Here is a 56,263-nt window from a genome sequence, read left to right as displayed (position 1 = left end):
CTCGGATCGCAGGGATCGGAGGCCACCTGGTGGACCAACCACGACATCGAATGCGGCGCCGTGAACGGGCTCACCCCCTTGTTCGACAGCTTGCTCGCGGGGACGGACGGCGAGCACTTCGTGCTGGCCCTGCAGATCGCCGACGACTGAGCGCTCCAGCCCCCATCCCACAGAATTGAACACGTTCACTTCCTCTGGCAGGATGGCCCTGCCGCGGTCGCCCGGTTGGTCGTCCGCGTTCCTGCGGTGTGCCCGAGGGGGGTTCGGCGATGGCGGGGCGGATACAGACCGTTGGGCGGATGCAGCTGATCTCGATGGCGGTGCTGCTCGCCGAAGTGCTGTGCGTGCTGGTGGTCCACGGGTTTTACCTGCTGACCCTGGAGTCGCCCGACACCGGCATCAACGCGCTGGGGTGGGTGATCCTGCCCGTCTTTCTGGTGATGCCGGGCACGATGATCGGCGCGTTGATCTCGTTTGTCCTGGTCCTTCCGGCGGTGTGGCTGAGCGGCGCGCTCGGGCGCCGGTTCGGCGGGCGGGAGGTGTGGTGGTGGGTGGCGCCGGCATCGGCGGCCGTCGCCTTGGCCGTCTGCATCGTGGGCTTCGCCCTGGCCGGTTCCGCGGAGGTGTCCGCCTTCCTCCTGTGGTGGGCGGTGACCGCGGTCGCCCTTGCCGTACCTGCTCTGGTGTGCCGCTCGCGGAACCCGCGCGTGTTCGTCCCGGTGGCCGGCTGGGGCGTGCTCGCCGTGCTCTGCACCGTCGTTCTGGGAACCGTCGCCTTCGCGACGGGCCTGGTGCACGAGTACCGCCCGCCGGCGCTCTCCCGGGCAGCCCTCGTCGGGGAGTGGTCGGACGGCCGGGGCGGAACCCTGACGTTCACCTCGGACGGACGCCTCACCGCGCGCCGGGTGGAGCAATACGACTTCGACGCCGTGGTGAAGAAGTGCGCGGGCGAGGGCACGTGGACGTACAGGACGGGGAAAACCACCTGGGACCAGGAGGCCGACATCGACGTGCGAGAGTGCTCGAACGAGCCCTGGAACGTGGGCGGAACACCGGAGCGGCCCACTCTCTACCGGTTCATCGGGGACCCGGACTCCGAGGACCTCTACGTCCTGAGGAAGGCCCCCTCCAGCCCGTGACGCTCGTACGAGGTCCGCTGCCGGGTGGTCTGTGTCGACTAGCTTGGTCGGCATGGTGCATCGGGTTCGTGGTCTGCTGCTGACTGTCCTGCTGGTGCCGGCGAGCGCGGTGATGTCGCCGTCGCCGGCCGCCGCCGTCATCGGCGGGGCGAAGAGCACCTACGCGCCGTGGGCGGTACGCACGTTCATCGACGGCAAACCGACGTGCACCGGAACGGCGATCACCCGCGAGTGGATCCTCGGCGCGTCGCACTGCTTCTTCGAGCAGGGACAGCCGGTCGCCGCCCTGCGGATCTCCTTCCGCGTCGGCAACCTCGACGTGAGGAAGGGCGCCACGGTCCGTCCGCTGCCCGGGAAACGGGCGGGGAGCGCGCAGGCCGACATGCTGCTCATCAAGGTTCCGCCGATGAAGATCCGTCCGGCGCGACTGGCCACAGCCCCTGTCCGCCCGGGGCAAGAGGTGCGGCAGTACGGGTGGGGCGCCACCTGCGCCGGGGACGAGAACACCTGCCAGTCCCCCGTCCTCAAGCAGGCGCAGCTGAGGGTCGTACGGACCGACGACCCTCGCTGCGCGGGCTACACCGCACCGGGCGGATCAGACTTCTGCATGGAGAAGGTGTCCGGAATCCCCGCCGGCGGCGACTCCGGAGGCCCTGTGATGAGCATCGCGCCGCGCGGGCGGGAGACCCTGGTCGGTGTCTTCGACGGCTCCGACCGGGAGAAGATCGCCGAGGCCGGAGAGATCTCCCAGCAGCTCTCCTGGATCCGCTCCGTCACGCGTCCGGCAAGGCTGCCGCATGCTGCGCCCGCATCATGCGGCAGCCTTCCTCACTCCTACTCGGTGACGGAGTAGAGCATGCGCTTCTTCGGAAATTCGGTGACGGTCCAGATGATGTCCGTACCGGACTGCGGCCACACAGAGAGGTCTTCGACCCCGATCGCGGCGCGACGTGGTTGCCCGGCGGCGGTGAGATTTCCTGTGCTGGAGCCGGGCTGGTTCGCCACGATCAAGTGTCCGGTGGTGCCGGAGCCGTAACTCTGGCTCAGATACCAGGTCTTGTTGATCACGGCTGCGCCCTGGACGGTCCCGTTCTGGGCCCAGCCCGCCTCATAGGGGATGCGATAGGCCGCGTCGGCCCGCCAGTTGCCGCTTGCGTCCGTCTGCGGAATGCCACCGGAGGTCTGCATCGGCCAGCGGATGACCCGGCCCGTGGTCTTCGCGTTCACCGCGTTGCCCTGTTCGCACCACTCGCCGCTCACGATGTGCCGGGTGGCCTCGGAGCGGTCCAGGCTGGCGTAGCTGGTCCTCGGGGTGATGTCATTCTCGGTGCACTTCACCTGCTCGTCCTGCATGTCGCAGACGGGAAGGCCGTTGGGGTAATCAAGGTCGTCACAGGTGGTGTTGGTCCAGCCGGAGCTCTCGGGCAGGACGTAACGGTAGCCGTGGGAGTAGTAGACGTTGTCCTGGCGGCCGACCATCAACTTCTTGCTCAGATCGGCTTTGTCGCCGGCTGCCTTGAGGTCCATGATGTCGCGCAGGTCGAACACGCGGAACCCACGGGCGGTGTCGGGCACGTACAGCTTGTAGCCGTACCAGACGATGCCACCGGCGTGCAGGGAGCCCTTGCCGTAGTGCTGCGAGGTGCGCAGGCTCATGTAACTGGCATTGTCATTGACGTTGTCGTAGGGGTACACAAGCAGGACATGCGCGTATTTGCCGGTGTTCCGGTCGATGATGCTGATGCGCGCGCCCTTGACGCTGGTGTCCTTGCCGTCGTTGTCAGGGGTGGAGGCACCTTCGTCGTCCAGGTGGTACCAGGTGACGATCATCGGCTTGTGGTCGGCCGGGTTCCAGCCGCCGGCGGGATCGCCCCAGATCTGATCCTCGTCGGCGTCGGCGACGCTCGTCACGCCCTGGGGCCGCCACTCCGAAGTGCCGACCTCCCCCGCATCGTCGTCGTCGAAGCAGAAGCTGCTGCTGAACCCTTCCGGATCCCCCGAAGGCGTCGCCGCCTTGTTGCAGACGCCCGTCGACCACGTCCCCTGGTTGCTGTCCGCGTCCTGAAGGATCTGATTGACCCCGACGGTCGGGAGGTCCGCCTTCAGGTCGTTGTTGAGCTTGACCAAGGAAGCTTCGTTGTGGATCGGCCGCAGTACGAAGTTGTTCAGCGCCAGCCCCGGGTCGTCCGCGGCCTGGGCCGGTGCGCTGTTCGGCCCGAGCAGAGCGAGCGCGGCCGTGGCCGCGCTCGCGAGTATCGCTGTGAAACGTCTCTTCAAGGGTGGTTCCTTCCCCGTTGCCCGCCGCGTACGTACTCGTCGGCGGTTACATCTGCACAGTGGTGGCACGGACATGTCATGCCGCCGATGACCCTATGCAGCCGGGGTAGTTGAGTCCAACTCGGAGTCGCCGCGCGGAGGTTTACGCGCCGGCGCCGCGCCGGAAAGGTGCGATGGCCTTCCGTACGGCGTCGACCGCACCCCAGCTGTCGTCGCCATGGGCAATGGCGCTGAGATGCTCCCGAAGATGGAGGAGGGGCATCCGCTCCTGCCAGCCGTCCTGGAGCGGGGCAATCTCCTGGTACACCGCGAAGAAGCGCTCCGTCGCGGCCGAACGCGGTGAGCACCACAGCATGCTGAGGTCGGCCTCGGGCCAGCTGTAGGACACGGCGGGGTCGATGAGCACCGGCGCCCCCGTACGCGTGGCGACGATGTTCTCCTGCCACAGATCGCCGTGGGTCAGGCATGCGGGCTGAGGGGGAATCAGTTCGGGCAGGGCCGCGCACAGCCGTTCCAGAGCCTGCCTGTCCTCACGATCGAATGTGGCCTCGACCAGCGGCTCGGAAAGCCAGCGCAGGATGCGGCGCTCCCCGAAGAAGGTGTGGCCGTCCCTCTCCCAGGTGTTGTCCTGGCGCAGGCGGCCGAGCCAACCGTCGCGGTGCCAGCCGAACCGGTCCGAGACAGTGGACTGGTGCAAGGCGGCCACCATCCGGGCCAGTTGCTCCCAGAAGTCCTCGTCGTCCCCTCGGCGCGGCTGCATCTTCTCGAGCACCAGCAGGCGCGGCGAGGCCCACAGGACCTCCGGTGTGCCGGCCCCACCCACGTTGCGGAGTTCGGACAAGCCGGTTGATTCGACCGGGAATACGTCCTGGTCCGGTCCTGTCAGAGTCTTTGCGAACAATTCGGTGCCGTCTTCGAGCGTCACCAGTCCCGCGACGGCGACCGCGCCACCGACGGCCCCCCGTACCTCTTTTGCTGCATATCCTGCTTCGCGCAGGCGGTCGGCGAGTATCTGTTCATTCGGCACGACCCGATTCATAGCATGGGCAAACCGGCGCCTCTTTCATCGGCCTGGGCGGCGCCCCTCCCGCATTGCTTGACCCTCACGCGGCGTGAGGCCGCATAGTCGGTGCCGTGGATGAGCACCTGACCGTGGGACGCGTGGCCGAACTGGCCGGAGTGAGCGTCCGAACGCTGCATCACTATGACGAGATCGGCCTCGTACAGCCGTCCGCGCGGACCGCGGCCGGGTACCGGGCCTACTCGGCGGACGACGTCGAGCGACTGCGGGAAGTGCTCGCCCACCGGCGGCTGGGCTTCGGACTGCGCGAGATCGCGGATCTGGTCGACGACCCGGCCACCGACGCGGTCGTGCGCCTGCGCCGGCTGCGCGGCCTGATGCTGGAACAGCGCGACCGCGCCGCGGCCATGGTGACGGCCATCGACAGGGAGCTGGAGGCGCGGGCCATGGGGATCAGGACAACACCAGAGGAGCAACTCACAGTGTTTGGCGCGCAGTTGTACGACACCATCGGATCCGCCTACCCCGCGACGCGGCGCACCGAGCCGCGGATCGCCGCGAAGGTCTGGGACGCGCTCGGCGACGCTCGTACCGTACTGAACGTCGGGGCCGGCACCGGCTCCTACGAGCCCACCGACCGCGACGTGACCGCGGTCGAGCCGTCGGCGGTCATGCGGGCGCAACGCCCCGCGGGCGCGGCGCCGTGCGTGGCCGCCGCCGCGGAGAGCCTGCCGTTCGAGGACCAGTCCTTCGACGCCGCGATGGCCTTCAGCACCGTTCACCACTGGCAGGACCCGATCGCGGGCCTGCGGGAGATGCGGCGAGTGGCCCGCCGGGTGGTGGTGTTCACGTACGACGCCAGTGACGCCGGGCGGCGTGAGAGGTTCTGGCTCACCCGCGACTATCTGCCTGAATTCGCCGATCTGCTCGTCGACTGGCCTTCCCTGGCCGACCTGACCCGGGCGATCGGGGGCCGGGCGGAACCGGTGCTCGTCCCGTGGGACTGCGCCGACGGCTTCTTCGAGGCGTACTGGCGCCGGCCCGAGGCGTACCTGGACGAGCAGGTGCGCCGTGCTGTTTCGGTGTGGACCAGGGTCGGGCCGGAGGCCGAGCAGCGGGCGGTCGACGGACTCCGCGAGGACCTTTCCTCCGGACGGTGGGCCGAGCGCAACCGCGACCTCGTCGCACTCGACGCGGCGGAACTCGGGCTGCGTCTGCTCGTGGCCTGAACTGCCTTGAGGGCGGAGGCCGTCGGCCGTGCGGGGCTGGCCTCGGTCCTTTGGGGTGGGCTAGGTTGTGCGGCGATGACTACCGGGACGGCCTCGCGCCACACACGGATTGGTGACCCGGCGCTCCTCTGAGCGCCGTACGGGCCGGTGCCGGCGCTGTTGCGCGGGCACCGCCTCCTGTCGTGTTGACCACAGCTCTGCACGTCAACCACGACAGGAGACCTCATGCCCATCAAAACGCTGCACATTCCCACCGCGGACGGCCGGGCCGACGCATTCGCCGCCTTCCCCGACCACGGCGGCCGGCATCCCGGGGTGCTGATGTACGCCGACGGCTTCGGCATCCGCCCCGTGCTGCGCGAAATGGCCCTCGAACTGGCCCGGCACGGGTACTACGTGCTCGTCCCCCACTACTTCTACCGGCACGGCCCGGCACCGCTGATCGACCTTCCCGAGCACATCGGCGAAGAGGTACGGGCCTCGGTCATGCCCCGGCTGATGTCGCTGATCGGGACGCACACCGACGAACGGATCCTGAGCGACGCGGATGCCTTCCTCGGGTTCCTCACGACCCGGCCCGAGGTCGAGGCCGGACCGGTGGCGGTGACCGGATACTGCATCGGCGGCCTCCTGGCGATGCGTACCGCCGCGGCCCACCCCGATCAGGTGGCCGCTGTCGCCGGATTCCACGGGCCGGTGGTGGCCGGGGGATCCGACAGTCTGCACCGCTTCCTCTCCAGGATCACCGCGCAGGTCCATCTCGGTCATGCCGAAACCGACCTGACGCCCGCGGCCCTCGTCGAGCTCAACCAGGCCCTGGACGCCGCGGGGGTCGAGTACACCTCCGAGATCTACCCCGGTACCGTCCACGGCTTCACGATGTCCGACACCGACGCCTTCGACCCCACTGGGGCGAAGCGTCATTGGGACCGTCTCCTGGCCCTCCTCGACAGCACCTTGGTCACCGGCTGAGGTTTCTCATAGTTGTGGGGATGCGACAAGCCCGCGCCTGCGAGTCGGTCGTCTACGGCCCTGAAATCGCTGCTGGACGCTGACATGATCGCCTGAGGGCGGTCAGAAACCATGTATGACCTGCACAATTCGAGGAGGCTCGCGTGACCCGTAACGATCATGTGCTGGTGACGGGCGTCGGCGCGATGACACCACTGGGAGCGGATGCTCCGTCGTCGTGGTCCGGGCTGCTGGACGGCAAGTCGGGGGTGCGATTCCTGGAGGAGGAGTGGGCCGCGGACCTGCCCGTGCACGTTGCGGCCGGGCTCACGGTGGACCCTGCCTCCCTCCTTCCGAGGACGGAGGCCAGGAAGCTGGACCGCGGTGAGCAGGTCGCTGTCCTCAGTGCGCGCGAAGCCTGGCAGGACGCCGGTGCGCCCGAGGTCGAGCCGGAACGATTCGCCGTCGTCATCGGTACGGGGACCGGTGGCGTCCTGACCACCTTGGGGCAGGACGACATCTTCGAACGCGCCGGGATTCGCCGGATGTCACCGTTCACGGTCCCCATGCTGATGCCCAACGGTCCCGCTGCCTGGGTGAGCATGGACCTGGGCGCGAAGGGAGGCGCCAGGACTCCGGTGAGCGCCTGTGCGTCCGGGGCGGAGGCTCTCGCCCTGGGGCAGGATCTGATCCGGAGCGGGCGGGTGGACGTGGTGGTCGCGGGTGGGGTGGAGGCGTGCCTGCACCCCTTCACCCTCGCGGCGTTCGCCCAGATGAAGGCTCTGTCGACGCAGTCCGTGGACCCTGAGTCCGTGTCCCGCCCGTTCGACGTCAAGCGGTCCGGGTTCGTCATGGGCGAGGGTGCGGGAATGATGGTGCTGGAGCGTGCCGAGTTCGCCCGGGGCCGTGGAGCGCGTACGTACGGCGCGCTGGCCGGCAGCGCCGTGAGTTCGAGCGCGAACCACATCTCGGCCTCCGACGCGGAAGGCCAGGTCTTCGCCATGGAACTGGCTTTGCGCGACGCCGACTTGACCCCGGCGGACATCGGCGTCGTGCACGCACACGCCACCTCGACGGAGTCCGGTGACCTGGCGGAGGCCGAGGCGATCGGCCGTGCGATCGGCACCCACGCCGCAGTGACGGCGACGAAGTCGATGACGGGTCACATGATGGGGGCGTCCGGAACGGTGGGCGCCATCGCAGCTCTGCTCGCGCTCCGGGACGGCACAGTGCCGGCCACGCGGAACCTCGACGAACTCGATCCGCGCGTGGAGCTGGACGTCGTGAGCGGCGAGCGGCGCACCGGTCGGTGGTCTGCCGCGCTGGCCAACTCGTTCGGGTTCGGCGGGCACAACGTCAGCCTCGTCTTCACCACGACCCGCACGGTGGGACCAGAGGAGACCAGCCGCTGAGCCTGAGGCCTACTGCCGGACGCGGACGACGAGTTTGCCCGTGGCGCGGTCGTGCTCCATGTCGTCGTGCGCCTGCGGCACCTGCTCCAGGCCGTCGTACACGCGGTCCACCGGGAAGGTCAGATCGCCGGCCGCGACCGCGTCGACGATCTCCTGGAAGACCTCCTGTGGCAGGTCGGAGGCGTCTCCGAAGTACCCCGCCAGGCGTACGCCCCTCGGCAGGTACTCGTTCGGGGAGAAGTCCCGCACCGTCCACTGGTTGGAGAGGCTGCCGCCGAAGCAGCCCGTGCCGTGCACGCGTACTGCGCGCAAGGTGTCGGGCAGGGTCGGCGTACCGACGAGATCGAGTGCGGCGTCGACGCCCTCCGGAAAAAGTTCGCGTACGGCGGGCGCGACCTCGCCGGTGTCGAGCAGCGGGTGGTCGACGCCGTGCGCCTTGAGCGAGGCGAGGCGGTCGGCGCGCCGGGTGGTGGAGAGTACGGACGCGCCGCGCCATGCGGCCAGGGCGGCAGCGGCAAGGCCCACCGAGGAGGTGCCGCCCCGGATCAGCACGGTCTGGCCCGGCTTCAGGTCCAGGCCGACAGTGAGCGAGCCGTACGCGGTCTGCACCATCTCGGGCAGGGCGCCCAGCACCTCCCAGGGCAGATCGGTGTCGACGGGGATGACCTGGGACAGCGGTACCGACGTGTACTCGGCATAGCCTCCGTCGAAGGTGCGGCCCATGTCCCCCATCATGGCGACGACCTTCTGCCCGGGAGCCAGCCCACTGCCGGCCGGGGCCGCGTCGACGGTGCCCGCGGCCTCGATACCCGGCACGCGGGGAAACGTGACGCCCACGCTCAGCCCCAACCGGAGCTTCAGTTCGGAGCGGTTGAGACCGAAGGCCTCGACGCGGATGCGCACCCAGCCGTCCCGCTCGGGCGGGAGCGGGAGGGTGGTCAGCCGCAGGTTGTCCACGGGACCGGGTGCGGAGAGCCGGACGGCGCGCATGGAGGTCGGTGGGGGCGTCATCGGCCTGCGCATCGGTGCCATGCGCCCACGGTAGCGCCGCCAATATGCTGCGTTTGCAATTAACCCGCGTCTGCAATTATTGTTGACGCTTGTAAGGCGCTACCGCACATGCCTCCAGAGAGTACGTGATCACCATGAGCTCCGTCCCCCGCATCACTCTCAACAACGGCGTCACCATGCCGCAGCTCGGCTTCGGTGTCTTCCAGGTGCCCGACGAGGAGACCACCTCCGCCGTCGGCAGCGCCCTGCGCGCCGGCTACCGCAGCATCGACACCGCCGCGATCTACGGCAACGAGCGGGGCGTCGGCAAGGCGCTCGCCGACTCCCAGATCGCCCGCGACGAGCTGTTCGTCACCACCAAGCTGTGGAATGCCGACCAGGGCTACGACGCCACGCTCGCCGCCTTCGACTCCTCCCTGGACAAGCTCGGGCTCGACCACGTCGACCTGTACCTGATCCACTGGCCGACCCCGGCCCGCGACCTCTACCTCGACACCTGGCGCGCCCTGGAGAAGCTGTACGCCGACGGGCGCACCCGCGCCATCGGCGTCTCCAACTTCCAGCCCGCACACCTGGAGCGCCTGCTGGACAGCGCCTCGGTCGTGCCGGCCGTCAACCAGATCGAGCTCCACCCGGGCCTCCAGCAGCGGGAGTTGCGCGCGTTCCACGCCCGGCACGGCATCGCCACCGAGGCCTGGAGCCCGCTCGCCCAGGGCGCCGTCCTGGCAGACGAAGCGGTCACCTCCATCGCCGCGAAGCACGGCAAGAGCCCGGCCCAGGTCGTCCTGCGCTGGCACCTGCAGACCGGCAACGTGGTCATCCCCAAGTCGGTGACCGAGGCCCGCATCCACGAGAACCTCGACGTCTTCGACTTCGAGCTGAGCGCCGCCGACATCGACGCGCTCACCGCCCTGGACCGCGGCATGCGCACCGGCCCGGACCCCGACACCCTCAACTGACGTCTTCAGGACGCCACTCCCCCACCCCCACGCAGTCACGATCGAGGCACCACCATGAGCATCCGTTCCCTGCTGCCCGGCCGCATCGGCTTCGGCACCGCACCCCTCGGCAACATGTTCCGCGCCATCCCCGACGAAGAGGCCGCCGCCACCGTGCAGGCCGCCTGGGACCAGGGCATCCGCTACTTCGACACCGCACCGCTGTACGGCGCCGGTCTCGCCGAGATCCGTCTCGGCGACGTCCTCGCCGACAAGCCCCGCGACGAGTACGTGCTGTCCACCAAGGTCGGCCGCGTCATCCTCGACGAGGTCGAGGACCCCGCGAGCCGTGAACTCGGCGAGAAGGGCGCCCTGTTCGAGCACGGCCGCCCGAACAAGATGGTCAACGACTACAGCGCCGACGCCACCCTGCGCTCCGTCGAGGACAGCCTCAAGCGGCTGCGCACCGACCGTCTCGACATCGTCTGGGTCCACGACGTCGCCCAGGACTTCTACGGCGACGACTGGGTCGGCGTGTACGAGAGCGCCCGTACCGGAGCCTTCCGCGCCCTGACCCGGCTGCGCGAGGAGGGCGTCATCAAGGCCTGGGGCCTCGGCGTCAACAAGGTCGAGCCGCTGGAGATGACGCTGGACCTCGACGAGCCGCGCCCCGACGCGTTCCTCCTCGCGGGCCGCTACACGCTGCTCGACCACTCGCGCGCCCTGCAGCGCCTGCTGCCCGCGGCGGCCGAGCGGGGCGTCGACATCGTCGTCGGCGGCCCCTACAGCTCCGGCATCCTCGCCGGTGGCAGCCACTTCGAATACGCCGAGGCTCCGGCCGACATCGTCGAGAAGGTGGGCCGCATCAAGGGGCTGGCGCAGGAGCACGGGATCGGCATCAAGTCCGCCGCCCTGCAGTTCGTCCTGGCGCACCCGGCCGTCGCCGCCGCCATTCCCGGCGCGACCCGGCCCAGCCGTATCGCCGAGGACCTCGGCGCCCTCACCGAGGACGTCCCGTACGCCTTCTGGAAGTCCCTGCGCGACCAGCAGCTCATCGCGCACGACGCACCGGTTCCCGTGAAGGACGCCTCATGAGCTCCACCGTCGTCACCCTCGACGTCCCGCAGAGCGCCGACCGCGTCTGGCAGCTCATCGGCGGCTTCGGCTCCCTGCCGGACTGGCTGCCGTACATCACGGAGAGCCTGCTCGGTGAGGGCGGCCGCGTGCGTACGCTCACCAACGCCGAGGGCGGTGTCATCGTCGAACGCCTCGAATCCTTCGACGCCTCGGCGCGCAGCTACGAGTACTCCATCGCCCGGGCGCCCTTCCCAGTCACGGGCTACCGGTCCACGCTCACGGTTCTCGACCGCGGCGCCGACGGGGCGCGGGTCGAGTGGTCGGGCAGCTTCACCCCGGACGGTGTCAGCGACGCCGAGGCGGTCGCCCTCTTCGAGGGCATCTACCGTGACGGACTCGCCGCTCTGGAGCAGACGCTGGCCGCCTGAGCCCGGTCATGCAGCACATGCGAGGGGCGCCCGCGTACTGCGGGCGCCCCTCGCGCACGTGTCAGGCCTGCACCTTGACGGCGGTGCCCACCTCGGGCTGCGCTCGCACGACCCGGCGGGCCCGGGTCGGCATCGCGAGCGTCGGGTTGGCGACGGCCCAGGCCGCGCTCTTGCAGATCAGTTCCTTGTAGACGGCGGCGAGGCGCCCGGTCAGGGCCGCCTTGACGGCCCGGTCGTCGGCGGTGACGTACTGGATGAGGCCTTCCTTGCGTCCCAGCGAGATGCACTGGTTGAAGTAGCGCAGCGGTGTCTTCGGGAGCTTGCCGCCGGTCAGGCGTGCCGCGAGGGAGTCCGCGGCCTGCCAGGCCATGGGGGTGCCCGATGCGCACGACATCCGCAGCGGCTTGTCGCCGGGGCCCATGGCCATGCCCGCGTCGCCGACGGCGTACACGTCCGGGTGCGAGTGCGAGCGCATCGTCCCGTCGACCATGATCTGGCCCGTACCGCTGACCTCCAGGGTGGTGGCCTGTGCGATCGGGTGGACCGCGAAGCCGGTGGTCCAGACGGTGGCCGCGCTCGGGACGAAGGCGCCGTCGGCGGTGGCGATCCGGCCGGCCTCCACGGCGGTGACGTCGGTCTGCTCGTGGACGGTGATGCCGAGCTTGTCGAAGACCTTCCGCAGGTGCCCGCGCCCCTTGGGCGAGAGCCAGTCGCCGAGCCCGCCGCGGACGGCGATGGCGACGTCGAGGTCCGGGCGGGCCTCGGCGATCTCGCTCGCGGCCTCCACGCCGGTGAGGCCGCCGCCGACGACGACCACGGGCTGTCCTGCGCCCAGGCCGGCCAGGTGCTCGCGAAGCCTCAGTGCTCCGGGGCGGCTCGCGATCTGGTGGGCGTGCTCGGCGACGCCGGGCACGCCCTGGTCATTCCAGCCGCTGCCCAGGGCGTACACGAGGCTGTCGTACTCCAGCTCCTCGGTCCCTTGCGCACCGCTCACGGCGACGGTCTTCCGCTCGACGTCGACGCCGGTGACCTTCGCGATCTTCAGCTCGACGCCGGTGCCCGCGACCATGTCGCTCAGGGGGCGGGGCGCGAGGTCCTGGCCGGCCGCGAGCTGGTGCATACGGACGCGCTCGACGAAGTCGGGTTCGGCGTTGACGAGGGTGATGGCGACATCCTCGCGCTGCACTCGCTTGGCGAGGCGCCCGGCGGCGCTGGCTCCGGCGTATCCGGCTCCGAGGACAATGATGCGATGCTGCATGTCTGGGCTCCTGTCTCGCGGTCTCGACACTTGAACCGGACAGCCCGCCGATTCCTGACAGACCTCGATGTGAAGCACGTCACACCGGCATCAGAAGGCGTTGAACAGGGGTTCCCCGTGGCCGGTGGCCGCCCACCGACGGGACGCGCGTCCCAGCTTGTCGGGGTTGACCTGGTTGCGGAACGCGGCGATGCCCTCGTCGGTGATCTCCAGGCAGAGAACGCCGACGACCTGGCCCTCGAACACGGCCACAACGGCGGGGGCTCCGTTGGCGGTCGAGATGTAGACCTCCGGAGAGCCGCCGACCAGGGAGCGTTTGGCCACGCTGGGCTTGAACAGGCCCCGCATGAACTTCGCGACCGCGACGGCACCCTCGAACGCCTTCGTCCGGGCCGGGATCTTGCCGCCGCCGTCCCCGATCGAGATGGCATCGTCGGTGAGCAGCCGTACGAGCGGCTCGGTCCGGCCGGTCGTGGCAGCCGCGAGGAACTCCTCGACGATCCGCTTGGCGGCCGCCTCGTCGATCTCGGTGCGGGACTTCCCGTCCGCAATGTGCTTCTTCGCGCGGTGGAAGATCTGCTGGCTGGCCGCCTCGGTGATGTCGAGGATCTCGGCGATCTCCCGGTGCGAGTAGGTGAAGGCCTCGCGCAGCACGTACACCGCCCGCTCGTTGGGCGACAGGCGCTCCATGAGGACGAGGACCGCGTACGAGACCGATTCGCGCTGCTCGACGGTGTCGGCCGGGCCGAGCATCGAGTCCCCTTCGAGCAGCGGCTCGGGGAGCCAGTGCCCCACGTACGTCTCGCGCCGGGCGCGGGCCGACGCGAGCTGGTTGAGGCACAGGTTGGTGAGGACCTTCGTCAGCCAGGCCTCGGGGACCTCGATACGGTCGACGTCCGCGGCCTGCCAGCGCAGGAACGTCTCCTGGACCGCGTCCTCCGCCTCACTCGCGGATCCGAGAAGCCGGTACGCAATGGCTTCCAGACGGGGCACAGAAGCCCCGAAACGGTCCACGTCCTTCATGTTCAGCGGCATGACCAGGATCTTAACTCGCACCACGGACAAGGGCCGTTGAGGGCCCGGCGATTGTCAGTGGCCCGGCGTACGTTGCCCAGATGATCGGGAAACGAACCTTGGACGCCGCCGCCCTGGATGCCCGGGAGGCAGCGGCGGAGTACGACAACGCCCGTGCCTGGCTCGCGAGCTCGGCACGGACGGCGACCGCACCGCTGGCGGCCGATGTCTGGGTCTTCGACCCCGGCCTGACGCATGTCCTGTTGGTCGACCACCGCTGGCGCGGATGGGTCGCACCGGGTGGAAGCGTTGATCCGGGCGAGACGCCCCGGGAGGCGGCGGCCCGTGAACTGTGGGAGGAGACCGGTGTCAGAGCCGAGCTCCTCGCCGTCCCGGCGGCCGTCACCGTCCGCTCGTACCACGCGGACTGGTCGGCCACGATGGGCGTGAGCTTCGCAGCAGTCGTCGACCGGTCGACGACGCTGGTTCCGGAGGCCGGGCAGCCCGTGGCATGGCTGCCGCTGGGTGAGGCCTGGCAGGGGTACTTCCCCGAAGACCGCCTCAGGATGAGGGAGTTCGCCGCGTCCATCGCCGTGGAACGGCACGGCGTCGCCCCAGCCACGGATTGATTACGGCCTCGCCTTCCCACCTCCGTCATCTCCGCGCTGCGGCAACATCACGCACCATGAGCAGAGACCGGTACGTCGACTTCCTGCGCGCGTGGGCGATCGTCCTTGTCGTACTCGGGCATTGGCTGATCACCGCCCTGGTCCGGGAGCCGGGCGGGGAGATCACCGCGCCGGAGCTGCTGGCGACCGTCCCCTGGACCCAGTGGCTGACCCTGGGATTCCAGATCATGCCGCTGTTCTTCCTCGCCGGCGGCCATGCGGCGGGCGGCTCATGGGCAAGGGCTCATGAAGCAGGCGGATCGGCAGCCGGGTGGGTGGGGCGGCGGGCGTTGAGGCTGCTCCTCCCGGCCGCCGCGTACAGCGCTCTCGTGCTGCTCGCCGTGGGGGTCTGCTCGGCCGTCCGCGTGGATCGCGACACCCTCGCGCTGGTGGGGTGGGCCATGGCGATGCAGTTCTGGTTCCTGCCCGTGTATCTGCTCCTCAGCGCCCTGACTCCGGCACTTCACGCGGCCCACCGGCGCTGGGGACTCCTGGTCCCCGTGGCCCTGGGAGCAGCCGCGCTGGCGGCCGACACGCTGGTGGTCGCGGTGCACGCCCCGTACATCGGGCTGCTCAACTACGTGCTCGTGTGGGGCGTGGCCTACCAGCTCGGCTTCTGCTGGCACGACGGCCTGCTCACGGAGCGCCGCCCCGTACCGGCCACGATGGCGGCCGTCGGTGGGCTGGCCTTCGCGGCGCTGATCACGGTCGGGCCGTTTCCGGTGAGCCTGATCATGGTGACGGGCCAGGACCCCAGCAACACCAATCCGCCGTCGGCGGCGATGCTGGCGTGGGCGGTGGCCCAGGTCGGTCTGTGCCTGCTCGTCGCGCCGGCGCTCCGGCGGCTGCTGGGCCGGGCCCGCATATGGAAGGTGGTGCGCCCCGTGGGCGGCGCGAGCATGACGCTCTACCTCTGGCACATGCTGCCGGTGCTGGTCGTCGCCGCCGCGTTCTACCTGACCGGGCTCGCGCCGGAACCTTCCTTCGGGTCCCCGGCGTGGTGGGGACTGAGGGTGCCGTGGCTGCTGGTGCTCGGTGTCGTACTGGCCGGGGTCCTGCTGGCGCTCAGGCCGCTGGAGTACGGGCTGATGCACGTGTACGAGCGCACCCTGGCGGCCGGTGAGGCGTACCGCCCCTGGCAGTTGTGGCTCGGTCTCGCGGCGAGCGTCGCCGCTCTGACCCGCTTCGCCGTCCAGGGTTTCGCGTACGAGGGCCGGTTTCCGCTGCTGCCCACGCTGGGCCTGGCACTCGGTACGGCCCTGCTGATGGCACCCCGCCGCAGGCCGGTGCGACCCCGCGTCGAGGAAGCGGACGGGGAAGTACAGCCCAGCGAAGGCGTGGTCAGGCTGCCTGCCACAGCTCGACCCGGTTCCCCTCGGGATCGGTGACCCACCCGAACCGGCCGACACCGTCCATGTCCTGCGTCTCGTCGGCCACGTCCGCTCCTTTGGAGCGCAGCTGCGCGAGCATCGCGTCCAGGTCGCGGACCCGGAAGTTCAGCATGGTCTGCTGACCACGGGAGCCGAGGTAGTCGGTCTTCGACTCGAACGTCGCGAACACGGTCGGCCCGGCGCCCTGACGCCACAGACCGTGCTCGTCGGCATCCAGTCCCAGGCAGTCGCGATACCAGGCGCCCAGGGCTGCCGGGTCGGCTGCCCGCACGAAGTACCCGCCGATTCCAAGCACACGTTCCATTCCGCCATCCTGGCAGGACGGTCGGCCGGACCTGGCGGCGCCACACCAGCGGTCAGACGGGCGGGCGGTTCCGTGCGCCGATGAGAGAGACCCGGGTGGGATCCGAAGCGGTCTGGGCGGGCACCAGGAGCGACGGGACGAGGCGCCCTTCGGACTGCCCCGCCTGCGCGGATTCCGTGTCCCACGATCCGGTGGTCCGTACATAGCCGTAGACAACCGAAATCATCGCAACAACCAGAAGCGGACCGAACACCCACGGGTTCTCGGCCATCACCATCGGCAGATACCGGTAAGCCACAAGGCACAGAACGAATACCGTCGAACCATAGGCGATCAGCCGAATCGCCGACCAGTCCCAGCCGCGGTCGAATGCGCGCATCGCCGCCTCGACCGTGAGCGCGAACACCACGCCGACAATGAGATCCGAGCCGTAGTGGTAGCCGAATCCCAGTGTCGCGGTGAGCGTCGCAATCAACCAGAACGCTCCTGCGCAGCGCATCATCCGTGAGCCCTTGCGGGAATGAATGAAGAGCGAGGTGGCCCACGCCGTGTGCAGGCTGGGCATGCAGTTGCGGGGGGTGATTTCGTCGAACGGGATCGGATACGGAGCGGCACTGATCACCGGTGCGGTGTCCGGCCACACATTGGCCACCGCCCAGTGCCCGCCGTCGGCTCCGTACGCGAAGATCGGCCCGACCACCGGGAAGAGCATGTAGACAGCCGGTCCGAGCAGGCCTATCACCAGGAAGGTGCGTACCAGGTGGTGGCGCGGGAAGCGGCGTTCGACCGCCACGTTGCGCAGCTGGTAGAGAGCGATGAGGGCTGCTGCCAGCGGGAGTTGACCGTAGACGACGTGAAGTGTGTGGGAACCGATCGAGCCGGTCGACTCCACGAGCCGGCCCACCAGCCACGACGGATTGCCCAGGGCGTGATCGGCGGTTGCCACGTACGGGTCGAGCACCGAAGGGCGTGTCTCCGACGTGATCAGCAGCCAGGTGTCGCCGGTCTTGTGGCCGGCCACCAGCAGCAGGCCGAGTCCGACGCCTTTCAGCATCAGGAGGCGTTCGCTGCCGATCAGGCGCGTCATCGCGATGACGGCGCAGCCCAGAATCACCCACAACGCGCCGTTGCCGAAACTCGGTCCGACTCCGAGCGCCCACCGCACGAGATTGAAAACAGCGTCGATTCCGAGCGCGGTACCGGCCGCAATGAGTCGTTGCCGCCAGGTGAGCACCACCATCATCAATGCCAGACCGGCATAAAGCAGCGGCCCCGACTTGGGTGCGAATATCACCTCTTGCGCCTGATTTGTGAGGGGCCCCGGAATCCCGTAGTGGCGCGCGGAAATCTCGAGCGCGATCAGGAATCCGAGCACGGCCACGCCCGCGGTGGCCCACAGGATCGCCCGTGGCTCACGCGGTGCGACGGAGATCGCCCCGCGCCTTATACGCGAAAGTATTCGCGAAGTTTCGAGTGTCAATTTCGGGCCTATTTGTCAGACGGGCGGGCAGAACGCGGTCGTGAGTTCGATCATGTTATCGGAGAGGTGCAAGCGGCTCATACGACGGGTTCGGTGCGTATGAGGATCGTCTCGGCCAGGCGTCTGCTGTGGGCGATCGCTTCGGCGGCAGTGGTGCCGCGGGCAACGACATGACCGACCTTGTCCTCGTTCCAGGTCAGCGGTGGCACCACGTCGCCGGGCCGTAGATCGAGTTGGAGGTCGGCGCATGCCGGGTCCGCGCGTACGGCGTCGACGCCGGTCACTTCCACGACCCGTCCGGGCTCCGGCGTAAGGAAGCGGACGGCCGCTCCGCCTCGCGGTTCCGGCGACGCGGTCAGCGGTTCCACCAGGCCGAACCCTGCGCCGAGTGCGTAGCGCTCCATGTCGACGCCGTAGGCGATCTCGGCCAGTTCGTTGATCCGGTCACCGCCGATGCGGTTGTGCGACTCGATGATCCGCGGTCCGCGCGAGGTCAGCTTGACCTCCGTGTCCTCCATGAGGAACTCGTCGAAGGAGTCGGTCCCCGTCAGATCCCTGGCGTCCCAGTGCCGGTCGCCGAGGGAACGGAACCGGTCGGCGACCGCGTCCACGTCGGCACGGTCGTGGATACGGAAGATCCCCAGGCTGCCCGATTCGCGGATCGGCTTGACGATGACCGGGAGCCCGTGCGCCGCCACGAACGCCCGGACGTCCTGCGCGGATCGGCCGACCGCGGAGGCCACGGGGCTGATCCCCTTCGCGGTCAGCTCCCGGCGCATCTGCCACTTGTCCAGCAGCAGCTCCACGGTGGCGACGGATTCACCACCGAGACCGAGCGCCTCGTTGATCCTGGCCGCCGGAAGCAGCCCGAGCTCGAACAGCGAGACTGCGGCCTGGAACGGGTATGCCGCATGCAACGCCCGGACCATCGGCAGGAGCCGGTCGGTGTCGCCGTAGTCGAGCAGCAGTGCCTGATCGACATAGGGCCAGTGATCGCGGTCGTACGCATCGGGGAACTGCGCGAGGACCACGTCCAGGCCGAGCTCCCGCGCCTTGCGTACATGCTTCGGGCTGCCGCCGACGACCAGGATGCGAGGCCGCGGGGCGGTGGGTGCCGCGTACACGCTTGCGGATCTCATGTCTCAACACTGAAGCAGGTCACGAGGCTTGGCATGCCAATTGACGAACGTCGTTAACTGGGGCGCCTGCTGGACACCGAGACGGGGTCGGAGTCTTTCGGGCCGCGTAGGGCGATGTAGACGAACAGTGCGCCCATGACCGCGACTCCGGCCCACATGGCCTGCTGCCAGCCGTCGACGAAGGACTGCTGGGCGGCCTGGACGATCTGCTGCGCGTGCGAGGGCGTACTGCCCGAGACTTCGACGGCGTTGGCGATGCCTTCGCGGGCGGTGTCTGCAGCTCCCTGGGGGACGCCGTCGAGCTTGCCGTCGATGGCGCTGCGGTAGCCGGTCGCCAGGAGCGCGCCCAGCAGGGCGACACCGAGTGCGGTGCCGAACTCACGGGTGACGTCGTTGAGAGCAGAGGCGACGCCCTGCTTCTCGCGCGGCAGCGATCCGGTGATGGCCTCGGTGGACGGGGTCATCGACAGTCCCATTCCGATACCCATGGCCAGCATGCCCGGCAGCATGGACGGATAGCCGCCGTCCACGGAGACGAAGAGGGCCATCAGGACCAGGCCCACGCCGGCCAGCGCGATTCCGGCGGCCATGGTGGAGCGGGCGCCGACGCGGGCAGTCACCTTCGGCGCCAGCCCTGAGGCCGCCATCATCATGACGGCCATGGGCATCATCGCCACCGTGGACAGCAGGCCCGACCAGCCGAGCACGGCCTGGAAGAACGGGAACAGGACCACGGCGATGCCCGCCTGGACGCCGAAGACCACCAGCAGTGTGAGGGAACCGCCGGCCAGGCCGCGCTCCCGGAAAAGGCGTACGTCCAGCAGGGACGCGTCGCGGCGGTGCAGCTCCCAGGCCACGAAGGCGACGGCGGCGATGAGGCCGACGGCAAGGCTGATCAGCGTCACGGGGGCGGTCCAGCCGCGCTCGGGGCCCTCCTGCAGCACGAAGATGAGGCCGATCACGGCGACGGTGGAGACCAGCGCGCCGATGGTGTCGAAGGAATGGGCCGATCGCTCACGGGAGTTGGGCACCACCTTGAGCGTCATGGCCAGGGCCACGACGACCAGCGCCACCGGCAGGACGAACAGCCATCGCCAGTCCGCGACGTCGACCAGGAGCGCGGAGAGGAACATGCCCAGGATGCCGCCGCCTCCGGCTACGCCCGTCCACACGCCGATCGCCTTGCCGCGCTGCTCCTCGGGGAAGGTGGAGGTGATGACGGCGAGCGTGATCGGCATGATCATCGCGGCGCCGACTCCGCCCGCCACCCTGGCCGCGATCATGACCTCGGCGGTCGGGGCCAGGCCCGCCACGACATTGGCGACGCCGAAGATGCCAAGTCCCGCGATCAGCATGGGCTTGCGGCCCAGACGGTCGCCGATCGCGCCCAGCGGCAGCAGCAGTGCGGCCAGGGCCAGGGTGTAGATGTTGATGATCCACAGAACCGTGTTCTGCGAGGCGCCGAACTCGACCGCCATGTGCGTCTGGGCGACGTTCAGTCCGGACACCGAGGCGATGACGGCCATCAGCGCGATCGAGACAGCGATGAGGATGGTGCGCAGCTGACGCGCGTCCGGCTGGTTCGTACTCATGGGTTCCTCTCAAAACGCCAGGCGGAAGGCGGCGCCGGACGGGGCATTGCCGCTCCGGGCCTTCCGTCGTCGACGCTAGGCCCGCTTTGCATCATGGGCATACAATGTTGCCTATGACGCAAGAAGAAGGCGATCTGGACAGCCTCGTACGCAAACGGATCCGCGCTCTGCGGGTCGCGCAGGGCTGGTCACTGGAGGAATTGGCCACCCGCGCCCACCTCAGCCAGTCCTCGCTGAGCCGGATCGAGAACGGTCAGCGCCGGCTCGCGCTGGACCAGCTCGTCACCCTGGCCCGCGCCCTGGACACCACCCTCGACCAGCTGGTGGAGAACGCCGCCGACGATGTCGTGATCAGCCCCATGGTGCACGGCACCCACGGTCTGAGCTGGCCGGTGAAGGGCGACCCGACCACGAGCGTGATGCGCCAGCGATTGACCGAGCCGCCGCCCGACAACCCCGCCAAAATGCGCGCCCACCCGGGCCGGGAATGGCTCGTCGTACTGTCCGGCACCGCGATCCTGATGCTGGGCCACCGCCGCTACCGCGTCGAGACCAACCAGGCCGCCGAGTTCCCGACCATGCTGCCGCACGCCATCGGCGCGGACGGCGGCCCCTGCGACATCCTGGGCATCTTCGACCGCGACGCCCGCCGCGGCCATCGCGAGCCCGGCGACCGGCTCGCGATCGGTGACTGCGACAGGGAAGGCAGCTAGCGCTCGACGGCGCCAATTTGCGTACCCGGCAGCGAATCGGGGCATCCTCTTGCGTTATCCGCAAGGGGTGGTGCCCATCGCGCATGAGCCGCTTAACGTGGCGGTATGACCCAAACGCACACCCCCCACCACGGCCACTCCGAACACGGTCACCACCCGCAGCACGGCTCCGACAGCGGGCAGGCGGAGATCCTGGACCTGGATGCGGAAGTCCTCGCCGAGCACATCGCCGCCATCATCCAGTGGCTGCCGCTGACATCCGGCCCGCGGGAGATCGTGGATCTGGCCTCCGGTACCGGAGCGGGCGCCTTCGCCCTCCTCGACCGGTTCCCCGAGGCGCACGTCGTCGCCGTCGACGCCTCGCCCGGACATCTGCAGCGGCTGCGCGAGAAAGCGTGCGCCCTCGGTCTGGAGGACCGTGTTCGCACCGTGCAGGCCGACCTCGACCACGCCACTTGGCCCGACCTCGGCTCGCCCGATCTCGTATGGGCGTCGGCCTCCATGCACCACATGGCCGACCCCGGCCAGGCCCTGCGCACCGTCCACGACCTGCTGGTACCCGGCGGCCTGTTCGCCGTCGTCGAACTGGCCGGCTTCCCCCGCTTCCTGCCCGAGAACGCGCCCGCGGACCGGCCCGGCCTCGAAGAGCGCGTCCACGCAGCGACCGACCGCTTCCACGCCGAGCACGTGCCCCATCGCGGCGCCGACTGGGGGCCCATGCTGAGCGGCGCCGGATTCGACGTCGAAGGCGAACTCACCGTCGCCGTCGACATCGACGGCACGGGCGACGCGGCGATCGGCCGGTACGCCCTGACTTCCCTGCAGCGCATCCGCGGCGCAGCCGCCGAGGCGCTCTCCCCGGAAGACCTCGGCGCGCTCGACCGCCTCCTCGACACCAGCGGCCCGCACAGCATCCTGCGCCGTGACGACCTCGAGGTCCGTACCGAGCGCACCGTCTGGGCCGCGCGCCGCAACTGACGCGCCCTCAGTCCACCTCGGCGATCGTCCCGTCCGGTTTCAGCTGCGCCAGTCTCACTCCGGTCGTGCAGGCGTCGACGTACGAGGAGCGGTTGACGCTCCCGAACTTCTTCGTCAGGTGCTGGACATCCCACTGGTGCCCGCAGTCCGCTTCTGTCGGGAGTGCTCCGGCGGGGGTGACTCCGCCCCGGCGAAGGCGCGCGTCGCGCAGCAACTTCCCCTCGTACTGCCCTTGCTGCTCAGCGTCGGCTGTCACAGCGAACCGGGCTCGTTCCTCCCGGTCGGCCCGCTGGCGGTCCGTCTCCCGACCCCCCGACATGCGCCCGTTGTCGCCAAAGACGACCATGTCAACCGTCACCGCTGCGATGGCCAGCATCCCCAGCACGACGAGAACCACGCCCCACCCGCGTCTCCCCATGGCGCGGAGCGTAGCAGTGGCCAGGGCGTTGCTTTCCGGCCCGGGCCAGAGCCTCCTCCGCCTGGGCGGCAAGGGTGGCGACGAGATCGGCCGCGGGCGGCAGATCCGTGATGAGGTCGACCCCCTCTCCCGCCCAGATGGGCAGGGGTGGGATCACCCCTCGCGCCACATCGTCCTGGTAGGCGCGGCGGGCCTCGGCGTCGCCCGCGAGTTCGGTCTCGCGGCCGCGCCACCGGTCGAGATAGGGGTGGCCGAGCGTACGGGCGGCGTACTTGTCCGTGGGCCAGCTCGCGCCGCGGGCGAGGTCCAACACCGTGTTGCGCTCCGTGTCCTGGCCGCGCCCTTCGACGATGGCCCTGCTGATCGCCGGGTCGACCAGCGCCTCGGCAGAAGCCTGGAAGCGGGTGCCGATCAGTGCTCCGGCAGCCCCCAGCGCCAGTGCCGCAGCCACACCGCGGCCGTCCGCGATCCCGCCGGCAGCCAGGACCGGGACCGGCGACACAAGATCCACCACCAGCGGTACGAACGGCAGCGTGGACCGCCCTCGCCGGGCACCGTGCCCACCGCTCTCGCTCCCCTGTGCCACGACGACGTCGGCACCCGCGTCCACGGCCCGTTCGGCCTCCTCCACATCGGTGACCTGAACGATCAGCACCGCGCCCGACCGCCGGATCCGGTCCGCGTACGGGCCCGGATCACCGAAGGACAGCATCACCGCCGCCGGACCGAACTCCAGTGCCTGCTCCACCGCTTCGGCCTCGACCGCCCAGGTGAGAAAGCCGACGCCCCAGGGTTCGTCAGTGCCCTCGGCGACGATCGGCAGTTCGCGCTCCAGCCACGCCCGGTCCCCGTACCCGCCTCCCAGCAGCCCGAGACCACCCGCCCGAGAGACAGCCGCGGCCAGCGCACCCCCGGCTGAACCCCCCATCGGCGCAAGCACAATGGGGTGCCGCACGCCCAGCAACTCCGTCAACGCCGTCGACATCGTCATGCCCCCATCCTCCCTCCCCCGCCGTGGGACACGAGAGTGCGGGCAGTCCGATGCCCGGCCCGTCCGCATACCCTCTTCCCTGTGCCGGCCTCTCCCCTCCATCACGTCGCCGTTCTCGTACTCGACGGTGCGAAGCCTCTCGATGTCGGTATCCCCGCGCAGGTCTTCACGACCCGCGCGAGCATGCCGTACGAAGTACGGGTGTGCGGTGCCGCACCCGGTTCGGTCTCGGGCGGCGACGGCTTGTCGTACGACGTCGCCCACGGCCTGGAGGCACTTGAGTGGGCCGACATCGTCTTCATCCCCGGCTACCGGTTCCCCGACCGCGACGACCCGCCGAAGACCGTCGTCGACGCGCTCATCGCCGCCCACGACCGAGGGGCACGGCTCGCCGCGATCTCGACGGGCGCCTTCGCGCTGGCTGCCACCGGCCTCCTCGACGGCAAGCGCGCCACGACGCACTGGCATTACACGCGGGCGCTCGCGGCGAAGCGTCCGCACGTACAGGTCGACGAGAACGTTCTGTTCGTCGACGAGGGCAGCGTGCTGACGTCGGCGGGCGCGGCCTCGGGCATCGATCTGTGCCTGCACATCCTGCGCGGCGATCTCGGGGTGTCCGCGTCGAACCATGCCGCGCGGCGTCTGGTCGCGGCGCCGTACCGTAGTGGTGGTCAGGCGCAGTACGTACCGCGCAGTGTGCCCGAGCCGCTCGGCGAGCGGTTCGCCGCGACCCGGGAGTGGGCACTGCACCGGCTCGACGAGCCCCTCACGCTCGACGCGCTCGCCCGGCATGCGGCGGTGTCGCCACGCACGTTCTCGCGGCGCTTCGCCGAAGACACCGGGTACACGCCGATGCAGTGGGTCATGCGCGCCCGGATCGACCTGGCCCGCGAACTTCTCGAACGCTCACAGAGGGGCATCGAGCAGATCGCAGCCGACGTCGGCCTCGGGACCGGTGCGAATCTGCGGATGCACTTCCAGCGGATCCTCGACACCACGCCGAGCGAATACCGGCGCACCTTCACCCAGGGCGAGTAGTCCTCGGCCGTGTGGCGCGATCCTTGCGGACCCTGGCGATCCCGCCGCTGTCACCGATGCGGGCCGCGCGAGAGCCTGGTGGTGAACCGGAAGGGACACCACCATGACTCGCATAGCCATCAACGGATTTGGCCGCATCGGACGCAACGTGCTCCGCGCACTGCTCGAGCGCGACAGCAAGATCGAGGTCGTCGCCGTCAACGACCTCACGGAACCCGCCACCCTCGCCCGGCTTCTCGCCTTCGACACGACCGCCGGCCGTCTCGGCCGCCCGGTGACGGTCGACGGTGACGCCCTCGTCGTCGACGGCCGTCGTATCGCGGTGCTCGCGGAGCGCGACCCTGCGCAGCTGCCGTGGGCCGAACTCGGCGTCGACATCGTGCTGGAGGCGACCGGACGCTTCACCTCGGCCGCGGGCGCCCGTGCCCACCTGGAGGCGGGCGCGAAGAGGGTCCTCGTCAGCGCGCCTGCGGACGGCGCCGACGTCACGCTCGCGTACGGCGTCAACACCGGCGCCTACGACCCGGCCGCGCACACGATCGTCTCGAACGCCTCGTGCACCACGAACGCGCTCGCACCGCTGGCCGCCGTACTCGACGAACTCGCCGGCATCGAACACGGCTTCATGACGACGGTGCACGCCTACACGCAGGAGCAGAACCTGCAGGACGGCCCGCACCGCGACGCCCGCCGCTCGCGAGCCGCCGCGGTCAATATCGTGCCCACCACCACCGGTGCGGCCAAGGCGATCGGCCTCGTGCTGCCGCAGCTCGACGGGAAGCTGTCGGGTGACTCGATCCGCGTTCCCGTGCCGGTGGGTTCGATCGTCGAGCTCAACACGACGGTTGCGCGCGACGTGACGCGCGAGGACGTTCTGGCGGCGTACCGCACTGCTGCGGAGGGGCCGCTCGCGGGCGTACTGGAGTACTCGGAGGACGCACTGGTGTCCTCCGACATCACCGGCAACCCGGCCTCCGCGATCTTCGACTCGGCGCTGACCCGCGTCGACGGCCGTCACATCAAGGTGGTCGCCTGGTACGACAACGAGTGGGGTTTCTCGAACCGCGTGATCGACACGCTCGAACTCCTCGCCGCGAGCTGAGCGCAATCCGGGCTGTCAGCGCTGCAGTTGGCCCACGGAGCCGGCTGCAGCGCCCTGCCCGCTGAGGGGATACGGCCCTCTGCCAGACTGCAGCGGTGAGCGCCGAGCAGCGCGGCGGAACGCTTCGACGGTGAATTCAGCGACGCCTACGGGCTCGACGACGTCAGCTGGGAGACCTTGCACGAGGTCACCCGCCACACCCCTGGCTTCCTCGCCTGGCAGGATCCGCACTGGCTCGTCCACTGCCGGGACGCAGCTGCTTTCCTCGGGGAGGTCGACCACGCCGGTCTTGCGGCGCACCCCGAGGCCCTCGAACACCTCCGTGCCGAGCTGCGTCTGAGCGGCTGGCACGACGCGGCTCAACTCGAGGACTTCCTGGCGAACCTCGGTGGCGGAGCGACCGCCATGCTCTTCCGCTGCACCGTGTGCGGCAGCCATCTCGCCTACGCCGACGCTTCTTGACCCGTCAGGACTGACCTGCCATGCGGGCACTGAGTGTCCGGACCACCTCGGTGAGGACCTTGTCCCGCCAGTTCTTTTCGGCCTGCGGGTACTTGCCGACGCCGTCCGCCGTCGACAAGCCGCTCACCTCGAACTCGTACGGCCCCTGGTGGCAGACCAGTTCGTGGGTGCGGTCCTGGGTGTAACACCCCGGCGCACCCAGCGAGTTGCCCAGGTCCCGGAACGCGTCGGTGCCTTTGCCCGCGTCCTTCGCCTCGTCGTCCCGGTCCTCCGTGTAGGCCTTCGTGACCAGGGCAGGGTCGGCGATGGTCTTGAAAACGATTTTGATGCTGCTGTTGTGCTCGCTGTCGTACTTGGCAGGCAGCCCGAACTTCGTCTCGCAGCCGCCCTTCGGTACGTCGCCCGTGGTGCCCGGGTCCGCGTCCTGGAGCGGGTTGAAGTTGATGATGGTGACCTTGATGGGCTCGCGTGCGAAGTCCTCGGCCTGCGGCAGGATCGCGCGGACCTCCTCGTCTCCGAGCACCTTGCACGCATCCGGCCACTGTGCGACAGGCAGCGAACTCCCCTGCGGGGGCTGGTCGTCGAGGCGCGCGCCGGAGGCCTTCGCCGTTCCGAACTTCAGCGCAGGCGGCGACTCGTTGCCGCTGCAGCCGGTCAGCACCGCTGCGGTGGATACGGCGACCGCACAGGTCAGGACACTGCGACTCAGGTGGATCTTCGGCACTGACGGCTCCCGTTTTGCAGACACGGGGGATCCCCCTCCCCCGGTCTCATTCTCAGCGCCCTGCCGTACCTGCCGCTCGCGATCTTCGCGATGCGTCCTGTGATCTTCCCGACAACGCGTGTCTACTTGTTCGGGTCGCGGAAGCGGCCGAACGCCTTGGTGAGGGCGCTCAGGGGTGAGCCGTCCGGCTTGGCCGGGCCCTGCGCGGACGGCCGGGGCACACCGTCTCCTCCGGTCCCGTCCGCCAGGGCGGCCTGTGCCGCCTCGGCCGCCTCCCGGTACCGGTCGCGGGAGTTGGTCATGGCATCGAGCGCCTCGGCGTACCTGGTGACCATGGACTGGGCGTGGACCAGCTCCTCGTCCGGAGTGAGCAGGTGCCAGCCCCGGCGCAGCCGCGTCAGCGCCTGCTCGGCGTCGGCCAGCAGCGGGCGCGGGAGAGCCGCGAACTCCTGGATTCTGTCGAGGAGTTCGGTCGGCTCCGAGCCGTCCAGGAAGACGCTGCGGACCGTGAAGCGCTCCGCGTCGTAGCCCGGACCCTGCGGTGACATGGGCAGGACGACCGCGCCACCGCGCGGCATCCGCACGTTCAGCTCCTTCTTCATCGCGAAGTCGGCGATCTGCGCCTGCTCCGGCGTCCCCCGGTGCTCGACGACCCGGTGCCGCAGGCTGGGCGGCAGGAATGCCGAGACCGGCTGCTGCCCCCGCGCATCCGGTGTCATCGCCTCGTGGACCACGACGTGGATGTACCAGCTCTGGCGGGCGACGTCGCGCAGCCGGTGGCGCAGCTCGTCGTCGTCCTTCGGCAGGTGGTTCGTCGTCCGCAGACGCAAGCCCGGCACCGTGTCGTGGTCCCAGGCGACCCGGTCGCTGTCGGGCCAGAAGATGGTGGCGGGTGAGGGCCAGTGCGGGTGCCATGCCCGCTCCGCTTCGGCGGCGAGGACCCAGGTGACGCCTTCGGCGTCCTTGCGGCGGGTTTCGGGCTCGTACGTGGCCAGCTGTGCGCGCACGGTGATGTCCCCGGTGACGCGCCAGCGCGCTTCGAAGAGGCGGCGGGCCGTCGGGCCGGGGTCGGCGGACTCGTCCCGCGGGTGCAGGACGGTGGAGCGGGCCGCCTCGACGGGGTCGAGGTCCAGGAAGTCGTCGATCACCCCGGCCGCCTTGAGGGCGATCAGGTTGCGCCGGACGTCCTGTTCGGGCTCGGGCCCGAGGTGGCGCCCGCGCCCCAGCCACGCGGTGTCGGGGACGGTGGTCGAGGAGCTGCTGTTTTTGGCCATGGCGTCGTTCTGTGGGTGATCGGGGCCTGACCAGTATGGTCCGTAGCCCTGTCGATGCAAGAACAGGCGTGCGCGCGGCGGGTACATGCCATGCCCGGTTACCGCCACCCGCAGACCTGGCGCCTCCCAACTCCCAGCCTCCCCAATGGTGTTCACCAAGCACGTGCACCACGCGCGAAGGGGTTGGGATGAGACACAGATCGACGACAGCAGGGGTGGTGGCCGCCACGGCCATCGCCCTGCTCGTGACGGGACTGCCCGCCGCGGACGCCTCCACCGGGGCCGCCGGCCCGGGAGGCGTGCGGCAGGCGGGGGCGCCGGAGGCGGTGCCCGGTGCACGCACCGTGACGCTGCTCAGCGGGGACCGGGTCACGTACACCGGGAGCGGGAAGTCGTTGCAGGTCAGCGACGTCCGGGCGGGCGAGGGGCGGGAGCAGATCGCATTCTCGCGCGCCCGGGTCAATGATCATGAGTATGTGATTCCGGTCGATGCCACCGAGGCGCTGGCCGGCGGACGGCTCGACCGGCAGCTCTTCGACGTGACGGCCCTTGCCGGCCAGGGCTACGACGACGCCGCCCGCACGAGCATCCCGCTCATCGCCACCGACGAGGCGGGGCCCGCTCTCAGGGGAGCCACCGAGCAGGGGCGGTTCGCCGGTCTCGGCCTCTCCGCACGCACCGTGCAGAAGGCCGATGCCGTACGCGCCTGGGACGCCTTCCTCCAGCAGGGGAACTCCCGTACGGCGAAGGCCTCCAAGCTCTGGCTGGACGGCAGGGTCAGCGCCACGCTCGACAAGAGCGTGCCGATGACGGGCGCGCCCACCGCCTGGAAGCAGGGCCTCGACGGGAAGGGTGTCAGGGTCGCGGTGCTCGACACCGGCGCCGACACCACGCACCCCGACCTGTCGGGCCGTGTCGTCGCGCAGAAGGACTTCACCTGGGACGAGGACCCCAAGGACTTCAACGGCCACGGCACCCACGTCGCCTCCACCATCGCCGGCGGCGGCGAGGCATCGGGCGGTCGCTACAAGGGAGTTGCCCCCGGCGCCGAACTCCTCAACGGCAAGGTTCTGGACGGCGGCGGCTCCGGATACATCAGCTGGATCCTCGAAGGCATGGAGTGGGCGGCCGCGCAGAAGGCGGACGTCGTGTCGATGTCGCTCGGCTCGGATCAGCCCAGTGACGGCAGCGATCCGCTCTCGCAGGCCGTGGAGACCCTGTCAGCGAACGGCGGCCCGCTCTTCGTGGTCGCCGCGGGCAATGCGGGCGCACCGGGCACCATAGGCTCCCCGTCGGCGGCCCCGAGCGCGCTCACCGTCGGCTCCATCACCAAGCAGCGCGCGATGTCCGGCTTCTCCTCCCAGGGCCCCGCGCTGACGGACGGCGGTGTGAAGCCCGAGATCACCGCCCCCGGCAGCGACATCACCGCCGCCCGCGCCGCAGGCACCCTGGAGTCCGAGGCCGTCAGCGAGCGGTACGCCACGCTCAGCGGTACGTCGATGGCGACCCCGCACGTCTCCGGGTCGGCCGCCATCCTCAAGCAGGCGCACCCCGACTGGGACGCCCAGCAGCTCAAGGCCGCGCTGGTCGGCAGCGCCGACCCGGTGCGCGACGCGAGCGTCTACGAGCAGGGCGCGGGCAGCGTCGACATCCCCGGCGCCCTTCAGGAGCGCGTGCAGGCTTCCCCGGCCGCGGTGTCGGCGAAGCTCGCCTGGCCGTACGCGAAGGAGGTCAGCCGCACACTCACGTACCGGAACACGGGCACGAAGGACGTCCGGCTGACGCTGGGCGTCGACGGCACCGCGCCCGTCTCCCTGAGTGCCACCCGGCTGACCGTCCCCGCGGGCGGCAGCGCGGAGGCCACGGTGCGGATCGACACGGGCAGGGCCCACCCGGGCACGTACGGCTCGTGGATCACCGCTCGCGGTACGGACGGCACGCAGGTGCGTACGCCGGTGGGCATCGAGGCGGAGGCCGACAGTGCGACCCTCACCCTGGCGCCGGGTGCGCTGCGGACCGGCGTCGACACCGCGTACACCCATGTCGTGATCCAGAACGAGCGCACCGGCGCCTCGCAGCTCGTCGGCTTCACGACGGGCACCGAGCAGGTGCGGCTCCCGAAGGGCACGTACCGGCTGCTCGCGGACGTCTGGGAGTACCACAACGCGGGCAAGGTGACGGTGGCCCGCTCGACCGTGTCGCTGGCGCGCCGCATCACCCTCGGCGGCGACCGCACGGAGACCTTCGAGACCGCCGACGCCCGGCCGGTGACGCTCGGCGTCGACGACCCGGCGATGCGCATCAGCGCGGGCGGCTCGGCGCAGGGCATCGTCTCCAAGGCCGACTCGGGCACCACCGGGCTGCTCACCCCGCTCTTCGACGGCCGGTTCACGGCGTACGCGGTCGGCAGCGGGCGCATTCCCGGGGTGACCTACTTCGCGGGGGCGACCTGGGAGCAGCCGGTGCTGCTCGCCTCGACGAGCGGCAGCGACTCCATCGACATCCCTGTCGCCCCGTACTGGTACGCCCGGATCGGCTGGGACGTGCACGGGCGGGTGGCGGACGTACGGGACGGGAGCGATCTGACCGGGCTCGACCTCAAGGACAAGGTGGTGCTGTTCGAGCCGGGCTATGGGGTGCCGAGTGCCGAGGTCGCCAAGCGCTACCAGGCGATCATCGCGCAGGGGCCGGCCGCGGTGATCGTCGGCGCCGGATGGGTGCAGGCGGGCGAGAACGATCCCGTGCTGACGACGCAGGAGCCCGGTCCGACCCTGCTTCGGCAGCGGCTGGCGCAGGGCCCGGTCGACCTGGACATCACCGGGATCCGCAACGGCGACCGTTCGTACTTCACCTTCCACACCTCCGAGAACGGGGTGCCGGCCGGCGCGAAGTGGACGGACCGGCGGGCGGATCTGGCGCCGGTGGAGCACACCTTGCGTACGACCGGGTTCCCCAACGATCCCAAGGCGCTGTTCGGTTGGGTGACCTACGAGGGCCTCATGCTGGTCCAGCAGTTCACGACCTTCCGGGCGCCGCACCACATGACGGCGTACTACACGCCCGGTGTGCCGTGGACGACGGCGACCTACGAGTACGGCCTGGACGGCGGTATCGCGCTGGGCGCCCAGTACTCGCAGCCGACGGTCTACCGGAAGGGGCGGACCGGCCACGACACCTGGATGACGGGGCCGTTCAATCCCTCCCTGTCGGCCACCGGCGCCGACGGCAGCGCCCCCGCCACCCGCGACGGCGACAAGGTACGACTGGCGCTGCCGATGTTCTCCGACGCCAAGGGGCATCGAAGTGACGCGGTCGCCGGGATCGAGGACGGCGAGACGGTGCTGCGGGACGCCTCCGGCACGGTGGTGGGCCGCAACGACTCCGGTGGCCGGGGTGTCTTCGACGTACCGGCTCGCAGCGGTGTCTACGCACTGACGTCGACCGCCGCCCGCCCCGACCTCTACGAGTGGGGTCTTGGCACCCGGATCTCCGACACCTGGCGCTTCCGCACCGGCCACACCTCGGGCGAGCGTGCACTGCCGCTGCTGGACACCCGGTACGACCTGTCGAAACTGGACGGGGACAACTCGGTGTCCGCAGAACTGCCGTTCACCTTCGGTGTCGACTTCAGCTACCAGCCGGGCGCGCACGGTGGCGACGTCGACCGGGCGAAGGTGGAGTACTCCACGGACGACGGCCGGACCTGGGCCGAGGCCGCAGTACGCGCACGGGGCGGCGCCTGGCAGGTGACCATGCCGGGGCTCCCCCAGGGCTGGGTCTCGCTGCGGGTCTCGGGCGAGGACCGCGGCGGGTCTGCCGTGACGGAGACGATCACGCGGGCCTACCGGGTGGGATGCCCGGAGGACTGGTGCAGTTACGCCCCTGAGTGGCCGCACTGGAACTAGGCGGCCGCCTTGCCCGGCCGCGTTCCGCCCGTCCTCGGGCGGAGCGCGGCCGGGTGATTCAGCTGAAGGTGCGGCGGTACGTGTGCGGGCTGACGCCGGTCGTGCGTTTGAAGCGGTCACGGAAGGCGGTGGGCGAGCCGAAACCGACCTGGGTGCCGATGCGTTCGACAGTGTGGTGCGTGGTCTCCAGGAGGTGCTGGGCCTGGCGGATGCGGGCGCGGTGCAGCCACTGGAGCGGGGTGGTGCCGGTCTGTTCGCGGAAGCGCCGGATCAGCGTCCGGGTGCTGGTTCCCGCGTGGGCGGCGATGTCGGCGAGCGTGAGGTCGGAACTCAGGTTGTCCTGCAGCCAGTTGAGGAGCGGCGCCAGGGTCGAGCCCTGGGGGCTGGGCGCGTAGTCGTGCACGATGAACTGCGCCTGCCCGCCTTCCCGTTCCAGGGGCATGACGGAGAGCCGGGCGGCGTCGGCGGAGCCGTAGTCGCTGCGGATCATGTGCAGACACAGGTCCAGGCCGGCGGCGGCGCCGGCGGAGGTGAGGATCTGCCCGTTGTCGACGTACAGGACATCCGGGTCGACTGTGACGTCCGGGTGGGTGGCGGCCAGCAGGTCGGCGGCGATCCAGTGCGTGGTGGCGCGCAGACCGTCGAGGAGCCCGGTGGCGGCCAGGGGGAAGGTGCCGGTGCAGATGGAGGCGATGCGCGTGCCGTGCGCGGCGGCTGCGCGCAGCGCATCGCGTACGGCGGGGGCGAGCGGCGCCGTGGGGGCGTCGGTGCCGGGCACGATGATCGTGTCCGCGTCCTTGAGCCCCTCCAGCCCCCAGGGTGCGCGCAGCGTGAAGGCACCGGCGTCGATGTCGATCTCGGGCTGCTCCGCGCACACGCGGACCTGGTAGCCGGAGCGGCCGTCCGGGAGACGGGTACGGGCGAAGACCTCGATCGGGGTGGAGAGATCGAAGGGGATCACCCGGTCCAGGGCGAGAACGGCAACAGCGTGCATGGCCAGAAGATACCTTCCCGCCCTGCGAAAACCCCCGGCCTGGAGCCCGTACTGCGCTTGTCGTCCCAGCTCAGAGCCACATTTTCCACAATGGCGTTATCTCGTTGGAAGGTGTCACTAATGCCACTGGGTCGTGAGCCAGGAGCCGATTAGCGTCGGGGGCGAGCCCGGCACACACCGGCCTTTCGCACACAAAGGAACCGCCCATGCACGCCCAGATTGTCCTGTTCGACGGCGCCGATCCGCTCGATGTCATCGCCCCCTACGAGGTGCTGTACGCCGGCGGCACCGCCTCAGGAGGTGCGGTGAGCGTGGAACTGGTCTCCGCCGAAGGACCGCGCGAAGTGGTCAGTGGCACCGGGGGCCTGGCGCTGCGCGCCACGGGAACGCTGGACCCGACGCGCGCGGGACTGGTCCTGGTGCCCGGCGCCTCGGGCCGCGTCGGGGACCCGGCGAGGTCCCCGACCACGACGCGGGCGACGGCGCGTGGCAACAGGACGAGTTCATCCCCGTACTGCTGGGCCGCACACTGACCACCGAGCTGCCCACGCTGCTGAAGTCCGCGATGGACAACCCCGAGGTGACGGTGGCCGCGGTCTGCGGCGGCTCGCTCGTACTGGCCATGGCCGGGCTCCTGGAGGGGCGGTACGCCACCACCCACCACCTGGGTCTGGACATGCTCGATGCCACCGGCGTCCACGCGGTGAGCGCCCGCGTCGTCGACGACGGCGACCTCGTCACCGGTGCCGGCGTCACGTCCGGGCTCGACCTCGGCCTCTACCTGCTGGAACGCGAAGTGGGACCGCAGATCGCCCGTGCCGTCGAGGAACTGTTCGCTCACGAACGCCGGGGCACGGTGTGGCGCAACCAGGGCCCGGCGCCCGCCGCCCTGTGAATCACCCACCGCTCCCCCGCTCGTACCGCACCGTGAGGAATCCGCAACTCCATGTCTGTTGAAGGCACTTGGGACCTGTCCATCTCCACCCCCATCGGCAAGATCAGGGCGGTCGTCGACCTCGCGCACCGGGACGGAGCCCTGACCGGCACTTCCAAGGCCGGACACCTTCCCGCGTCCAAGGTCACCGGCCGGCGCCGCACCGACCGAGTGGTCACCGGAGGCCGACCGTGACGAAACTCCTCCTCTCCCTGCACGTCCTGGCCGCTGTGCTGGCCATCGGTCCGGTGAGCGTCGCCGCGAGCATGTTCCCCAGAGAACTGCGTCATCTCGACGGCGACCGGAGCGGCCCCCCGGACTTCACGACGCTGCGCCTGCTGCACCGCATCTGCCGTGTGTACGCAGCCGTCGGCATCGCTGTCCCCCTCTTCGGGTTCGCCACGGCCAGAAGCCTCGGCGTCCTCGGGAGCGGGTGGCTCATCGCCTCGATCGCGCTGACCGCTGCTGCCGCCGGCGTCCTGATCCTGCTGATCCTTCCGGCCCAGGAGAGCGCGCTCGCCGACGCGGATACGCCCGGTCCGCGGCTCGGGCCCGGTTTCCGTACGCCCGGCCGTCTCGCCATACTGACCGGTGTCTTCAACCTGCTGTGGGCGACGGTCACCGTCCTGATGATCATCCGGCCCGGTTCCACCACCCTGACATAAGGGACCTATGGCCCTCGAAGCCGTTCGCCCGTCGATGTAAGCCTGGGGGGATGCGTAAGTTCGAGGGACATCAAAGGAAGCGGTGCCTGGCGGCAGGCGCCCTGGCCCTGGCGACCGCGGGTGTGGCCGCGTGCGGACACGGCGGTACGAAACCGCACGCCCACGCGCCCCGCCCGTCCGACACCACTGCCGCGGTGGACGCGACCATCGCGCACGCCTCGGAGCGACCGGGCAAGAGCCTCAACCTGACGTTCGACGACGGCCCGAGTCCTGAGTGGACGCCACAGATACTCGCCCTCCTGAAGCAGAACCGCATACAGGCGACCTTCTGCATGATCGGCCCGCAGGCCAAAGCCCATCCCGACCTGGTGAAGCAGGTCGTCGCCGAGGGCCACCGGCTGTGCGACCACACCGTGCACCACGACGAGAGCATGGACAAGAAGTCCGAGGGCTATCAGTCAGCGGAGATATCCGATGCGCAGAAGATGATCGAGGATGCATCCGGCGGCACCGCACCCCTCTACTTCCGCGCTCCGGGCGGCGCGTTCGACCCGTACAACCGGCACGTCGCAGCCGACCACGGCCTGCGCCCGCTGGGCTGGAATGCCGACAGCAAGGACTACACGAGGCCCGGCGTCGCGGCCATAGTGAAGACGGTCGAGGACGAGGTGAGCTCCTCGAGTCCCACCGTTCTCTTCCATGACGGTGGTGGCGACCGGTCCCAGACCCTCGCAGCCCTGGAACAGCTCCTGCCCTGGATGAAGCAGCAGGGTTACGGATTCGGCTTCCCGCAGCACTGAACCGTCAGCGCGCATCGTCGTGGGCGAGGCGGTCGAGCCACTCCCTGAGCAGATGCTGCTCCCCGTTGCTGAGGATCGTCTGCTCCGGCAGCGCGGCGCGCAGGGCGCGCGCGGCACCGGCCGGTCCGGCGTCCTGCACGGCGGGCTCCTCATGGGTGACAGCGGTGACCATCGACTCGCGAAGAGTGCTCAACAGGGCCGGATCGCGCCGGTCCTCCGGCAGGGACAGCCAGGTGAGCACGGCACCGCGCGCCGTGGCGTGGATGATCGCCGCCGCGAGTTCCTCGTCGACGCGCAGCCAGCCGCCGGCCGCGAGGCGCCGGAGGCGGCCCATCAGGACCTCCATGCCGGCCCGGTACGCGGCCGTCGTGGTGCTGCTGGGCTCGCTGTACATCAGCGTGTAGAGCGCGGGATGGGACAGACCGAACTCCACGGCCAGGTCCCAGCCGGCCCGGAGGTCCTCGATGGGGTCCTTCGGGTCGGGGTCGACCTTCTTGGCCGCGAGGAACGTGACGAAGCCGTACTCGGCCACCGCTTCGAGCAGCCCGTCCTTGTCGCCGAACAACCGGTAGATGGCCGGCGGCTGCAGACCGGCGGCAACCGCGACCGCGCGGGTCGTGACCGCGTCGCGGCCCTCGCGCGCCAACAGGTCGGCCGCGGCTTCGATGACCCGCTGCCGGGGCTCTTCGGCGGCGGCGTCTCCGGAACGTGAACTCGATGGCATGTATCAACGATACAGCCCAAACGATTCCGTCGTTAATATCGGTGATACTATATATGCGATTCCATTGATAACAACGCATCGGAGATGCACCATGATCATCGTGACCGGAGCCACCGGACAGCTCGGACGCCAGATCGTCGACCAGCTGCTGACCCGCGTCTCCGCAGACCGGATAGGCGTCAGCGTCCGCGACCCGAAGAAGGCGCAGACACTCGCCGACCAGGGCGTACGGGTACGGCAGGGCAGCTTCACCGACCCCGCCGGCCTGGCGTACGCCTTCGAGGGCGCCTCCCAGGTGCTCGTCATCTCCGCCGACAAAATGGGCGACGAGGTCGTACGACTGCACCGCACCGCGATCGACGCCGCCGTCGCGGCGGGCGCCCGCCGCATCCTCTACACCAGCCAGATGGGCGCCGACGCCACCTCGCACTTCCAGGCCTGCCGCGACCACGCCGCCACCGAGGCGGCGCTGGATGCCAGCGGCGTGCCGTACACCTCGCTGCGCAATGGTTTCTACGCCAGCAGCGCGCTGCAGTTCCTCGGCCGTGCCGCGGAATCGGGGGAGGTCGCCCTCCCCGCGGACGGGCCGGTCGCCTGGACCGCCCACGCCGACCTCGCCGAGGCGACGGCCGCGATCCTGGCCGACGAAGGCCGCCTCGACGGCCCCACTCCCCCGCTCACCGCATCGCAGGCGCTCACCTTCGACGACATCGCCGACATCACCACCGCCCTCACCGGCCGAGCGGTCAAGCGGATCACCGCGTCCGACGAAGAGTTCCGACAGCAGCTGACGGGCCACAGCGTCCCCGCCGAGTCGGCAGACCAGCTGCTCGGCATCTTCGCCGCAGCACGCGGCGGGGAATTCGCCACCGTCGACCCGACACTGGCCACCCTGCTCGGGCGTGAGCCCGTCTCGCTGCAGAGCGTCCTGAGCGAGCACTTGTCCGCCGCCGACGGGCACTGAGTCCGGCCCGCCTCGCGGCAGCCAGCGTGGCGCGGCGGAGCCAACGCCCCTGACGGAGAAGATGAGGAGGTGAACGGCGTTGATGTGATGAGTGGTACGCGCATGCCCACCGCGGTCGCGGCGAGTATTCGGTGAATCCCGTACGGACGTTGGACCCGAAGCTGTTCGACGAGACGATCACAGCGGTCGCGCTCTTCGCCGGGCCGGATCACACGCTGATCTACGTCAATGCCGCGTACGCCCGCATGCTCGGGCCCCGGCCCGTAGGCCTTCCGGCGCGCGAGGCGTTCGCCGAAGCGGCAGCCGCGGAGTTCCTGACCGTACTGGACGAAGTACGGGCCACCGGCCGGGCCTGCCAGCTCACCGACACCCGCGAGCCCGACCCGGGCGCCCCCGAACAGGCCCTCTACTTCGTCTACTCCTGCACCCCCGTCGACATCCCCGAGGGAACCGGTGTCCTCGTCGTCACCATGGACACCACCACGGAGACCCGCGCGCTCCAGCGCTACGAGGCGCTGGTGTCCGCCGTCTCCCAGATGGTGTGGGTGATGCACACGGACGGCTCCGCCGAGGAAGTCGTCCCGGGCTGGGAGCAGTTGACCGGAGCAGCCTGGCACGGGAGGGCGGACGAGGACTGGTACGCGTACATCCACCCGCGCGACCGGGAGGGTCTGCGCGCCCTGTGGCACTCGGCTGCGCTGCCGGACCCTTCGAACGTCGTCCAGGGCGAGTTCCGGATCCTCGCCGCCGACGGGGCGTACCGGCACATGGACATGCGGTGCGTGCCCATCCTGCGCAACGGCCGGGTCGACGAATGGATCGTCGCCACCGCCGACGTCGAGGACACCTGGGGTGTGCATCTGCGGGAACGCCTGCTCGCACAGGTGGCGGAGGCCTCGGGCGGGAGCCTGGACGAGGCGTTCGCCGCAGTGGTGAACGTGGTCGTCCCCGAACTCACCGACGCATGCCTGATCCTGCTGCTCTCCCACGAGGAATGGCCCCTGCCCGAGAACGCCGAGGTCACGGCCAGGCGCGTCGCATCCGCGACCCGTCCGGGCCTTCCCGCCCCGCCCGCCCTGCTGAACCAGCAGGTCAACGTCACCGACACCGTGCGCGCCGTACTGGAACGCCGCACTCCGCAGACGTTCTCCCTACCGGCGGGCGGCCCGGTGCCCCCGGGTCTGGTCCCGGCGGTCACCGAACGGTGGCTCATCGCCGCGGGCGCCACGAGCCTGACGCTCATTCCGCTCGTCGTCGACGACATCGTCCTCGGCTACGCCGCCACCAGCACCAACGGAGACACCCCCGAACCTGCGGCGACCGACATCGCGCTCCTGCGCGAAATCCTGCATCGCGCCCAGCGGCCGATCCGCAAGGCGCTCGACCTCCAGCAGGCCCGCCGTACGGCACTCGGCCTTCAACGCGCCCACCTCACACAACCGCCCGAGGTACCCGGCGCGAGCATCGCCGCCGGGTACGAACCCGCCCGTTCGGCCAATGAGATCGGCGGCGACTGGTACGACGCCCTCGTCCATCCCGACGGAACCCTGGTCCTGGGGATCGGCGACGTCGCCGGCCACGACCTCCGGGCCGCCACCGCCATGGGGCAAATGCGCAGCATGCTCCGCGGGTTCGCCTGGAGCATGGGGCCCGACTGCCCGCCATCGACGGTCCTTTCGACGCTGGACGACGTCGCCGAGGGACTCGACGTCACGCCGTTCACCACGGCCATCCACGCGCAGCTGCGTCGACAGCCGGACGGCCGCTGGCATCTGACCTGGTCCAACGCCGGACACCCGCCGCCCCTGCTTCTCCCCGCGCAGGGCGCCCCGGCCTTTCTGACCGGTTCGGGGGAAGACCCGCCGCTCTGCGTTGTCCCGGACGTCGTACGCACGAGCCACACCCGCGTTCTGGAACCGGGCGACACCGTCCTGCTCTACACCGACGGCCTCATCGAGACCGCCACGGCTCCCCTGGACGACGGTCAGCGGCGCCTGCTCCGGGCGGCCGCCCGCCACCGGTCCGAAGAACTGCCCGAGTTGCTCCGCAGCCTTCAGTGCCTCTCCGACCGCCGGGACGATTCCGCCATGATCGCCCTCCGTACAGGGGAAACCTCTGTAGCGGGCGCCACGGCCTCCCTGCCAGCGTGAGTGGTGCCGGCTCCACCGTGGTCCGGCCCGGAAGCGGAGGCCGCCACGTGTCGAGCAACACCCGTGACTTCGTCGGTCAGCAGCTCATTCGACCCGCGGAGCTGGAAGACGCCGAGCCGTTGAGCGCACTGATCAACCAGCGCCTGCTGCCCGGCCAGCCGGCACTGGGACCAGGCGCCTTGAGGAGCCTCCTCGCGGGATGCCCGCCGCGCCATCTGGCCGGCCTCAACGTCGCGGTGGCGACAGCGGGCAGAGGGCTGACCGCCGCGGTCGTCTACGCGCTTCCCGCGGCAACGGGCGGAAGGCCCGCCATCCTCGCACTGCAGGCGCAAGGGTCGCCCGATCCGTTGCCGGAACTGTTGCGGTGGACGCGTGACCGGTTCCCCGCCAACTGCCCGGTGGAGGCGTTTCCAGCAGGGCGTGGATGGCAGGTTCCGGGGGGCGTGCCGGTCAACAGTGAGCAAGGCACCGTGCGCGCACTGCTGAGAGCGGGGTTTCGCGTGGCCGGTCGTACGCCCTACTGGTACCGCCGTCTTGAACACACCGTCGTCTCGTCCCTTCGCGTCGGGCGGGTGACGTGGTGTGCCGACATGCCGGGCTGGTCGGTCTCGTACCGGACCCGCGAGGACCGGTACGTGGGCGAAGCGGTGATCTCCGCCTCCGAAGAAGACCGCGGCACCATCCTGCGCTGGCATCTCCACGGACTGCAGCACAGCGTCGGAGACTTCAGGCTCCTGGGGACCGGGATCCTCAACACCCTGCACCGTATGGGCGCGCGCCACGTCGTATGCCTCTCGCCGTCGACCGGCGAGGGCGTCTGGCGGCTCGACGAATGGGGCTTCGGCTCCCATGACACGATGCTCCACCTGATCTCGACCCCGGGTCACCGGTGAGGTCGGGCCCGGCGCCGTCGGCGCCGGGCCCCGCCTCGGTCACCTGGTGCTCAGTCGACGTCTGCCCGGCTGGTGCCCATCGTGAGGCCCGCGACCCAGTTGATGGATGCGGTACTGGTGTCGGTGCCCCAGTACGTGCCCCAGCGAGGCTTGTTGCCGAGGTCGTCCCAGGTCCGCGCCTGGGTGCGTGACGCGAACTCGGAGCCGTCCTTGTACACCGAGAGGGTTCCCTGACCGGAGGCGTCCGTCGTGATGCCCAGTTGGATCGAGTGCCAGGCGCCCGCCGTCCACGGGGTGGTACCGATGGAGATCCACTGCTCGCCGGGGGCCACGTACCAGGCCTTGAGCTGGTCGTCCTCGACCTTCATCAGGACGGGGTAGTTCTGGCTGTTCTGGTCGTTCGTACCGTTCGACTTCCACTGGAAGACCGTCTGGGCGTCGCCCGTCTTGGTCATCGAGTCCCAGCCGAACCAGTAGGTGGCGGAGTCCTTGAACGCGTACTCGCCGGAGCCGGTGCGGACGCTGTGCGCCTCACAACGTGCCACTCCCACGGGCTTGTTGAACTTGAAGAAGTCGCCGTGTCCGTCGTTCCAGTTCCCGACGGTGACACTTCCCGGGGAATCACAGAGCGCCGTGACGAAGACGCCGGTCCCCTGGGACGCGTCGGCGTCCCAGATGACGGATGCCTGGGCCGGCGCGGCGGCCCAGGCCACGGCTGCGGCGGCGACCGCGGTCACGCAGATTGACGCACGCAAGGGGGAACGCGACATACGCACCTCTCTCGAAGGTGGGGCTTGAGCGAGTACGCATGTTGTAGCAGGGGGCGTTCAATGCGATCAATCATTACGACTGGATTGATCGTCTTGACCCAAGACGATCGAAAGCGTCATGCGCGAGTGCGCAAACCGTCGATCACCAGATCAAGGATTCGTGCGGCGCGTTCCTCGCTGCCGGGGCCCGGCGGAATGCGCCACAACACGCTGAGCTGCAGAAGCACGTCCTCCGGGTCGATCGCCGGCTTGAGGCTCCCCTCGGCCGCACCGGCGTCGAGGAGTGCGCCGATCGCACCGAGAAAGGGCTCGTAGTTCTTGTCGTCGAGGCCGCCGTTCGTGGCCGCATGGATGACTTCGGCCGCGCCGTACTTGAACAGCCCGTAGCGGGCGACCTCGTCGAACCAGCGGCGCAGGGCTTCGAGCGGAGGCAGCGAGGAAGCCAGAGCGTGCGCGAGGTCGATGACCTTCTGGATCTCCTGGTGGTAGAGCGCGACGACGAGCGCCTCCCTGGCGGGGAAGTGCCGGTACAGCGTGCCCACCCCGACTCCGGCCCGCTTGGCGATCGAGGTCATGGAGGCGCTGGACGACTCGGCGAACGCCTCGCTCGCCGCGGCCAGGATTCGCGCCTGGTTGGTACGGGCGTCGGCGCGGGTCGCTCGTTGCGGCGGCTGGTTCACGGGTGGATCCGTTCGGCGTGAATTGCAAAGCGGAAGGGCTTCCGTTACGTTCGAAGGATAAGCGGAAGGGCTTCCGTTTAATCTTCGCACATCTGGAGGATAGCCATGCCGGAAACGGTTCTGGTCACCGGCGGCAGCGGATACATCGCAGGCTGGTGCATCGTCGAGCTGCTGCGAAGCGGCTACGACGTGCGTACCACCGTGCGCGGCCGCGACAAGGAACAGGCCGTCACCGACGCCGTGTCGACCGCCGTCGCCCCCGCCGGACGGCTGAGTTTCGCCGTCGCGGACCTCACCGCGGACGAGGGGTGGGACGCTGCCGTCAAGGGTGTCGACCACGTCCTGCACGTCGCCTCCCCGCTCGGCCTCTCGGCATCGGGCGACCCGGAGGCGATGGCCGCCGCGGCGCGCGACGGCTCCCTTCGGGTGCTGCGCGCCGCGACCACCGCAGGCGTCAAGCGCGTGGTGATGACCTCGGCGGCCAATACCGCCAGCCCTTCCTCCTACGCCACGGAAGGCGTCACCGACGAAACCCTGTGGACCGATCCCCAGGACCCCACCCTGAGCCCCTACCGCCGCTCCAAGACGCTCGCCGAGCGGGCCGCCTGGGACTTCATGGCCGGCCATCGGGGCACCACCGAACTGACCACGGTGCTCCCCGGCGCCGTGTTCGGCCCCGTCCTCACGACGGGCAACATCGGCTCCGTCGGCATCGTGGGGCGGATGATCTCGGGCGAGATGCGCGGCGTGCCGCGTATCGGGCTGGAGATCGTGGACGTACGCGACCTGGCCGATGTCCACATCCGGGCGATGACCTCCCCCGATGCCGCAGGTCAACGCTTCCTCGCCACGGGAGAGTTCACCTGGATGTCGCAGATGGCGCAGATCCTTCGGGAAGGTCTCGGGGACGAGGGCCGGCGCGTCTCCACCCGGCGGGTGCCGGACCTCGTGGTGAAGCTGCTGGCGCGATTCCGTGACCCCTCGTTGCGCGAGATCACCCCCGCGCTGGGCCGGCGCAACCGCCACAGCACGGACAAGGCCCGCCGGGTTCTGGGCTGGCAGTCCCGCCCGGCCCGGGAGACCGTCCTGGACTGTGCGCGGAGCCTCCTGGCCCACGGCGCTCTCTAGGCCGGCGCCACTCGGCCGATCGCCTTCCGCACGAGGTCCCCGATCCGTGCCTCGGTGGCGGCGTTCAGCTCCGTCAGGGCATAGACGGTGGGCCACATGTCGCCGTCGTCGAGGGCCGCCTGGTCGCTGAAGCCGAGCGTGGCGTACCGGGTCTTGAACTTCTGTGCGCTCTGGAAGAAGCAGACGACCTTGCCGTCCCTGGCGTACGCGGGCATCCCGTACCAGAGCTTCGGAGCGAGGTCCGGGGCGGCCGACCGGACGATCCTGTGGATTCCCTCGGCCAGAACACGGTCCGCGTCGCCCATCTCGGCGATCTTCGCGAGGACGTCCTTCTCCGCGTCCGCCTTGGCCGTCTGCGGCTTGCGGCGTGCGGTCGTCTTCAGCTCCTGGGCGTGATCCTTCATCGCCTGGCGCTCTTCGGCCGTGAAGCCGTCGAACTTGTTGCCGGCCGTGGTGGTGCTCCGTGCGGGCTGCTGAGTGTTCGTCATGACAGTTTCTCCTTGCGGAAGTTGGAAGGTCGTACGGGTGGACGGACGGGGCGGTCAGCCGAGCCAGTGGCCCTCGCGCAGGAGCTCGCGTCCCGACAGCTCGTCGGCCTCGCGCCAGGCCTGGATGCGGCGCGGGGAGATGCGGAACCACCGGTAGGAGGTGGTCAGTGTGCGCGGGTCGAAGCCGGTGCGCGCGGCGAACCGGTCGCCCTGTTCCTGCGGAAGGCCGTCGATCTCGATGACGTCGACATCGCCCTCGATCATGGACACGTCGCGGGTCTCACCGAGCGCCACCCGGACGGTCCGGGAGGCTGCCAGGTTCTTGCCGGTCGGGCTGTTCGTGGGGGTGGCCACCAGCAGCGCCTCGTCGTCCCAGTCGAAGGACAGCGGCACGAGATAGGGCGTCCCGTCCTCCGAAGCCGTGGCCACCCAGACGTCAACGTCGTGGCTGAGCCGGTGCTCGGTGTCGCGACGACGCTGGGCGAGGGGGCGGGGGGCGGCGTTCGTCATGCTGACTCCTGCGGTCTGGGGCGGCGACCGGTGCGCTGTGCTCTGCCGGTCCCGCTCGGTGTGCTCACAGCCTCTCTCGGCACCGGTGGGGTACGCCTCCGTGGTGACCACGGAGAGCTCCACGGATAATGGCTCGGTGCCCACTCCAGTGATCTCAGCCCGGGAGACCGACGTGCTCACCCTCCTCGGGGAGCACCTCAGCAACGCGGAGATCTCCGCTCGGCTGTTCATCTCCGTACGCACGGTCGAGTCCCATGTCTCCGCGCTGTTGCGGAAGTTGGAGGTGCCGGACCGGCGTGCGCTCTCGCGGTACGCGGCCGAACTCGCCCGGGCCGAGCAGTCCCGCCCCGCACCCGCCCTGCCGGCACCGCTGACGGCCTTCATCGGCCGGATGCAGGAGCGCGCGGAGCTGGCCGAGGCGGTGAAGGTCCACCGGCAGGTGACCGCGGTCGGTCCGGGCGGTGTGGGCAAGACCCGGCTCGCGCTGGCGGTGGCGGCCGAGGTGGCGGGCAATTTCGCCGACGGCGTGTGGTTCGTCGACCTGGCCCCCGTGACCGATCCGGGGCGGGTGGGGGCGGCGGTCGCGGCCGCCGTGGGGGTGGGCGAGCCGCCCGGGCGCAGTGTCGACGAGGCGGTGCTGACCGCGCTGGCGGACCGGCGGGCGCTGCTGGTGCTGGACAACTGCGAGCAGGTACGTGACGGGGTGGCGCCTTTTCTGGAACGGCTGTTGGTGTCCTGCCCGCAGCTGCGGGTGCTCGCGACGAGCCGCGCCCGGATGATGGTGCCCTTCGAGTGGGTCTACCCGGTTCCTGCGCTGTCCTGGGCCGACGGTGGCGAGTCGGAGGCCGTCACCCTGTTCATGGAGCGGGCGGCGGCGGTCGGCCGGCCACCGGAACCTGCGGCTCGTGAACAGATCGCCGCCGTCTGCGCACGGCTCGACGGCATGGCCCTCGCCATCGAACTGGCGGCGGCGCGCTGGCCCACGCTCGGCCTGGACGGTCTGACGGCCGGCCTCTCCGACCCGTTGCGGATCCTCGCCGGCGGTCCCCGCGCGGACGACCGCCACCGGTCGGTGCGGGCGGCGCTGGACTGGAGTCATGACCTGCTGGAGCCGCAGGACCGGGCACTGCTGCGGCGGATATCGGTGTTCGTCATGCCGTTCACCGCCGAGGCGGCCGCTGTTGTGGCGGGGGACGCCCCGCTGGATCCCACCGTGGTCACCGACGGGCTGGGCAGGCTTGCCGAGCAGAGTCTGCTCGCCGCGACGCCGTCCGCGTCCGGCACGCGGTACCGGGCGCTGGAGACGATCCGCCAGTACGGAACGGAACAACTCGCCGCGACGGGGGAGCTCACGGATGTCCGCTCTCGACACCTGGTGTGGTGCCTCGAGGGTGCGGCCACTCTCTCGGGGGTCGCCGACACGGACTGGCGCGCGCGGTTCGACGCGGTGGCCGAGGAGCTCCGGTCCGCCCTCGCGTGGGCCGCCGACCGGCCGGAGCGGCGCGCGGAGGCGTGCCGACTCGCGCTGTCCATGGCCGGGTTGGCCTTCAGCCGCAATCTGCTGGGCGAGTCCCAGCAGCGGTTCGAGCAGGCGGCCGCGCTCGCCGGCGACGCGGCTGCCGCGGCGCTGCGGGAGGCCGCCGGGGTGGCCGGGTGTCGCAGGCTCGGCGACGACATGTTCCGTCTGCACCGGGCCGCCGCCGATGCCGCGCTCGGGGCCGGTGACACCGCGGGTGCCGGTCGCGATCTGGCGGCTGCCGCCACTGTCGCGTACCGTTTCTCCAGTGAGTTCGCTGTGGTCCCCACCGCCGGTGAGGTGACCGCCGTACTCGCGACTGCCCGCGAGCTGTCCCGCGACGGTGACCCGGCCGCCGAGGCGGCTGTCGCGCTGGCCGAAGCCGCGGTGCTGCACGACGCGTTCGGTGCGGTGCAGGGGGATGCGCACAACTCCGTTCAGGAGACCGTCGGTTGCTCGGAGCGGGCCGTCGAGCTGGCCCGGCTGGTGGGCGATCCGATCGCCGAGTCCGCCGCCCTCGACGCACTCTCCGGCGCTCGTACCTGGGCCGGCGAGTCCTTCGGCGCGGCCGCTGCCGCCCGGCGGCGGATCGAGATCCTGGCTCCGGTCCCGCCGGGCCCGGCAAGCACCCACGAGCGGATGGATGCGCTCGCCATGGCCGCCGGAACAGCCCTGGGCACGGGCGAGTTGGCGCAGGCCCGCCGGTGGGGAAGGGAGCTCGCCGACCATCCGCTGTTCGCCGAGGTGGGCCACCACGCGACGTCCTGGCTCCTGATCGCGGACGCCTTCGCGGGCCGCGGCGACGACGTACGCACCGGCAGCGTGCGTTTCCTCGACGCTTGGCAACGGAGCGGCCGTCAGCGCTCGTTCTCCCTCGGACCGGCAGCGGCATCGGTTGCGATGATCCACGGTCTGCGCGGTGACCACGGCGCCCGGGCGGAGTGGCTCGCGGTGGTCGGGCGCGCGGGCACCGAGGCGGAGCACCGTCATGGTTACGGTGCGGTCTTCGACGCCATGGTCCTGCTCCACCACGGCGATCCGGACGCGGCCCTGGAGCGGGTCGCGCCGGCGCCGGACGAGGTGTGGAAGTGGGTCTCCTGGATCTGGCTGCACTGGTACGTGGCGGTCCGGGCGGAGGCTTCGGTACTCGCCGGGCACCCGGAGGCCCGGGAGCGGGTCGGTGCGGGACGGATTCTGGTGGCGGGCAACCCGGTCGCCACCGCCCAGTTGAACCGGGCGCAGGCGCTGCTCGACGGCGACCCGTCGGGGCAGCTCGCCGCCGGTGCGGCTTTCGACGCGGCTGGCTGCCCGTACCAGTCGGCGCGAACGCTTCTTCTCGCGGGGAACGCCCATGCCGCCGCGGGCAGGACGACGCTTGCCGAGCTGGGTCTCGTACCCGGCCTTCAATGAGCGTCCAAGGTTCCACCGGACCGGCCGAGCCCGGCGAGCACAAGTAGCCCGAACCGCGTGCGGGCAGCGGTGTTGACGCCTCGGTGAAACAAGTCAATAGTCTTTGTAACTTTGACTCTCCAGATCCGACGATCCGTCATATCCCTTGCTGGACAAAGGAGTTCGGTCCATGGGCCGTTACAGCCGCCTTCATGCGATCCGCGCGATGGATCCCGCGCGCGACTACGCCGAGATCCTCCGGCTCATCTCGCAGTACGAGTTCCCCTGGGACTACCGCCAGGGCGTCAGCGTCGCCTTCCTCCGCGACTTCGGCGTCCCCCGGATTTCCGTACTCCTCGACCGCACCCAGGAGTTCGAGCGGTCCGGTCAGAAGCGGTACGACGATACCGTTCTGATCGGGTACGAGATGGCCGCGGACGGCTTCGACTCGGAACGAGGTCGCGCCGCGGCCCGCCATCTCAACCGGATCCACGCCAAGTACCGCATCGCCAACGAGGACTTCCTCTATGTCCTCGCCACCACGGTCGTGGGCCCGAAGCGCTGGATCGACCGGTTCGGCTGGCGTCCGCTGTGCGCCCAGGAGATCGAGGCGCTGACCCGGGTCGGGCAGAAGATGGCGGCGATGATGGACATCCAGGGAGCGCCCGACACGTACCGCGGCTTCGAGGAGTTCCTCGACTCCTACGAGGAGCGGATGTTCGCCTACGACCCGGCGAACCGCCGGGTCGCGAACGCGACGTTCCGCACCATGGCGAGTTGGTACCCGCGCCCGTTCCGACCGCTGGCCGCGCGTGTCACGCTCGCGCTTCTGGACGAGCAGTTACTGCGCGCCCTGGGTTTCCGGGCACAGCCGCGCTGGGCCCGGTCGGCCGCCGCGGGTGCGCTGCGGGCCAGGGCCCGGGTGCTGCGCCTGCTGCCGGCGCGGCCGGGATGGCTGCCTTCGCGTCCGAAGCCGCGCTCCTATCCGTTCGGCTGGCGGCTCGACGACCTCGGGCCGCACTGGGCACGGGAGCGCCCGCTGGAACCGCTGCCCGACGAGGTCGCCGCAGCCGCCGAGCCGACGCCTAGGGACACTCCCCTGTCCGGTGTCCGGCACCCCAGAAGAACGGGCCGGCCGTCGGCGTGACCGTGATGTCCCAGCCGAGCTCGCGGAGTTGCCCCTCCAACTCCACCGGCTCATAAGGGACTTTGACGATCCGATAGGCCCTCCCGTCAGGGATGCGCCGCTGGATGGTGGACGATGCCGGGCCCTCGACCAGCTCCTCCGGCGTTCGGTAGTGGTCGTCGACGAAGAACACGCGCCCGTGCGGCGCGAGCGCGGCGGCCACGAGCGACCAGAAGGATGCGAAGCGTCCGGCCGGCACGTGCGACAGCCAGCACCCCATGAAGACGACGTCGTAACGGCGATCGGGTTCCCAGACGAAGAGGTCGGCCTCGACGAACCTCACCGGGGCGCGATCGGGAACGCGGCGCGCTGCGCTCGCGAGCATCTCCGGGGAAACGTCGACGGCGGTCACCTCGTGGGCGTGGCGCAGTAGTTGAGGGGTCCAGGTGCCGGGACCGCAGGCGAGTTCCAGGACGCTGCCCGACGGCCGGAACGCGTCGAGCGCCTCGGTCGTCTCGGCGCCGCCGGGCAAGTCGAGGAGCTGGTCGAGATAGTCGGGGGCGAGCGCACTGTAGTAGGCACGCTGTTCGGACAGGAGCTGTTCCTGAGCTGATGCGGTGTTCATGGCTTCACCGTGGGACGTGCCCCCAGGGCAAGGTCAAGCCTCGGCGAGCAGCGGCAGCAAGTACCGGCGCGCGAAGGCCCGTACCTCCGTCTCGTCGTCGAGCGCGAAGCAGCTCACGGGGTTGAGGAGGAAGGAGACGGTGATCCGAACCATCAGTTCGGCGACCGGCGTCGGGTCGCTCGCCGGCCTCCCCTCGGCCAGGCGCGCCTCGCGCAGCCGGTCCGTCAGATAACTGCGCATGGCGAGGAAGGCGGGCCCGCTCTCCAGGGTGAGGAAGGGAAGCATGGTCTCCGGTTCGAGCCGGAGCAGTCCGCCCACCAGGGGATGTTCACGCACGTGTCGCAGGACGGCGACGAAACCCTCGACGAGGCGGTCCTCGACGGTCGGCAGAGCGGCGACCGCGGCGTCCACGTCCACGACGAAGCGGCGGTACTCCCGGAGCAGACAGGCCTGGACGAGGCTGTCCTTGTTGCCGATCCGGCGGTAGACGGTGACCCGTGAGACCCGGGCGCGCTTGGCGACGTCGTCGACGGTCGAGCGGCGCAGGCCGAACGTCATGAACTGCTCGCGGGCCGCGTCGAGTATCTGCTCGCTCAGCGCGTCGGACGGCGGGAGATCGGTGAGCGCTCCGGCGAGCAGCGCCTCACTGGTACTCGGTGCCGCCATGAGCCCTCCCCGTCCGAACAGTCCCCCTCCCACCATAGTCAGGTCGGGAGGATGCGCCTCAGCCAGCGGGTGCGGGTGTCACGGGCATCCCGGCTGAGAGCGGCACCCGGTGCGAGGGTGTCGAAGCCGTGGAACGCCCCTGGCCATACGTGCAGTTCGGCCTGGCCTCCGGCCTGCCAGATCGCGTGGGCGTACGCCACGGACTCGTCCCTGAGCGTCTCGGCCGACCCGACGTCGACGTAGGCCGGAGGCAGTCCGGAGAGGTCCGCGGCGCGGGCGGGAGCGGCGTACGGCGACAGGCTCGTGGCGCCGTACTCGTCGCCGAGCAGCGCCTGCCAGGCAGTGGTGTTGGAGGTCCGGTCCCAGGTGTCGACGCCGGACATCTGGTGGCTGGAGAGGGTGTTGCTGCGGTCGTCGAGCATGGGGCACAGGAGCAGTTGCCCGATCGGCGTGGGCCCTCCCCGGTCGCGGGTGAGCAGGGCGAGCGCCGCGGCGAGTCCGCCCCCGGCGCTCTTCCCGCCGATGACGATGCGATCCGCGTCGATGCCGAGTGCGGATGCGTGCTCGGCGGCCCAGACGAGTCCGGCGTAACAGTCGTCCACCGGCCCCGGGTACCGGGCCTGCGGTGCAAGCCGGTACTCGACCGAGATGACGGCCAACTCCAGTGGGAGCGCCCACTCCCGGAGCGCTTTCGGCAGTACGGACCAGGCGTTGCCCATGACCATGCCGCCGCCGTGCATGTAGTACAGCAGGGGCAGCTGCCCGGTGGCCCCGGCGGGCCGTGCGCTCACGAGCGTGACATCGTGTCCGCCCGCCGCGGCCGGCACACGGAGTTCCTCCACCTCGAAGCGGCCCTCGGCCCGCAGGTCATGGACCGTCGGCCTGGAACGGGTCGCGGCGTCCTGCTCCTGCCGGGCCGCGAGGTTCTCCAGGGTGAGAGGACCTCTCGCTACGTCCCCCAAAGCGTCGAGCGCCAGACGCAGTTCGGGATCGAACGGGGGCACAGAGTTCATGCGGTGCAGTCAACCTCAGGTACGGCGTCCCCAGGCGGAGATCATCGGGGCCGTCGCCAGATCGAGTTGTCCGGTGACGACGTTCGCCAAGTGGCGGTCGATGTCCTCGTCGGTCGCGATCCCCGCCGCCACGAGCCGGCCGCGGATCTGCCGGACGGTCGCCGCCTCGAGAACGGTGCAGGCCGGTGAGGTGATCGGGAAGTAGGCGTCCGCCCGCACATCGTGAAGTCCCGCTTCGCGCAGCAGCCGGGGCAGCGTCCTGCCGTACGAGAGGTCGGCGCCGCGTTCCGCCATGAGCTCCCGGAACCCCGACCTGAGCCGGTTGGCCAGCCGCTGCTCGGGGCCCGACTCGTCCGGGCACAGCAGCGGCTGCAGACCGGGATCCGCATCCTCCAGCAGCAGTACGCCACCGGGTCGCAGCGCCTGGACCATGCGGCGCAGCGCCTCGGCGCGGTCGACGACATGCACCAGCACCAGCCGGGCGTGCACCAGGTCGAATCCGCCCGGCGGCGGAGGATCGGCCGCGACGTCATGGCGCAGGACCTCGACGACGTCGGAGGCAGCGCCCTGCGCCCAGGACACGTCGATGTCGGTGCAGAGCACCCGGCCGGCGGGGCCGACTCGTTCGGCAAGGCCCTCGGGTACGGAAGGACCGCCGGCGCCGACCTCCCAGCACCGCATCCCCTGGGTGATCCCGATCCGGTCGATGTGCCGGAAGGTCACCGGATCGAACAGCTCGGCCAGCGCGCCGAATCGGATGCCCGCCTCCGACTGCTGGTTGTCGAGCAGGTACCCGTGGTCGCTGCCGTGCTCGGTCATGTCTGGGCCGCCTGTCCGCGGCGGGCCGCGGCCACGCTGCGGCTGGTCACCAGGTGCTGCAGCGCCAGCTCCTCCACGCGCTCCACGTCCCGCGCCTCGATCCCCCGGTACAGCTCTTCGTGCTCCCCGGCGACGACGTCGAATGCGTCGTGCTGCCCCAGCAGCCAGCGCATCCGGCTGCGGAGCGTCCCCTCGAGCTCGCTGAGCAGCGCGTTGTCGGCCAGTTCCGTGACGGTCTCGTGGAAGTCGGCCGCGGCCCGCCGCGCTGCCACGCCGTCCCCGGCCGCGGCGGCCTCCAGCTCGGCGTCGAGGTCGGCTCGGAGGTCGGCCAGGCCTGCCCTGGTACGGCGCTGCGCGGCGAGGCGGAAGGAGAGGATCTCCAGCGCGGAGCGGACCTCGATGAGGTCGGCGATGTCGGAGGTGGAGAACTCGCGGACCACTGCCCAGGTGCGCGGCCGAGGTGTCACCAGGCCCTCGTTGACCAGGTCCCGCAGAGCATCCCGTACGGGCAGCCGGCTGACGCCCAGCTCGGCGGCGAGTTCACGCTCCACCAGCTTGCTGCCGGGCGCCCGGGTCCCCTCGATGATCTGATCGCGCAGGGTACGCGTGACCCGATCCGACTCGGGTGTGAAGTCCTCTGAACCTGTCATCCCGCCATTCTCACATCGCGCGCACGTCGCGCTCCCCATCCCCCGCCCGGCACAGAGTGCTCGATCGAGGCGCATGTATTGGTATACCGGTTGACCTGCGGAGTCGCCTCCATGGCCATTCAGCAGGAGCCCAGCCCATAGATTGGTATGCCAAATGCTAGGGTCGCGGCAACCGACCGCGAGGAGATCCATCGTGCGCACCCGCTGGCGTGCCGCCCACGTCCTCGCCCACCAGGGCGGGCGTCATGCACTCCTGCGCGGGGGCGAGGTCGTCTGGGAGGACGACACGCTCGTCCATGTGGGCCGCGGCTGGAGCGGACCCCTCGACGAGGACATCGACCTCGGCGACAGCCTCGTCATGCCGGGCCTCGTAGATCTCGACGCGCTGGCCGACATCGACCATCTCGTACTCGACTCATGGGCCTCGCCGGACCGTGCCCCCGGGCTCCAGTGGTCGCGCGCGTACGCCGACCGCAGCCGCGACGTCTTCTCCCCGGCCGAGCGGTCGACGATCCGTACCTACGCACTGGTGCAGCTGGCTCTGCACGGCATCACCACCTATATGCCGATCGCCTCCGAGGTCCACAGCTCCTGGGCCGAGACGTTCGACGAGCTGGCCGACATGGCCGAGTCCTCCCGGCGGATCGGGCTGCGCGGCTATCTCGGTCCCAGCTACCGCTCCGGGGTGAACGTCGTGCACCCCGACGGGCGCCGGGACGTCGCCTTCGACGAGGAGCGGGGGCGCGCCGGGCTGCGGGACGCCGAGCGCTTCCTCGACCACGTCGAGCAACTCGGCGACCCCTTGGTCCACGGGGCTCTCCTGCCGTGCCGCATCGAGACCCTCACCCCCGAGCTGCTGCGCGCCACCGCCGAGCTCGCCCTGCGCCGCGACGTGCCGGTCCGCCTCCACTGCCTCCAGGGCTCCCTCGAACGCGATCTCGTACGCCGCCTCCACGACTGCACCCCGCTCCAACTCGTGGAGCGCACCGGCCTGTTGGAGACCCGGCTTCTCGTACCGCACGGCCTGGTCGTCGACCGTCACCCGTCCGTGCAAGGCGAGGACCGCGGCGACCTGGCCGTCCTCGCCGGCGCCGGGGTGTCCGTCGTGCACTGCCCGCAGACCTCGCTGCGGTACGGCGACGTGCTCCACTCCTTCGGGGCCTACCGCCGCGCCGGCATCAACCTCTGCCTGGGCACCGACTCCTTCCCGCCCGACCTGATCCGCGGCATGGACACCGGCGTGCACCTCGCCAAGGTCGTCGACGGACGCGCCGACGCGGCTCCCGCCGAGGCGTACGTCGAGGCCGCCACCCTGGGCGGCGCCCGCGCGCTGGGCCGCGACGACCTGGGGCGTCTCGCCCCTGGCGCCCGCGCCGACCTCGTCGCGTTCCGCCTGGACGACATCCGCGACGGCGTGCAGGACGACCCCGTACGGACCCTCCTGCTCAACGGCAGCGCCCGCCTGGCCACCCACTCCGTGGTCGACGGCCGGCCCGTGCTCGTCGACGGTCGGCTGCCCGGCATCGACACGGAGAATCTGCGCCGCAGGGCCCAGTCGCTGTTCGACAAGATGCGAGCGGCATACAGCGAGAGGGATGTTCGCGGCCGTACTGCCACCGAGCTCTTCCCGCCCACCTTCCCGGACTTCCTGGCCGACCCGCTGCCGCCGACATAGCGGCCGCGGCATCGTAACGACACCCAGCACAAGGAGCCACCACTCATGCTCATCAGGAACGTCCGCCCCTGGGGAGGACAGGCCTCCGACATCGAGGTGCAGGACGGCAACATCGCCTCCGTACAGCCGCACGACCCGTCGCGCGCCTACGAGGGCACCGTGGTCGAGGGCCGCGGCCGTCTCGCCATGCCGTCCTTCTCGGACGTCCACTGCCACCTGGACTCCAACCGCATCGGTCTGCCCTTCCGCCCGCACACCGGCAAGCCGGGTGTGTGGGGGCTGACGATGAACGACCGCGAGCACTGGCGCGAGGACCCGCCGGTCGCCGAGCGCACCACCTCCCTGCTGGGCCGCATGATCGAGCGCGGCACCACGCGGGTGCGCAGCTACGCGCAGATCGACGCGGACTCGGGCCTCGAGCGCTTCGAGGGCGTCCTGGCCGCCAAGGAGGCCCACAAGGACCGTGCGGACGTCGAGATCATCGCGTTCCCGCAGGCCGGGCTGCTGCTGGAGAAGGGCGTCCCCGAGCTGATGGACCAGGCGCTCGCCTCCGGTGCTGCGGTCGTCGGCGGGATCGACCCCTGCACCCTCGACCGCGACCCGGTCCGGCATCTCGACATCGTCTTCGCGCTCGCGGAGCGCCACCAGGCTCCGGTCGACATCCACCTGCACGAGCCGGGCCATCTCGGGGTGTTCAGCACCGACCTCGTCCTGGAGCGCACCCGTGCGCTGGGCATGCAGGGCAAGGTGACGCTGTCGCACGCCTACGAGCTCGGCACCGTCAACGAGGCCACCACGCGCAGGCTCATCGAGGAGTTCGCCGAGTTGGACGTGTCGATGGCCACCATCGCACCGTCCCAGCAGGCCAACGCCCTGCCGCTCGCCGACCTGACCCGGGCGGGCGTCCGCGTGGGTCTCGGCGAGGACGGACAGCGCGACTACTGGTCGCCGTACGGCAACGGCGACATGCTCGACCGCACGTGGCAGCTTGCGTTCACCAACCGCTATCGCCCGGACGAGCTGATCGAGCACTGCTGGGCCGTCGCGAGCCGCGGTGGCGCCGCGATCCTCGACCCGTCGCTGCAGCGGCTGACGTCGACCGCCGACCGTCCAAGCGTGGACGTCGGCGACGCCGCCGACCTCGTCCTGGTGGACGGCGACACGGTCGCTTCGGCAGTGATGGACCGCGGGGTCGACCGTACGGTCATCCACGCGGGCCGCGTCGTCGCGGATCAGCTCCAGCTGGTCGGCTGACTCTCACCCGCAACGCTGAAGGCCCTGTGCGCGTCGGGCGCTGTGCCGTCCTCCGCGACCCGGTGGCAGGCGACCTGGCGCGGAGCTCCGCCGGGTTCGGCCGCCGGCAGCGTACGCAGCGCGGGCACCTCCGTACGGCAGCGGTCCGTGGCGAGTGGGCACCTGGTGTGGAAGTGGCAGCCCGGCGGCGGGTCGAGCGGGCTCGGGAAGTCGCCGCTGAGCACGATCCGGCCGCGCCCGTGCTGCTCGGCGGGGTCCGGTATTGGTGCCGCGGAGAGCAGGGCCTGGGTGTACGGGTGCTTCGGGTCGGCGAACAGCTCCAGGGCCGGGGCCTGTTCGACGATGCGGCCCAGGTACATCACGGCGATCCGGTCGGCGAGGTACTCCACGGCGGCCAGGTCGTGCGTGATGAACAGGCAGCCGAAGCCACGCTCACGCTGCAGGTCGGCCAGCAGGTTGAGCACGGAGGACTGCACCGAGACGTCGAGCGCCGACGTCGGCTCGTCCGCGACGAGCAGGGCCGGCTCGACGGACAGGGCGCGCGCGATGGAGACACGCTGGCGCTGGCCGCCGGAGAGCTGGTGCGGATTGCGGTCCGCGAGCTCGGGGCGCAGCCCCACCTGGCCGAGGAGCTCGTCGACGCGCCGTGAGGCCTCGGCGCGGGTGGCCAGACCGTGCAACCGCAGGGGCTCCGCGATGATCTGACGGATCGTCATGCGCGGGTTGAGCGACGACGACGGGTCCTGGAAGACCAGGTGGACCTTCTTGCGCAGGGGTCGCATCGCGCGGGCGGAGGGCGCCGTCACGTCCGTACCGTCGATCACGACCTCGCCGCCGGTCGGCTGGTCGAGGCGGACCACGCAGCGGCCCACGGTGGACTTGCCGCTGCCGGACTCGCCGACAAGCCCCACGACCTCGCCGGGACCGATCGTCAGCGAGACACCGTCCACGGCGCGGACCGAACCGCCGGCCGAGGGGAAGTGCCGCTTCAGGTCTCGTACGTCGAGGACCGGGGTGACAGGTGCTGCGGTGTCGGTGCCGGTCATCGGGCTTCCTCCTCGGAGGCGGGGGACGCTGGGTGGTGGCAAGCGATCAGGTGGGTGCCGGACGCGGTGCGCAGGGCCGGACGGACCGGGTGGCGACAGCGAGCCGCATCCGGTGGCGAACGTCAGCAATGCGGCCGCCGCGAGCACAGCGGGTAGGTGACGCACGGGACCACACCTCCTTCAGGTACGGCGGGAGTGACGCCCGGTTGGGTCGCACCTGTCGGACGGTATACCGAATGAAGGTTTCACCAGTTGGACACCGGCGTCGACCTGGAGGTGTTTGCCCTAATTTCCCGCACAAATAGGAGCGTTGGGCGCCCACACAAACGGAAGGATCGTTACCAGTTCGCGATTGGTATACCAGATTGGGTTATACGGGGTCGGCCGGCCAGTGCCCCGCCCACGGCGCCGCCCGCTCGAAGGCCGCGGCGACCCGCAGCACCTGCGCATCGGCGAGGTGCCGGCCGGTGATCTGGAGGCCGACCGGCAGCCCGTCGACGGTGAAACCGGCGGGGACGCTGATCGCGGGCTGCCCGGTGAGGTTCTGCGGGAAGGTGAAGCCCGTCCAGGCCGTGTCGGCGACGGTGCGGCCGTCGATCACGGTCGGCCCCTGGATGCCGACGGGGAACGGCGGCACGGCGGTGGTGGGGGTGACGAGGACGTCGTAGTCCGCCATGAAGCGGGCCATACGGTTCACGACTGCCTTGCGGACCATGTTGGCGTCCGTGAACTGCTCGGCGGTCCACGGGAGTTGCATCATCTCGACGAGGTGCGGGGACATGCGCTCCCCGTGGATGCCGATCAGACGACGCATTCCCGTCAGATCCGTCTCGGCCGCGATGAGGGCGGC

Annotated in this window: 53 protein-coding genes and 2 pseudogenes (2 of these 55 running past the window's edge); 29 read left to right on the top strand and 26 right to left on the bottom strand. The window is 70.3% G+C overall.

Annotated elements, in window-relative coordinates; all coding sequences use genetic code 11:
- From OG707_RS39445 to OG707_RS39435, 3 genes are all read left to right on the top strand, one after another.
- Positions 1-150: the 3' portion of a hypothetical protein gene (locus OG707_RS39445; protein WP_329126776.1), read on the top strand. 357 nt of this gene lie to the left of the window's left edge; only the last 150 of its 507 coding nucleotides appear in the window; its start codon lies beyond the left edge, outside the window; it ends in the stop codon at positions 148-150.
- Between the two features lie 149 nt (positions 151-299).
- Entirely contained in the window at positions 300-1,139 is an 840-nt protein-coding gene (locus OG707_RS39440; RefSeq protein WP_329126775.1) for a hypothetical protein, read from the top strand.
- Positions 1,140-1,191: 52 nt separating this feature from the next.
- The gene (locus tag OG707_RS39435) at positions 1,192-1,992 is read left to right on the top strand and encodes a S1 family peptidase (protein WP_329126774.1); all 801 of its coding nucleotides are present in this window, start codon (positions 1,192-1,194) and stop codon (positions 1,990-1,992) included.
- Here the strand turns inward: OG707_RS39435 and OG707_RS39430 are convergent.
- Both OG707_RS39430 and OG707_RS39425 read right to left on the bottom strand, forming a co-directional pair.
- Positions 1,974-3,416: a hypothetical protein gene (locus tag OG707_RS39430; RefSeq protein ID WP_329126773.1), complete on the bottom strand. Its 1,443-nt coding sequence runs from the start codon at positions 3,414-3,416 to the stop codon at positions 1,974-1,976. The genes OG707_RS39435 and OG707_RS39430 overlap by 19 nt on opposite strands.
- 142 nt (positions 3,417-3,558) lie before the next feature.
- Positions 3,559-4,455: a fructosamine kinase family protein gene (locus tag OG707_RS39425; RefSeq protein WP_329126771.1), complete on the bottom strand. Its 897-nt coding sequence runs from the start codon at positions 4,453-4,455 to the stop codon at positions 3,559-3,561.
- 122 nt (positions 4,456-4,577) lie between these two features.
- Here OG707_RS39425 and OG707_RS39420 point away from each other — a divergent pair, with 122 nt between their 5' ends.
- The 3 genes from OG707_RS39420 (at position 4,578) to OG707_RS39410 (ending at position 8,029) form a co-directional block, all read left to right on the top strand.
- Positions 4,578-5,666, top strand: coding sequence for a MerR family transcriptional regulator (locus OG707_RS39420; protein WP_329128210.1), 1,089 nt, complete (start codon positions 4,578-4,580; stop codon positions 5,664-5,666).
- A 225-nt stretch (positions 5,667-5,891) separates the two neighbouring features.
- Entirely contained in the window at positions 5,892-6,638 is a 747-nt protein-coding gene (locus OG707_RS39415; protein WP_329126770.1) for a dienelactone hydrolase family protein, read from the top strand.
- A gap of 143 nt (positions 6,639-6,781) precedes the next feature.
- Entirely contained in the window at positions 6,782-8,029 is a 1,248-nt protein-coding gene (locus tag OG707_RS39410) for a beta-ketoacyl-[acyl-carrier-protein] synthase family protein (protein ID WP_329126769.1), read from the top strand.
- Positions 8,030-8,038: 9 nt separating this feature from the next.
- On the opposite strand, the gene OG707_RS39405 is transcribed toward OG707_RS39410, so the two are convergent.
- A complete protein-coding gene (locus OG707_RS39405; protein ID WP_329126767.1) occupies positions 8,039-9,061 on the bottom strand; it encodes a zinc-binding dehydrogenase in 1,023 nt (340 codons plus the stop codon).
- A 113-nt stretch (positions 9,062-9,174) separates the two neighbouring features.
- On the opposite strand from OG707_RS39405, the gene OG707_RS39400 reads away from it, so the two are divergent.
- From OG707_RS39400 to OG707_RS39390, 3 genes are read left to right on the top strand one after another with little or no spacing between them, the layout of a single operon-like run.
- A complete protein-coding gene (locus OG707_RS39400) occupies positions 9,175-9,999 on the top strand; it encodes an aldo/keto reductase (RefSeq protein ID WP_329126765.1) in 825 nt (274 codons plus the stop codon).
- A gap of 54 nt (positions 10,000-10,053) precedes the next feature.
- A complete protein-coding gene (locus OG707_RS39395; RefSeq protein WP_329126763.1) occupies positions 10,054-11,073 on the top strand; it encodes an aldo/keto reductase in 1,020 nt (339 codons plus the stop codon).
- Positions 11,070-11,483: an SRPBCC family protein gene (locus OG707_RS39390; protein WP_329126762.1), complete on the top strand. Its 414-nt coding sequence runs from the start codon at positions 11,070-11,072 to the stop codon at positions 11,481-11,483. Before OG707_RS39395 ends, OG707_RS39390 begins: the two co-directional genes overlap by 4 nt.
- Before the next feature lie 61 nt (positions 11,484-11,544).
- Here the strand turns inward: OG707_RS39390 and OG707_RS39385 are convergent, their stop codons facing one another.
- Together OG707_RS39385 and sigJ are read right to left on the bottom strand one after the other, a co-directional pair.
- A complete protein-coding gene (locus tag OG707_RS39385) occupies positions 11,545-12,741 on the bottom strand; it encodes an NAD(P)/FAD-dependent oxidoreductase (protein ID WP_329126761.1) in 1,197 nt (398 codons plus the stop codon).
- A 90-nt stretch (positions 12,742-12,831) separates the two neighbouring features.
- On the bottom strand, positions 12,832-13,776 hold the full coding sequence (gene sigJ / locus OG707_RS39380; protein WP_329126759.1) for an RNA polymerase sigma factor SigJ: 945 nt from the start codon (positions 13,774-13,776) through the stop codon (positions 12,832-12,834).
- Between the two features lie 80 nt (positions 13,777-13,856).
- Here sigJ and OG707_RS39375 point away from each other — a divergent pair, with 80 nt between their 5' ends.
- The gene (locus tag OG707_RS39375) at positions 13,857-14,384 is read left to right on the top strand and encodes an NUDIX hydrolase (RefSeq protein WP_329126757.1); all 528 of its coding nucleotides are present in this window, start codon (positions 13,857-13,859) and stop codon (positions 14,382-14,384) included.
- Between the two features lie 56 nt (positions 14,385-14,440).
- The gene (locus tag OG707_RS39370) at positions 14,441-15,811 is read left to right on the top strand and encodes an acyltransferase family protein (RefSeq protein ID WP_329126756.1); all 1,371 of its coding nucleotides are present in this window, start codon (positions 14,441-14,443) and stop codon (positions 15,809-15,811) included.
- Here the strand turns inward: OG707_RS39370 and OG707_RS39365 are convergent.
- From OG707_RS39365 to OG707_RS39350, 4 genes are all read right to left on the bottom strand, one after another.
- Positions 15,765-16,118, bottom strand: a complete 354-nt coding sequence (locus tag OG707_RS39365; RefSeq protein WP_329126754.1) for a VOC family protein — start codon at positions 16,116-16,118, stop codon at positions 15,765-15,767. The genes OG707_RS39370 and OG707_RS39365 overlap by 47 nt on opposite strands.
- 52 nt (positions 16,119-16,170) lie before the next feature.
- Positions 16,171-17,520, bottom strand: a complete 1,350-nt coding sequence (locus OG707_RS39360) for a phosphatase PAP2 family protein (RefSeq protein ID WP_329128209.1) — start codon at positions 17,518-17,520, stop codon at positions 16,171-16,173.
- 155 nt (positions 17,521-17,675) lie between these two features.
- Positions 17,676-18,737 carry an ATP-grasp domain-containing protein gene (locus tag OG707_RS39355; protein WP_329126753.1) on the bottom strand — a complete coding sequence of 354 codons (1,062 nt, stop codon included), beginning with the start codon at positions 18,735-18,737 and terminating at the stop codon, positions 17,676-17,678.
- A gap of 53 nt (positions 18,738-18,790) precedes the next feature.
- Positions 18,791-20,329, bottom strand: coding sequence for an MFS transporter (locus OG707_RS39350; protein WP_329126751.1), 1,539 nt, complete (start codon positions 20,327-20,329; stop codon positions 18,791-18,793).
- A 113-nt stretch (positions 20,330-20,442) separates the two neighbouring features.
- Between OG707_RS39350 and OG707_RS39345 the strand changes: the two genes are divergently transcribed.
- On the top strand, positions 20,443-21,042 hold the full coding sequence (locus OG707_RS39345; RefSeq protein ID WP_329126749.1) for a helix-turn-helix domain-containing protein: 600 nt from the start codon (positions 20,443-20,445) through the stop codon (positions 21,040-21,042).
- 105 nt (positions 21,043-21,147) lie between these two features.
- On the top strand, positions 21,148-22,020 hold the full coding sequence (locus OG707_RS39340; protein WP_329126747.1) for a class I SAM-dependent methyltransferase: 873 nt from the start codon (positions 21,148-21,150) through the stop codon (positions 22,018-22,020).
- Positions 22,021-22,027: 7 nt separating this feature from the next.
- Here the strand turns inward: OG707_RS39340 and OG707_RS39335 are convergent, their stop codons facing one another.
- Together OG707_RS39335 and OG707_RS39330 are read right to left on the bottom strand one after the other, a co-directional pair.
- Positions 22,028-22,276 (bottom strand): hypothetical protein, encoded by a 249-nt coding sequence (locus OG707_RS39335; RefSeq protein ID WP_329126745.1) that lies wholly within the window; start codon positions 22,274-22,276, stop codon positions 22,028-22,030.
- Positions 22,277-22,367: 91 nt separating this feature from the next.
- Positions 22,368-23,429, bottom strand: a complete 1,062-nt coding sequence (locus OG707_RS39330; RefSeq protein ID WP_329126743.1) for an NAD(P)H-dependent flavin oxidoreductase — start codon at positions 23,427-23,429, stop codon at positions 22,368-22,370.
- A gap of 81 nt (positions 23,430-23,510) precedes the next feature.
- Between OG707_RS39330 and OG707_RS39325 the strand changes: the two genes are divergently transcribed.
- The 3 genes and pseudogenes from OG707_RS39325 to OG707_RS39315 all read left to right on the top strand — a co-directional run.
- Complete coding sequence (locus tag OG707_RS39325; RefSeq protein WP_329126742.1) at positions 23,511-24,467, top strand: GlxA family transcriptional regulator; 957 nt, start codon at positions 23,511-23,513, stop codon at positions 24,465-24,467.
- Positions 24,468-24,570: 103 nt separating this feature from the next.
- Entirely contained in the window at positions 24,571-25,569 is a 999-nt protein-coding gene (gene gap / locus OG707_RS39320; RefSeq protein ID WP_329126740.1) for a type I glyceraldehyde-3-phosphate dehydrogenase, read from the top strand.
- A gap of 120 nt (positions 25,570-25,689) precedes the next feature.
- Positions 25,690-26,031 (top strand): annotated as a pseudogene (locus OG707_RS39315) (CbrC family protein); the annotation flags it as partial.
- A 4-nt stretch (positions 26,032-26,035) separates the two neighbouring features.
- Here the strand turns inward: OG707_RS39315 and OG707_RS39310 are convergent.
- Both OG707_RS39310 and OG707_RS39305 read right to left on the bottom strand, forming a co-directional pair.
- Positions 26,036-26,755 carry a hypothetical protein gene (locus OG707_RS39310; RefSeq protein WP_329126738.1) on the bottom strand — a complete coding sequence of 240 codons (720 nt, stop codon included), beginning with the start codon at positions 26,753-26,755 and terminating at the stop codon, positions 26,036-26,038.
- A 122-nt stretch (positions 26,756-26,877) separates the two neighbouring features.
- Positions 26,878-28,029 carry a hypothetical protein gene (locus tag OG707_RS39305; RefSeq protein ID WP_329126736.1) on the bottom strand — a complete coding sequence of 384 codons (1,152 nt, stop codon included), beginning with the start codon at positions 28,027-28,029 and terminating at the stop codon, positions 26,878-26,880.
- A gap of 188 nt (positions 28,030-28,217) precedes the next feature.
- Here OG707_RS39305 and OG707_RS39300 point away from each other — a divergent pair, with 188 nt between their 5' ends.
- Positions 28,218-31,934 (top strand): S8 family peptidase, encoded by a 3,717-nt coding sequence (locus OG707_RS39300; protein WP_329126734.1) that lies wholly within the window; start codon positions 28,218-28,220, stop codon positions 31,932-31,934.
- 58 nt (positions 31,935-31,992) lie between these two features.
- On the opposite strand, the gene OG707_RS39295 is transcribed toward OG707_RS39300, so the two are convergent.
- Positions 31,993-32,928, bottom strand: coding sequence for a GlxA family transcriptional regulator (locus tag OG707_RS39295; RefSeq protein ID WP_329126733.1), 936 nt, complete (start codon positions 32,926-32,928; stop codon positions 31,993-31,995).
- A 206-nt stretch (positions 32,929-33,134) separates the two neighbouring features.
- Here OG707_RS39295 and OG707_RS39290 point away from each other — a divergent pair.
- From OG707_RS39290 to OG707_RS39275, 4 genes and pseudogenes are all read left to right on the top strand, one after another.
- A pseudogene (locus OG707_RS39290) lies at positions 33,135-33,823 on the top strand (DJ-1/PfpI family protein).
- 51 nt (positions 33,824-33,874) lie between these two features.
- The gene (locus tag OG707_RS39285; RefSeq protein WP_329126731.1) at positions 33,875-34,057 is read left to right on the top strand and encodes a hypothetical protein; all 183 of its coding nucleotides are present in this window, start codon (positions 33,875-33,877) and stop codon (positions 34,055-34,057) included.
- Positions 34,054-34,527: a hypothetical protein gene (locus OG707_RS39280; protein ID WP_329126729.1), complete on the top strand. Its 474-nt coding sequence runs from the start codon at positions 34,054-34,056 to the stop codon at positions 34,525-34,527. Before OG707_RS39285 ends, OG707_RS39280 begins: the two co-directional genes overlap by 4 nt.
- A 50-nt stretch (positions 34,528-34,577) precedes the next feature.
- The gene (locus OG707_RS39275; RefSeq protein WP_329126728.1) at positions 34,578-35,327 is read left to right on the top strand and encodes a polysaccharide deacetylase family protein; all 750 of its coding nucleotides are present in this window, start codon (positions 34,578-34,580) and stop codon (positions 35,325-35,327) included.
- 4 nt (positions 35,328-35,331) lie between these two features.
- Here the strand turns inward: OG707_RS39275 and OG707_RS39270 are convergent, their stop codons facing one another.
- Positions 35,332-36,051, bottom strand: coding sequence for a TetR/AcrR family transcriptional regulator (locus tag OG707_RS39270; protein WP_329126727.1), 720 nt, complete (start codon positions 36,049-36,051; stop codon positions 35,332-35,334).
- Between the two features lie 91 nt (positions 36,052-36,142).
- On the opposite strand from OG707_RS39270, the gene OG707_RS39265 reads away from it, so the two are divergent.
- From OG707_RS39265 to OG707_RS39255, 3 genes are all read left to right on the top strand, one after another.
- The gene (locus OG707_RS39265) at positions 36,143-37,015 is read left to right on the top strand and encodes an SDR family oxidoreductase (protein WP_329126726.1); all 873 of its coding nucleotides are present in this window, start codon (positions 36,143-36,145) and stop codon (positions 37,013-37,015) included.
- Between the two features lie 149 nt (positions 37,016-37,164).
- Positions 37,165-39,165, top strand: coding sequence for a SpoIIE family protein phosphatase (locus OG707_RS39260; protein ID WP_329126724.1), 2,001 nt, complete (start codon positions 37,165-37,167; stop codon positions 39,163-39,165).
- Between the two features lie 47 nt (positions 39,166-39,212).
- Entirely contained in the window at positions 39,213-40,058 is an 846-nt protein-coding gene (locus tag OG707_RS39255; RefSeq protein ID WP_329126722.1) for a hypothetical protein, read from the top strand.
- Positions 40,059-40,108: 50 nt separating this feature from the next.
- On the opposite strand, the gene OG707_RS39250 is transcribed toward OG707_RS39255, so the two are convergent.
- On the bottom strand, positions 40,109-40,813 hold the full coding sequence (locus tag OG707_RS39250) for a hypothetical protein (RefSeq protein ID WP_329126721.1): 705 nt from the start codon (positions 40,811-40,813) through the stop codon (positions 40,109-40,111).
- Between the two features lie 131 nt (positions 40,814-40,944).
- Positions 40,945-41,508: a TetR/AcrR family transcriptional regulator gene (locus tag OG707_RS39245; RefSeq protein ID WP_329126720.1), complete on the bottom strand. Its 564-nt coding sequence runs from the start codon at positions 41,506-41,508 to the stop codon at positions 40,945-40,947.
- Positions 41,509-41,613: 105 nt separating this feature from the next.
- Between OG707_RS39245 and OG707_RS39240 the strand changes: the two genes are divergently transcribed.
- Positions 41,614-42,636 carry an NAD-dependent epimerase/dehydratase family protein gene (locus tag OG707_RS39240; protein ID WP_329126719.1) on the top strand — a complete coding sequence of 341 codons (1,023 nt, stop codon included), beginning with the start codon at positions 41,614-41,616 and terminating at the stop codon, positions 42,634-42,636.
- Here OG707_RS39240 and OG707_RS39235 read toward each other — a convergent pair.
- Complete coding sequence (locus OG707_RS39235; RefSeq protein WP_329126717.1) at positions 42,633-43,124, bottom strand: iron chaperone; 492 nt, start codon at positions 43,122-43,124, stop codon at positions 42,633-42,635. The genes OG707_RS39240 and OG707_RS39235 overlap by 4 nt on opposite strands.
- Before the next feature lie 54 nt (positions 43,125-43,178).
- Positions 43,179-43,634 carry a pyridoxamine 5'-phosphate oxidase family protein gene (locus OG707_RS39230; RefSeq protein ID WP_329126715.1) on the bottom strand — a complete coding sequence of 152 codons (456 nt, stop codon included), beginning with the start codon at positions 43,632-43,634 and terminating at the stop codon, positions 43,179-43,181.
- Positions 43,635-43,770: 136 nt separating this feature from the next.
- Between OG707_RS39230 and OG707_RS39225 the strand changes: the two genes are divergently transcribed.
- Both OG707_RS39225 and OG707_RS39220 read left to right on the top strand, forming a co-directional pair.
- Complete coding sequence (locus tag OG707_RS39225; RefSeq protein WP_329126714.1) at positions 43,771-46,560, top strand: ATP-binding protein; 2,790 nt, start codon at positions 43,771-43,773, stop codon at positions 46,558-46,560.
- 169 nt (positions 46,561-46,729) lie between these two features.
- A complete protein-coding gene (locus tag OG707_RS39220) occupies positions 46,730-47,686 on the top strand; it encodes an oxygenase MpaB family protein (protein ID WP_329126711.1) in 957 nt (318 codons plus the stop codon).
- Here the strand turns inward: OG707_RS39220 and OG707_RS39215 are convergent.
- From OG707_RS39215 to OG707_RS39195, 5 genes are read right to left on the bottom strand one after another with little or no spacing between them, the layout of a single operon-like run.
- Positions 47,625-48,290, bottom strand: a complete 666-nt coding sequence (locus OG707_RS39215) for a class I SAM-dependent methyltransferase (protein ID WP_329126709.1) — start codon at positions 48,288-48,290, stop codon at positions 47,625-47,627. The two genes, OG707_RS39220 and OG707_RS39215, sit on opposite strands and share 62 nt — an antisense overlap.
- Positions 48,291-48,323: 33 nt before the next feature.
- Positions 48,324-48,956, bottom strand: coding sequence for a TetR/AcrR family transcriptional regulator (locus OG707_RS39210; protein WP_329126708.1), 633 nt, complete (start codon positions 48,954-48,956; stop codon positions 48,324-48,326).
- Between the two features lie 38 nt (positions 48,957-48,994).
- Positions 48,995-49,969 carry an alpha/beta hydrolase gene (locus OG707_RS39205; protein ID WP_329126706.1) on the bottom strand — a complete coding sequence of 325 codons (975 nt, stop codon included), beginning with the start codon at positions 49,967-49,969 and terminating at the stop codon, positions 48,995-48,997.
- Positions 49,970-49,984: 15 nt separating this feature from the next.
- Positions 49,985-50,788 carry a class I SAM-dependent methyltransferase gene (locus OG707_RS39200; protein WP_329126704.1) on the bottom strand — a complete coding sequence of 268 codons (804 nt, stop codon included), beginning with the start codon at positions 50,786-50,788 and terminating at the stop codon, positions 49,985-49,987.
- Complete coding sequence (locus OG707_RS39195) at positions 50,785-51,438, bottom strand: GntR family transcriptional regulator (protein WP_329126703.1); 654 nt, start codon at positions 51,436-51,438, stop codon at positions 50,785-50,787. Before OG707_RS39195 ends, OG707_RS39200 begins: the two co-directional genes overlap by 4 nt.
- 193 nt (positions 51,439-51,631) lie before the next feature.
- On the opposite strand from OG707_RS39195, the gene OG707_RS39190 reads away from it, so the two are divergent.
- Together OG707_RS39190 and OG707_RS39185 are read left to right on the top strand one after the other, a co-directional pair.
- Positions 51,632-53,113, top strand: coding sequence for a chlorohydrolase family protein (locus tag OG707_RS39190; RefSeq protein ID WP_329126701.1), 1,482 nt, complete (start codon positions 51,632-51,634; stop codon positions 53,111-53,113).
- Positions 53,114-53,158: 45 nt separating this feature from the next.
- Positions 53,159-54,367, top strand: coding sequence for an amidohydrolase family protein (locus OG707_RS39185; protein ID WP_329126699.1), 1,209 nt, complete (start codon positions 53,159-53,161; stop codon positions 54,365-54,367).
- Here the strand turns inward: OG707_RS39185 and OG707_RS39180 are convergent.
- Both OG707_RS39180 and OG707_RS39175 read right to left on the bottom strand, forming a co-directional pair.
- Positions 54,346-55,413, bottom strand: coding sequence for an ABC transporter ATP-binding protein (locus OG707_RS39180; RefSeq protein WP_329126698.1), 1,068 nt, complete (start codon positions 55,411-55,413; stop codon positions 54,346-54,348). The two genes, OG707_RS39185 and OG707_RS39180, sit on opposite strands and share 22 nt — an antisense overlap.
- 370 nt (positions 55,414-55,783) lie before the next feature.
- Positions 55,784-56,263 carry the 3' portion of an amidase gene (locus tag OG707_RS39175; protein ID WP_329126696.1) on the bottom strand. Its footprint extends 972 nt past the window's final position, so only the last 480 of its 1,452 coding nucleotides appear in the window; the start codon falls outside the window, past its right edge — the gene reads right to left on this strand; it ends in the stop codon at positions 55,784-55,786.

This window comes from Streptomyces sp. NBC_01465 (assembly GCF_036227325.1).
Classification (GTDB): Bacteria; Actinomycetota; Actinomycetes; order Streptomycetales; family Streptomycetaceae; genus Streptomyces.
Note: the sequence above shows the minus strand (reverse complement) of the source record. Positions and strands in the feature narration are given on the sequence as shown.

Bases quoted from the DNA above. Each gene is read 5' to 3' on its own strand.
- OG707_RS39440 (WP_329126775.1), top strand. From the start codon at position 300: ATGCAGCTGATCTCGATGGCGGTGCTGCTCGCCGAAGTGCTGTGCGTG.
- OG707_RS39435 (WP_329126774.1), top strand. From the start codon at position 1,192: ATGGTGCATCGGGTTCGTGGTCTGCTGCTGACTGTCCTGCTGGTGCCG.
- OG707_RS39425 (WP_329126771.1), bottom strand. From the start codon at position 4,455: ATGAATCGGGTCGTGCCGAATGAACAGATACTCGCCGACCGCCTGCGC.
- OG707_RS39415 (WP_329126770.1), top strand. From the start codon at position 5,892: ATGCCCATCAAAACGCTGCACATTCCCACCGCGGACGGCCGGGCCGAC.
- OG707_RS39405 (WP_329126767.1), bottom strand. From the start codon at position 9,061: ATGGCACCGATGCGCAGGCCGATGACGCCCCCACCGACCTCCATGCGC.
- OG707_RS39400 (WP_329126765.1), top strand. From the start codon at position 9,175: ATGAGCTCCGTCCCCCGCATCACTCTCAACAACGGCGTCACCATGCCG.
- OG707_RS39395 (WP_329126763.1), top strand. From the start codon at position 10,054: ATGAGCATCCGTTCCCTGCTGCCCGGCCGCATCGGCTTCGGCACCGCA.
- OG707_RS39390 (WP_329126762.1), top strand. From the start codon at position 11,070: ATGAGCTCCACCGTCGTCACCCTCGACGTCCCGCAGAGCGCCGACCGC.
- OG707_RS39385 (WP_329126761.1), bottom strand. From the start codon at position 12,741: ATGCAGCATCGCATCATTGTCCTCGGAGCCGGATACGCCGGAGCCAGC.
- sigJ (WP_329126759.1), bottom strand. From the start codon at position 13,776: ATGCCGCTGAACATGAAGGACGTGGACCGTTTCGGGGCTTCTGTGCCC.
- OG707_RS39375 (WP_329126757.1), top strand. From the start codon at position 13,857: ATGATCGGGAAACGAACCTTGGACGCCGCCGCCCTGGATGCCCGGGAG.
- OG707_RS39370 (WP_329126756.1), top strand. From the start codon at position 14,441: ATGAGCAGAGACCGGTACGTCGACTTCCTGCGCGCGTGGGCGATCGTC.
- OG707_RS39365 (WP_329126754.1), bottom strand. From the start codon at position 16,118: ATGGAACGTGTGCTTGGAATCGGCGGGTACTTCGTGCGGGCAGCCGAC.
- OG707_RS39355 (WP_329126753.1), bottom strand. From the start codon at position 18,737: ATGAGATCCGCAAGCGTGTACGCGGCACCCACCGCCCCGCGGCCTCGC.
- OG707_RS39350 (WP_329126751.1), bottom strand. From the start codon at position 20,329: ATGAGTACGAACCAGCCGGACGCGCGTCAGCTGCGCACCATCCTCATC.
- OG707_RS39345 (WP_329126749.1), top strand. From the start codon at position 20,443: ATGACGCAAGAAGAAGGCGATCTGGACAGCCTCGTACGCAAACGGATC.
- OG707_RS39340 (WP_329126747.1), top strand. From the start codon at position 21,148: ATGACCCAAACGCACACCCCCCACCACGGCCACTCCGAACACGGTCAC.
- OG707_RS39330 (WP_329126743.1), bottom strand. From the start codon at position 23,429: ATGACGATGTCGACGGCGTTGACGGAGTTGCTGGGCGTGCGGCACCCC.
- gap (WP_329126740.1), top strand. From the start codon at position 24,571: ATGACTCGCATAGCCATCAACGGATTTGGCCGCATCGGACGCAACGTG.
- OG707_RS39305 (WP_329126736.1), bottom strand. From the start codon at position 28,029: ATGGCCAAAAACAGCAGCTCCTCGACCACCGTCCCCGACACCGCGTGG.
- OG707_RS39300 (WP_329126734.1), top strand. From the start codon at position 28,218: ATGAGACACAGATCGACGACAGCAGGGGTGGTGGCCGCCACGGCCATC.
- OG707_RS39295 (WP_329126733.1), bottom strand. From the start codon at position 32,928: ATGCACGCTGTTGCCGTTCTCGCCCTGGACCGGGTGATCCCCTTCGAT.
- OG707_RS39285 (WP_329126731.1), top strand. From the start codon at position 33,875: ATGTCTGTTGAAGGCACTTGGGACCTGTCCATCTCCACCCCCATCGGC.
- OG707_RS39275 (WP_329126728.1), top strand. From the start codon at position 34,578: ATGCGTAAGTTCGAGGGACATCAAAGGAAGCGGTGCCTGGCGGCAGGC.
- OG707_RS39270 (WP_329126727.1), bottom strand. From the start codon at position 36,051: ATGCCATCGAGTTCACGTTCCGGAGACGCCGCCGCCGAAGAGCCCCGG.
- OG707_RS39265 (WP_329126726.1), top strand. From the start codon at position 36,143: ATGATCATCGTGACCGGAGCCACCGGACAGCTCGGACGCCAGATCGTC.
- OG707_RS39240 (WP_329126719.1), top strand. From the start codon at position 41,614: ATGCCGGAAACGGTTCTGGTCACCGGCGGCAGCGGATACATCGCAGGC.
- OG707_RS39235 (WP_329126717.1), bottom strand. From the start codon at position 43,124: ATGACGAACACTCAGCAGCCCGCACGGAGCACCACCACGGCCGGCAAC.
- OG707_RS39230 (WP_329126715.1), bottom strand. From the start codon at position 43,634: ATGACGAACGCCGCCCCCCGCCCCCTCGCCCAGCGTCGTCGCGACACC.
- OG707_RS39220 (WP_329126711.1), top strand. From the start codon at position 46,730: ATGGGCCGTTACAGCCGCCTTCATGCGATCCGCGCGATGGATCCCGCG.
- OG707_RS39215 (WP_329126709.1), bottom strand. From the start codon at position 48,290: ATGAACACCGCATCAGCTCAGGAACAGCTCCTGTCCGAACAGCGTGCC.
- OG707_RS39210 (WP_329126708.1), bottom strand. From the start codon at position 48,956: ATGGCGGCACCGAGTACCAGTGAGGCGCTGCTCGCCGGAGCGCTCACC.
- OG707_RS39205 (WP_329126706.1), bottom strand. From the start codon at position 49,969: ATGAACTCTGTGCCCCCGTTCGATCCCGAACTGCGTCTGGCGCTCGAC.
- OG707_RS39200 (WP_329126704.1), bottom strand. From the start codon at position 50,788: ATGACCGAGCACGGCAGCGACCACGGGTACCTGCTCGACAACCAGCAG.
- OG707_RS39195 (WP_329126703.1), bottom strand. From the start codon at position 51,438: ATGACAGGTTCAGAGGACTTCACACCCGAGTCGGATCGGGTCACGCGT.
- OG707_RS39185 (WP_329126699.1), top strand. From the start codon at position 53,159: ATGCTCATCAGGAACGTCCGCCCCTGGGGAGGACAGGCCTCCGACATC.
- OG707_RS39180 (WP_329126698.1), bottom strand. From the start codon at position 55,413: ATGACCGGCACCGACACCGCAGCACCTGTCACCCCGGTCCTCGACGTA.